This window comes from Bradyrhizobium sp. 33ap4 (assembly GCF_032654765.1).
GTDB classification, from domain to species: Bacteria; Pseudomonadota; Alphaproteobacteria; order Rhizobiales; family Xanthobacteraceae; genus Bradyrhizobium; species Bradyrhizobium australafricanum.
In genome coordinates this window covers 227,574-274,856 of sequence record NZ_JAUMTJ010000002.1, presented here as the reverse complement: position 1 = coordinate 274,856, position 47,283 = coordinate 227,574, and the positions used below count along the sequence as shown (strand labels likewise).

The following is a 47,283-nucleotide window of genomic DNA, read 5'->3' as shown; positions in this document are numbered from 1 at the left end:
GACCGCCCGGAATTACCGGGCCGTCGTCACTCTCGCTGCCATCGTCCTATGGCTGCGATAAGTGTCCACACCACCTAAAGCATGATCCGGAAAAGTGCGAAGCGGCTTTCCCTCGCGACAACGCGTTTGCGCGAATCACACACCAAACTAAAGCGCGATGACGATTCGACCCAGCGCGTGTACTCGACGCGACTAATCCGTTGACGTCGTCACCTGACCGCAGGTTCACCCAATGAAAACGGCGGGAGGAACTTTCGGTTCCGCTGCGAGTCATATTTGTGACGCGATGTGGCCTGGACCGCCAAGGGAGAGACCGAGGGAGAAATCATGTCAAAGTCCCGCCTTGGAATGGCTGCGGCCGGCGTTGCAATTGGCGTTCTGGGAGCGCTGCCGAGCGCGGCCGAGGCGGGTTTCCGCCTGCGCGTTGGCGGCCCCGTGAGTGTCGCGCGCTTCGCGATGGCCGGCGTGCTGTCGGTCGCGGGTCTCCGCCACGCACGCATGGCGGCGCGCCACAGCCGCGTCCGCATGGCTGCTCTAAGACCGCAAGATCTTCGCCCCGCCGCCGAGTCGATCGGCCCGAGTGAGCGCGCGCAGCTCACTGCCGTCGCCGCGCTGGCCGGCTGGCAGGGCGGCCGAGCTGCGCAAGGCTGGTGGCAGCACTCCGACGGTTCATACGGCTGGGTCGGTCCGCTCTTCTGGCCGTTTGCCTACAGCGATCTCTATGACTACGCGCTTCTCAATGATGGCAGCGGCTTCTGGGCCTATGGCTACGGCGATCTCTACGCCGCGATCTTCTCGCCTTACGCTGCGAGCGATCTCTCAGCGTTTGCGGCCGAGCGCCCCGCCGGGAGGCGGCATCGCAAAGCGCCCTCGGTGCAGGAATTCTGTAGCGGCGACACCGCCGAGACGACCGGCCTTCCCCTCGAGCGGATCGGCCTGGCGGTCGCGGCGAACGAGGCGCAGCGCGCAGCCTTCGACGAGCTCGCGAGCGCCTGGATTTCCGCCGGCAACACCATCCGCGCTTCCTGTACAGCACAGACCGCAACCACCGCGCTGGAGCGATTCGTGGCCATGCAGAGCCGCGTCAACGCGATGCTGAGCGCAGTTGCGACCGTTATGCCGCCATTTCAAAAATTCTACGATCTCCTAAGCGATGAACAGAAGGCCCAGCTCAACACGCCCGAACGCGACCGCCGCGCTAACGCTGCGGCCGCGAAGCTGAAGGAGATGCAGGACGCCGCCTGCCAGGCGAGCCGTGAACCGCAAGACGAGCAACAGGCCGAAAAGCAATACCGCCAGCTCGTCGCCCAGCAATGGCCCCTCGACGACATCGTCGCCAGCCTGAAACTGAACGATACGCAACGCGCCGCGCTCGAAGTGGTGCAGGATACCACGATGGGCACCATGGAAGCCTTAAACCCATGCCCGCCAAAGGAAGCGCTCACCCCGCCGGCCCGCCTTAAGGCCGCAAAGGCGCGGTTGGAAGCGATGAGAGAGGCGATCATCAGCGTGAACGACGCGGTCGACGATTTCCGTTGGAACCTGAGTGACGAGCAGAAGACGCAGTTCGAGGGGCTCGGTCTGAAGAAGCGGGGGGTGTGATTTTTCCATCCCCAAGCGGCGCTGGTCGGCCAAGGCGATACTTCGCATCTCCTGTCGCATTTGCTAGTCGTCCGCTAAGAAGGGCTGGACATGCGAGCATGCGTTATAGGGGCGGGCTCTAAGTAGTTCGGTCGCGCGACCGAGACGCCGTTCAACATGAACTTTGAGGCCGGCACGTAGTCAACTGAACTTCTTTGGATGTTGCTTATTGGCCCAAGGCCGACATACTGCGATGTCGGCCTCAACGTCAGCTTCCGAGATCAAAGCGGACGCGAAGAATTCATGAGTACACGCCCTGATCTCATCGCGCCTTAGCGCGTACTGCGCTCGTCTTGCTGAAGCGGAGGCCGAGCGAGGCGGCGGACGTCATGCGACGGCACAACCGGCCGGGGCGGTGGCCGGCATGCACGTAGCCAAGACATCCGCCTGAGCTAGTGCCCATCCGTTGACGCCCCGGATCAGCGGCGCGCAACGGCCCTCGCCTCCGCGCGGGACGCCAGCAAGCGCCGCCGCGCGAGAGTGACACCGGCCATCAGATCAATCTGCGCCGTTTTGGATCGCTCGGCCTGCTAGCCACCGGGCGGCGTGTAGGCGGCCTTGAGCTTGGTCGCGTGCTGACGCACCACCTTGATCTCGTCCTGGGTAAAGAGCCGGACCAGCCGCACGTTCTGCATGGCGCCGGCCGCAACCACCACGCCGCTGACCGCAGGCGCGAAGCTCGGATCCGGCACGTCGAAGATCACCATCACGCCGGGGCCATCGGTCGCCGTGCTGTACATCGAAATCAGTTTCCCGCCGGCGGCCTCAATCAACTTCTTCGCGGCCTCGTATCGATTCGTCGTCGGGTTTTCCATGATGTTGTTCAGGGAACGCGGGGTGTATTCACCAGAGAAGCAGAAATGCATGGCAATCGCTCCGTTTGGTTGGAATGAAAAAAACATTCACCCAGGCGCGCGGCCCGGGCAGAGCATTTCGTACTGAAAAATGAGAAGAAATGGCCTGCCGATGGCCAGTCGCGCTGCCGCTCATTCTCCGGATTTCGGCGCAACCGGTGGCAGCTCGCCGCGCAATCTACATCAGACCCGCGGCAAATAAAATCGCGTTTCTGCTCTGCGACGAAATCTCTCCTTGGTCGATGCGGCACTGAAGGGCAGCGCGCCTGACCCGACCGACGAACGCGATCCATCCGAGCCCGCCGAGTGACGCGTCGGCGCCCGCTAGGCGGTGGCGGGACAACGCCTTGCAAACAAGGGCGATCTGCCTCAGTGTCCGGCGCCCGCCATCAAGAACAAGCGAAAGAAAACTCATGAAGCATCGCGCGCTCGGCCGCTCCGGCCTCACTGTCCCTCCCCTGTGCTTCGGCTGCAATGTATTCGGCTGGACCGTGGACGAGACGTCGTCGTTTCGCCTGCTCGACACCGTGCTCGATCAGGGGCTGACATTCCTGGATACGGCGGATGTCTATTCACGCTGGGTGCCGGGCCACAGCGGCGGCGAATCCGAGACCATCATCGGCAAATGGATGAAGGCGCGCGGCAACCGCAACCGCGTCATCCTCGCCACCAAGGTCGGCATCGACATGGGAGGCGGCAATGTCGGGCTGAAGCCGGACTACATCGCGCGCGCCGTCGAGGATTCGCTGCGGCGGCTACAGACCGATTTCATCGATCTCTACCAGTCCCACAAGGACGATGAGACGACACCGCAGGAAGAGACGCTCGCGGCCTACAACAAGCTGATCAAGGCCGGCAAGGTCAGGGCCATCGGCGCCTCGAACTTCTCGGCGGAGCGGCTCCAGAGTGCGCTCGACATTGCCAAGGCGAACGGGTTGCCGCGCTATGAGAGCATGCAGCCCGAATACAGCCTCGCCGAGCGCTCGAGCTACGAAGGCGCGCTGCAACGCGTCTGCGAGGCGAACGACGTCGGCGTGATCACGTTCTTCTCGCTCGCCGCAGGATTTTTGACCGGCAAATATCGCTCGGAGAGCGACTTCGCCAAGAGCCCCCGCGGTGCACGCAGCATCCCAAAATACATGAACCCGCGCGGCATGCGCATCCTGGCCGGTCTCGACGAGGTCGCCGCGGAAACCCGCGCCGAGCCGGCCGCGGTCGCGCTCGCCTGGCTGATGGCAAAACCCTCCGTCACCGCGCCGATTGCCAGCGCTACCAGGCCCGAGCAGGTCGCAACGCTGGTCGCGGCGACCGAACTTGAGCTGAGCAAGGATCAGGTCGAACGGCTGGACGCCGCGAGCGCGTAGCAGCTGCCTTCACTTCACCTCGCCCCGCGTGCGGGGAGAGGTCGGAACGCATCGCTAGATGCGTTCCGGGTGAGGGGGAGTTTCCGCGAGTGCAGCTATCGCCGTATTGCGGAGACCAGCCCCTCACCCCAACCCTCTCCCCGTAAGAACGGGGCGAGGGAGCACACCGCCTTCGCGGCTACGGCTTGGTCTTACCCTACCCCCACGGGCCACGCTGGCCGGATCCGCCCCACGGGCTGCGCGGCGGATAGCTTCCACCGGCCGGGCGCGGCGCGGTCTGGGTGCCGAGCTCGGCGGCGAGCTGCTGCAGCGCGGCGATGCGGTTCGCGGTCGAGGGATGGGTCGCGAACAGATTGTCGACGCCGTGGCCCGACAGCGGGTTGATGATGAACATGTGCGCGGTGGCCGGATTGCGCTCGGCCTCCATGTTCGGCACCTGATGCGCGGCGTTCTCGATCTTCGCGAGCGCGGAGGCAAGCCACATCGGCTGGCCGACGATGCGTGCGCCATAATTGTCGGCGGCGTATTCGCGGGTGCGGCTGATCGCCATCTGCACCAGCATGGCGCCGAGCGGCGCCAGGATCATCATCGCGATCGATCCGACGATGCCGGGGCCGTTGTTGTTGCGGTTGCCGCCGAAGAACATGCCGAACTGCGCCAGCATCGAGATCGCGCCGGCGATCGTCGCTGTGATCGTCATGGTCAGCGTGTCGTGATGCTTGATATGCGCAAGCTCATGCGCGATCACGCCGGCGAGCTCCTCGCGGCTGAGCTGCTGCATCAGGCCCGTGGTGACGGCGACCGCCGCGTTCTCCGGATTGCGGCCGGTCGCGAACGCATTGGGCTGCGCTTCGTCCATCAGAAACACGCGCGGCATCGGGAGAGCGGCGCGCTGTGCCAGCTCGGCGACGAGATTGTAGAGTTCGGGCGCCGAGCCCGCATCGACCTGATGGGCGCCGTACATCGACAGCACCATGCGATCGGAATTCCAGTAGGTGAACAGATTTGTTGCAGCCGCGACCATCAGCGCGATCACGGCGCCGGTGCCGCCGCCGATCAGATAGCCGACCCCCATGAACAGGGCGGTGAGGCCGGCAAGCAGGAGCGCGGTGCGGAAATAGTTCATCGTTGTTCCCTCACGGCGAGCGGAATGCTGCCACAACTGACGCCGCTGAGGTAGGGATTTTGCCGCTGAAGCCGCAAGGGGAACCAGTGCGTCGCAGCGACGCGGCGCGGGTTAATAATCGGTTATGTGCCGCGGCGATCGGTAGCCCGCATGAGCGAAGCGATATGCGGGGTAAGACCGGTCCCGCATGTCGCTTCGCTCATGCGGGCTACGATCTCTCGCTACGCCGCCGGCTCCTGTGCAATCACCGCCCCCTCCTCGCGCAGCGCGACGCGCAACATGCGGGCGAGCTCGGCGCGGCTGTAGGGCTTTGCCAGGAACAGGATGCCCTGCACGAGTTTGCCGTCCTGGTCGATGGCGTCATCGGTATAGCCCGACGTGAAGAGGACGCGCAGGCCCGGGCGGCGCTTCCGCGCCTCGGTGGCGAGGTCGCGCCCGTTCATCGCGCCCGGCATGATGACGTCGGTGAATAACAGATCGATCGGCGCGCCGCTGTCGAGCACGGCAAGGGCTTCGTTCCCATTATTGGCCGACAGCGTGGTGTAGCCGAGGCTCTCGATCTGGGTCAGCACATAGGAGCGCACCAGCCTGTCGTCCTCGACGACGAGCACGATTTCCCGCGCGCCGCGCACGTCCAGCTGCCGCCGCTCGGGCACCGCTGCCGCTGAGACCACCGCCGCGCGCGGCAGATAGAGCATCACCCTGGTGCCGCGACCGACCTCGCTGTCGAGCACGACATGGCCGTTGGATTGCTTGACGAAGCCGTAGACCATGCTGAGGCCTAGCCCGGTGCCCTTGCCGACGTCCTTGGTGGTGAAGAACGGTTCGAACACCTTGGCCAGATCGGCTTCCGCAATGCCCCGGCCATTGTCGGTCAGCGCGATCGCGACATAGTCACCGGCGGCAAGCCCATCATGGCCGCTCACGTCCGATGGCTTGAGCTCGGCGGTGCGGGTCTCGATCATCAGCCGGCCGCCCTTCGGCATCGCGTCGCGCGCGTTGAGCGCAAGGTTAATGATCGCGGTGACGAGCTGGTTGCCATCGACCAGTGCGCGCGGCAGATCGGGTGCGGAGCGAAAATCGATGTCGACATGGTCGCCGATGGTCGGCCGCAGCAGCTCGATGGTGTCGACCATCAACGCGTTGACGTCGACGTCGCTCGGCTGCAGCGGCTGCTTGCGCGCGAAGGCGAGCAGATGCCGCGTCAGCGATGCGCCGCGCTCGGCGGCGTCGCGGATCAGCGCGGTGATCTCCGTGAGCTGGCGGTTGTGAGTGACCGCCTCGGCCAGGATGTCGATCGTGCCGGTGATGACGGTGAGGATGTTGTTGAAGTCGTGCGCGATGCCGCCGGTGAGCTGGCCGACCGCTTCCATCTTCTGCGCCTGACGGATCTTGCTCTCATTGGCCTCGGCCTCGCGAAAGCGCTCGAGCAGGAATTCCGATCGCTGGCGCTGCCGTCCCTCCTCGGCGAGCGCGACATGGGCCTCGCGCAACTGCTCTTCGGTCGGGATCGCGAGGATCCGCGGGATCAGCGGCCAGAGCAGCACTGCGGTGAAGATCGAGGCGACAGCGGTCAGCACCTTGAGCAGGCCCTCGAGACCGTAGATCGGCACCCACAGCGTGTAGATCGAGAACACATGGGTGAGGCCGCAGGCGAGGATGAACGTGGCGAACGGCCAGGCCATCCAGCCGAACTGGAAATCGCGCCGCTTGGAGACGAGGATCGCCAGCGCGAACGGGATCGAGAAATACGAAGCGGCAATGATCGCGTCTGAAATCACGTGGAGCCAGATCAGCTCCGGTTCCCACAACAGGCAGATGCCGTGCGGCGAAAACGTCGACGAATCCAAAAGACGCTCGAGAAAACTCCACATGGGTCCCTCCGGGCGTGATCGATCCGCCGACACCCCGCCCGCGAATCACCGGCCGATCATAGCGGCGGCCTCTCAACCTACCTCAGCCCAATTGGTCTAACGGCGCTACCCCCGTTGTTGCCCGGTGTCGCCCTGGTGTATGCAGATTGGGCTTCAATTCCCCTTTTTTCCAGCCGGTGACATCGATGCCAGCCTCTCCCCTCCGCGCCCGGATCATGATCGCAGCGATCGCGGGGGCGCTGGCGCTCTCTACCCTCGCCTCGGCGCAGCAGCCGCTGCCCAGCCCCTTGAATCCTGCGCCGGTCAGGCCGCGCCCTGCCGCCGTCGCCTCGCCGCGGGCTGCGTCCTGCCACAACGGGCAGAACTTCGATCGCTTCCTCGCCGAGCTGAAGCAGAAGGCGGTCGCCGCCGGCGTCTCGCAGCGCACGATCGCGGAGGCCGCGCCCTACCTGATCTACGACCAGGGTATCGTCAACCGCGACCGCGGCCAGCGCGTGTTCGGGCAGATCTTCACCCAGTTCGCCGGCCGCATGGCCGCGAACTATCGCATGCAGCAGGGCCAACAATACATCCGGACCTATGCCGCCGCGTTCGCGCGCGCCGAGAAGGAGTATGGCGTGCCGCCGGCGGTTATCGCCGCGTTCTGGGGACTGGAGAGCGATTTCGGCGTCCAGATGGGCAATTTGCCGACGCTGAAATCGCTGGTGTCGCTGGCCTATGATTGCCGCCGCTCCGAGATGTTCCAGGGCGAGACCATCGCCGCGCTGAAGATCATCGAGCGCGGCGACCTGACGCCCGACGAGATGATCGGCTCATGGGCCGGCGAGCTCGGTCAGACGCAATTCTTGCCGACGCATTATTTCAACTACGCGGTCGACTATGACGGCGACGGCCATCGCAATCTCCTGCAAAGCGGCCCCGACGTGATCGGCTCGACCGCGAACTACATCGCCACCGGATTGAAATGGCGGCGCGGCGAGCCGTGGCTGCAGGAGGTGCGCGTGCCGCAGGCGGCAAATTTCCCGTGGGACCAGGCCGACCTCACCATCAAGCTGCCGCGATCGAAATGGGTATCGCTTGGCGTCAGCTTGACCGACGGCAAGGCATTGCCGAATGACGAGATGCCGGCCTCGCTGCTGCTGCCGATGGGCCGGATGGGTCCGGCGTTCCTCGCCTATGCGAACTTCGCCGCCTACACCGAGTGGAACAACTCGCTGATCTATTCGACCACCGCCGGCTATCTCGCCGGCCGCATCGCGGGCGCACCGCCGATGCAGCGGCCGCACGGTCCGGTCGCGCAATTGCCGTTCAATGAGATCAAGGAGCTGCAGGGACTGCTCGCGCGCGCCGGCTACGACGTCGGCAAGATCGACGGCGTGCTCGGACAGGCAAGCCGCAGCGCGGTGAAGGCGATGCAGATGAAATACGGCCTGCCGGCGGATTCCTGGCCGACCGCGGAGTTCCTGGCGCGGATGCGCGGCGGGCCCCGCACCCAGCCGGCCGCCGATGCCGCGGCACCGGGGACGCGGTAGAGCAAACGCCCATTTTCCGTAGCCCGGATGCAGCGCAGCGAAATCCGGGACAAGCCCCGATGCGCCTCCCCGGATTGCGCTGCGCTCCATCCGGGCTACGCAGACTCTGGCGATCCGTCATCCTGAGGTGCGAGCGGAGCGAGCCTCGAAGGATGAATCGGCCACACTGGGGCCGTGCATCCTTCAAGACGCGCTTCGCGCTCCTCAGGATGACGGGATCAAGAATGCCGCCCGCGGGAAATATTTGACCAAGTGTTACAGCCGCCCGCAGTTGTATTCTTCCCCTTGCCGCCCCACTTGCAGCATCGCCGTTCGGTAACATCCGGATTTCATCAGAACAGGGAGCATCACATGTCCTTTCATGACGCCGTCGTCCCCGCCTACCTGCAGATCCTCAACAGCCTCACCGGCGAGCTGACCAAGGCCGAGGCGCATTGCGAAGCGAAGAAGATCGCGCCCGAGGTGCTGCTGGGATCGCGGCTCTATCCCGACATGCTGCCGCTGACCAAGCAGGTGCAACTTGTCTGCGATCACGCCGCACGGGGCTGCGCGCGGCTGACCCATAGCGAAGTGCCGTCGACGCCAGATACCGAGAAGAGCATCGGTGAACTGAAGCAGCGGCTCGCCAGGACGATTGACTATGTGAAGTCGTTCAAGCCGGCGCAGTTCGACGGCGCCGACGTCAGGGACGTCACCTTCCCGATCGGCCCCGATCGCACGATGACCCTGAAGGGCCAGCAATTCCTCAGCGCGTTCTCGTTCCCGAACTTCTATTTCCACGCCGTGACCGCGCACGACATCCTGCGCCACAACGGCGTCGAGATCGGCAAGCGCGATTTCCTCGGCGTCAGCTGACGCGCTTCGGCGATCCATATTCCCCGCGACGGGATTTTCGCTTCACGCCCTCGCCCGTGCTACTGCTCCCTGACAACAACAAGACGTCAGGGAGCACGCCATGTCGACAACAACCCACGCACCGAAAGCCATCGATCCGTCCGCTTCGCTGCATGCCGAAGCGCTCGGACTGGCGAAGAACCACGGCCGCCTCGCCGGGCGGCGCGTCATCGTGGTCGGCGCGGGACAGCGCACAACCGTGGATGAAGCCCCGCCGATCGGCAACGGCCGCGCCATGTGCGTGCTGTTCGCGCGCGAGGGCGCGTCGGTCGCCTGCCTCGACGTCAACAAGGACGCCGCCGACGACACCGTCGCGCAGATCACAGGCGAAGGCGGCAAGGCCTTCACCGACGTGGTCGATGTCGCCGACGTCGCGGCGATCGCGCCCGCGGTCGAACGCTGCGCGCAGCGGCTCGGCGGGCTCGACGGGCTGGCGCTCAATGTCGGCATCTCCTCCGGCCTGTCGCTGCCCAAGATGACGGCCGAAGCCTGGGACCGCGACTATGCCGTCAATGTGCGCAGCCACATGCTGTTCGCGCAGAAGGCGCTGGAGGTGATGGCGCCGGGCGGCGCGATCATCCTGATCTCCTCAATGGCGAGCCAGCGCGCCGGCGGCCGCAACCCGGCCTATGAATCCTCCAAGGCGGCGCAGATCGCGCTGGGGCGGGCGATCGCGCGGGCCGGCGAGGACAAGGGCATTCGCTGCAATGTGATCGCGCCCGGCTTCATGGACACGCCGATGGGGCGCGACGCCAGCCGCAGGCGATCGGACCGCGCCGTGACAGTGCCTTTCGGCCGCCAGGGCACCGGCTGGGAGGTCGCCTATACTGCGCTGTTCCTGATTTCGAATGAATCCTCCTACGTCAACGCGCACACCTTGTTCCTCGATGCCGGCCACATGGGCGGAATTGTGCGCGGCTAGTCTGCGGAGCGCGAATGCCTCGGGCATTGCGCTCGTCGCGGCAATGCACAATTGTCCTTCATCAGTCATTCTCTGGAACATTTACATGAGCCAATCGACCAAACTTCTCGAGCCCTACAAGCTCGGCGCGCTGACGCTGCCGAACCGCCTGGTGATGGCGCCACTGACGCGCAACCGCGCGGTGCCGCCCGGCATGGTGCCGAGCCCGCTCGCGGTGGACTATTACGGCCAGCGCGCCTCCGCCGGCCTTCTGATCACCGAGGCGAGCCAGGTCTCGCAGCAGGGCCAGGGCTATCAGGACACGCCCGGCATCTATTCGAAGGAACAGGTCGAGGGCTGGCGCAGGGTCACCGATCGGGTGCATGAGCGCGGTGGCCGCATCTTCATCCAGCTCTGGCATGTCGGCCGCATCTCGCATGTCGCACTGCAGCCGAACGGCGGCGCACCGGTGGCGCCGAGCGCGATCAAGGCCAAGACCAAGACCTTCGTGAACGGCACGTTTGCCGACGTGTCCGAGCCGCGCGCGCTCGAATTGTCGGAAATTCCCGGGATCATCGAGGACTTCAAGCGCGGCACGGCGAATGCGCTGGCGGCCGGCTTCGACGGCGTCGAGATCCACGGCGCCAACGGCTATTTGCTCGACCAGTTCGCCCGCGACGGAACCAACAAGCGCACCGACGCTTATGGCGGCGGAATCGAGAACCGCGCCAAGCTGATGCTGGACGTGTCCAAGGCGGTCGCCATCGAGGCCGGCGCAGATCGCACCGGCATCCGGATCTCGCCGGTGACGCCGGCCAACGACATCACCGACTCCAATCCGCAAGCGCTGTTCGACTACATCGTCGAACAGCTCAGTGCGCTGAAGCTGACCTATCTCCACGTCGTCGAGGGCGCAACCGGCGGCCCACGCGATATCGCGCCGTTCGACTACGCCTCGCTGCGCAAGCGCTTCAAGCAGGCCTATGTCGCCAACAACGGCTACGATTTCGCGCTAGCGGAGAAAGTGCTGGAGGCCGGCGCGGCCGACCTGATCGCGTTCGGCAAGCCATTCATCTCCAACCCCGACCTGGTCGAGCGGCTCAAGACCGGCGCGCCGCTCAACGAGTGGGACAAGGCGACCTTCTACGGCGGCGGCGCCAAGGGCTACACGGATTATCCGACGCTGAAGGCGACCGAGGCGGCGGAGTAGGGAGCGCTCCTCTCTCCACATCGTCATTCCGGGGCGATGCGACGCATCGAACCCGGATTCTCGAGATTCCCCGGTGCGCAGTTGCGCACCTGAGGTCTGGTGCTTGCGCACCATCCCGGAATGACCTGGCAATCAGCAAAAAGGCCGGGATCGCTCCCGGCCTTTCGTCGTCTTCGGATGGCGTGGGCTGGTACGCCTTTGCTTGCGCCTTACTTCGCTTCGGCGCGCTTCGGCGGGTTGGCCGGCCACGACTTGATCAGCGTGTCGTAGTCGATCGTCTCGCCCTTCGGCTTCTCGTTCGCGAGCTTGCGCTGCGGAGCGATGGTGCCGTCCTTCTCGGCCTTCTTGTACCAGAACTCGGCGGATTCCTTCTTGTTCAGCTTCGGTCCGCAGGCGCCCTGCACACCGGACTTCTCAAGACGCTCCATCACCGAATCCTGGGCCGCGGCCAGCGCGTCCATCGCCTGCTGCGGCGTCTTGGTACCGGACGACGCATCGCCGATGTTCTGCCACCACAGCTGCGCGAGCTTCGGATAATCGGGCACGTTGTTGCCGGTCGGGGTCCACTGCACGCGCGCGGGCGAGCGGTAGAACTCGATCAGGCCGCCGAGCTTCGGCGCACGCTCGGTGAACGACTTGTCCCAGATATCGGACTCACGGATGAAGGTGAGACCGACATGGCTCTTCTTCAGCGACACCGACTTGGAGATGATGAACTGCAGATAGAGCCAGGCTGCCTTGCGGCGATCCGGCGGGGTCGACTTCAGAAGCGTCACGGAGCCGGCGTCCTGATAGCCGAGCTTCATGCCTTCCTTCCAGTAAGCGCCGTGCGGCGACGGAGCCATACGCCACTTCGGCGTACCGTCCGCGTTCATCACGGCGATGCCCGGCTTCACCATGTCGGCGGTGAAGGCGGTGTACCAGAACATCTGCTGGGCGATGTTGCCCTGCGCCGGCACCGGACCTGCTTCCGAGAAGGTCATGCCCTGGGCCTGCGGCGGGGCATACTTCTTCAGCCAGTCGAGATATTTGGTGATCGAGTAGACCGCGGCCGGGCCGTTGGTGTCGCCACCACGCTCGACCGAGGAGCCGACCGGACGGCAGCCTTCCATGCGGATACCCCACTCGTCGACCGGCAGGCCGTTCGGGATACCCTTGTCGCCGTTGCCGGCCATCGACAGCCAGGCGTCGGTGAACCGCCAGCCGAGCGAGGGATCCTTCTTGCCATAGTCCATATGGCCGTAGACCTTGACGCCGTTGATCTCCTTGATGTCGTTGGTGAAGAACTCGGCGATGTCTTCATAGGCCGACCAGTTCACGGGCACGCCGAGCTCGTAGCCATACTTGGCCTTGAACTTGGCCTTGTACTCGGGGTTGGTGAACCAGTCGTAGCGGAACCAGTAGAGGTTCGCGAACTGCTGGTCGGGCAGCTGATACAGCTTGCCGTCCGGCGCCGTGGTGAACGACTTGCCGATGAAGTCGTCGACGTCGAGCATCGGGTCGGTGACCTCCTTGCCCTCACCCTTCATGTAGTCCGACAGGATGATGGTCTGGCCGTAGCGGAAGTGGGTGCCGATCAGGTCGGAATCGTTGATCCAGCCGTCATAGACGTTCTTGCCCGACTGCATCTGGGTTTGCAGCTTCTCGACGACGTCACCTTCCTGGATGATGTCGTGCTTGAGCTTGATGCCGGTCAGTTCGGAGAACGCCTTGGCCAGCGTCTGCGATTCATATTCGTGCGTCGTGATCGTTTCCGAGACGACGTTGATCTCCATGCCCTTGAAGGGTTCGGCGGCCTTGGCGAACCACTCGAGCTCCTTCTTCTGGTCTTCCTTCGACAGCGTCGAGGGCTGGAATTCCGCGATCCACTTCTGGATCACGGCATCGTCGGCGGCGCGGGCCGGCGTGGCGACCGCGAGCGAAGCCGCGATCAGCGCGGCGGCGCTGGTCATAGTCAAAAGACTATCCTTTGTCGTTCTCAAATGTCGCATTATGATTCCTCCGGTTGCAGCGACAAACAAAACCCCAGGCCCGGGTTGACCCCGGATCTGCTCTTCTTCGCTTTCGTCAGACGGTGCGAAAGATCGCCACGGCTGAAAGAAGCGAAATCAGCGTTGCGAGCCACAGGCTCGAAATTTCCACGCCCTCGCCGATCGGCAGGGTGAGGATCGGATCGGTGCCGACGAGGCCGATCCACAACAGGTGGATCACCGCCGCCAGCACCAGCGAAATGAACAAACGATCGCCGCGCGTGGTCGGGATGCGCAGCACGCCGACTCGCTCGGCCTCGGGATAAACCGCCGCGAGCCAGGTCATCACGCCGAGCGTCGAGGCCAGCAGCACGAAGAAGATCGCGGTCGGCAGCGTCCAGGCCATCCATGCGATGGATTCCATGATCGCCTCCTAGACCCGGCCGAGCGCGAAGCCGCGCGCGATGTAGTTGCGGACGAACCAGATCACCAGCGCGCCCGGAATGATGGTGAGCACGCCGGCGGCGGCGAGCAGGCCCCAGTCCATGCCGGCCGCCGAGACCGTCCGCGTCATGATCGCCGCGATCGGCTTGGCCTGCACCGAGGTCAGCGTCCGCGCGAGCAGCAGCTCGACCCAGGAGAACATGAAGCAGAAGAAGGCGGCGACGCCGATGCCGCTTGCGATGAGCGGCACCAGGATCTTGATGAAGAAGCGCGGGAACGAATAGCCGTCGAGGAACGCGGTCTCGTCGATCTCGCGCGGCACGCCGGAGACGAAGCCTTCGAGGATCCACACCGCCAGCGGCACGTTGAAGATGCAGTGCGCGAGCGCGACCGCCCACGGCGTATCGAACAGGCCGATCGCCGAATACAGGTTAAAGAACGGCAGCGCGTAGACCGCCGCCGGCGCCATGCGGTTTGACAGCAGCCAGAAGAACAGATGCTTGTCGCCGAGGAAGCGGTAGCGCGAGAACGCATAGGCCGCCGGCAACGCCACCGCGATCGAGATGATTGTGTTGAGCACCACGTATTCGAGCGAATTGATGTAGCCCGAATACCAGCTCTCGTCGGTGAAGATGCGCTTGTAGTGCTGCAGCGTCGGCGTGTGCGGCCACAGCGTCATCGTCGAGACGATCTCGGCGTTGGTCTTGAAGCTCATGTTGACGAGCCAGTAGATCGGCAACAGCAGGAAGATCAAAAACAGCGCCATGATCAGGCGGCGGCCGGGGATCGAATGCATCACGCCGCTCCTTCCTTGGCCGGACGCTCGGAGCCGGCATTGACCATCACGGTGTAGAATACCCAGCACACGATCAGGATGATCAGATTGTAGACCAGCGACAGCGCCGCGGCCTTGCCGAGGTCGAACTGGCCGAGCGCAATCTTGACGAGCTCGATCGAGACGAAGGTCGTCGAATTGCCGGGGCCGCCGCCGGTGACCACGAACGGCTCGGTGTAGATCATGAAACTGTCCATGAAGCGCAGCAGCACCGCGATCAGCAGCACGCGGTTCATCTTCGGCAGCTGGATCGCCTTGAACACCGCCCAGCGCGAGGCGCCGTCGATCTGCGCCGCCTGGTAATAGGCGTCGGGGATCGACTTCAGCCCGGCGTAGCAGAGCAGCGCGACGAGGCTGGTCCAGTGCCAGACGTCCATCACGATGACCGTGACCCAGGCGTCGACCTCATTGGACACGTAATTGTAGTTGAGGCCGAGGTGGTTCAGCACATAGCCGAGCAGGCCGATATCGGGCCGGCCGAAGATCTGCCAGATGGTGCCGACCACGTTCCACGGAATCAGCAGCGGCAAGGCGAGGATGACGAGGCAGGCCGCGACGCTCCAGCCTTCGCGCGGCATCGACAGCGCGACGATGATGCCGAGCGGCACCTCGATCGCGAGGATCACCGCAGAGAAGAACAGGTTGCGGCCGAGCGAGGCCAGGAAGCGCCCGCCGAGATCGGTCGATGGATCGAGCAGCTCCTTGAACCAGCCGACCCCGTTCCAGAAGAACTGGTTGTTGCCGAAGGTGTCCTGCATCGAATAGTTCACGACGGTCATCAGCGGCAGCACCGCCGAGAACGCCACCACCAGGAACACCGGCAGCACCAGGAACCAGGCTTTTTGGTTGATCGTCTTGTCCATCAGGCGACCCCCTCCACCAAATGGCTGTCGGCATAGACGTGGACGTGCGCGGGATTGAAGATCAGCCCGGCGGTGTCGCCGGAGACCGAGAAGCCCGGCGGCACACGCGCGGCGAATTTGGTATCGCCGACCCGCACGCGGGCGAACTGGATGCGGCCGAGATCGTCGATCCGCTCGATGGTGGCCGACAGCAGCCCTGACGCCGGCGCCGCGACATCGACGAATTCCGGCCGCACGCCGATCTCGATCTTCTTGCCCGCAGGTAGCACACCATAGTTTCGATGCAGGCCGATGACATGGCCGTCGACCCGCGCCTCGTGACCACTGACTTCGGCGGGCACGATGTTCATGCCGGGCGAGCCGATGAAGTAGCCGACGAACGTATGCGCCGGCTTGTCGAACAATTCGGCCGGCGTGCCGCTCTGCACCACGCGGCCGTCATGCATCACGACGACGGTGTCGGCGAAGGTCAGCGCCTCGGTCTGGTCGTGGGTGACGTAGATCATCGTGAGGTCGAGCTCGCGATGCAGCGCCTTCAGCTTGGAGCGCAGCTGCCACTTCAGCTCGGGATCGATCACCGTTAGCGGTTCGTCGAACAGGACGGCCGCGACGTCGGAGCGCACCAGACCGCGGCCGAGCGAGATCTTCTGCTTGGCGTCGGCGGTGAGCCGTGTCGCCTTGCGTTTGAGATAGGGCGTGAGGTCGAGCAGATCGGCGATCTGCCTGACGCGCGCGTCGACCTCGGCCTTCGCGACGCCGCGATTCTTCAGCGGGAAGGCCAGGTTCTGGCCGACCGTCATGGTGTCGTAGATCACCGGGAACTGGAACACCTGCGCGATGTTGCGCTTCTGCGTCGACAGCGGCGTGATGTCACGGCCGTCGAACAGGATCTTTCCGCGCGACGGCGTCACGATGCCGGAGATCAGGTTCAGCAGCGTGGTCTTGCCGCAGCCGGACGGCCCGAGCAGCGCATAGGCGCCGCCCTGCCGCCAGGTCATTGTGACCGGCTTCAGCGCAAAGGACTCCTGCGGCGCGTCGTTGCCGCCGTAGGAGTGCGCGAGATCGACGAGGTCAATGCGGGCCATGAAGCATCTCCCTCACTTGCCGTTGCCGGCTGACGCGTTTGCAGCGCGCGCACTGCGATGCACGTTGCCCGAAAACGAGGTCGCGGGCGATGCGACGAGGCGGTCGGCCGCGTCGAACACGAAGATGTTGTCGGGATCGAGCGCGGCATCGAGCACCTGCCCGGGTTCATATTCGTGCACGCCGTGCAGCACCGCGACCCAATTCGAGCCGTGGACATGGACGTGCACAAAGCTCTCCGACCCGGTGATTTCGGTCACCGTCACCGCGGCGGAAAATTTGTGGCGGCCGGCCGCGACGTTCCCGACCTCGAGCTGGTGCGCGCGGAAGCCGGTCCGGTAGCGGCCATCGGGCAGATTGGCATAGAGGCCGGCCGCGGGCGCCTGCTCGCCGCCGGCATAGATCACTTGCGCGCCCTTCTTCTCGATGCCGATGATGTTGAGCGGCGGATCGGAAAACACCTGGGCAACGCGCAGCGTGTCGGGATGGCGGTAGACCTTCGGCGTCGCGCCGGTTTGCAGCGCCTGGCCTTGCCACATGCACACCGTGTCGCCGCCGAGCAGCAGCGCTTCCGACGGTTCGGTGGTGGCATAGACGAAGATCGCGCCGGAGGCCTCGAAGATGCGCGGCAGCTCGGCGCGCAGCTCCTCGCGCAGCTTGTAGTCGAGATTGGCGAGCGGCTCGTCGAGCAGCACGAGGTCGGCGCCCTTGACCAGCGCCCGCGCGATCGCGGTGCGCTGCTGCTGGCCGCCGGAGAGTTGCAGCGGCGTGCGCTTCAGGAACGGCTCGAGCCGCAACAGGCCGGCCGCTTCCGCCACCCGCCGCTCGATCTCGGCGCGCGGCTTGCCCTGCACGCGCAGCGGCGAGGCGATGTTCTCGTAGACCGTCAGCGAGGGATAGTTGATGAACTGCTGATAGACCATCGCGACCGAACGCTGCCGCACGTCGGCGCCGGTGACGTCCTTGCCGTCGACCAGCACGCGGCCGGTGGTCGGCTTGTCGAGGCCGGCGAGCAGCCGCATGATCGAGGTCTTGCCCGACAGCGTCGGCCCGAGCAGCACGCTGAGCGTGCCACGCTCCAGCGTCAGCGACACGTCGCGGATGGTCGGAATGCCATCCACGGTTCGCGTGACATTCTGCAATGTGACGCTCATGCCCGTCCTCCCGCTTCGCGGAGGGGACGTTCACCGGACACGCGGTTGGCGAGCATCCACTCGTCGAGCGCGGCGATTTCACCCGCCGTCATCCGCAAGCCCAGCTTGGATCGTCGCCAGACGACATCGTCCGCAGTCCGAGCCCATTCGTTCGCCATCAGGTACCTGACTTCGCTTTCCGTCAAGGTGGCGCCGAAGGAGCGGCCGAGATCGGCCGTCGATGTTGCATTGCCCAGGACTTTGCTGGCGCGCGTGCCATAGGCATGCGCGAGACGATTGGCGTGCGATTGCGCGAGAAACGGATAGGTGCGGATCAATTCGGCGCTCAGCGCCGCGACCGCGGATACATCCATGTCGCCGCCGGGCAGCGGCGCCTTGCCGGTCCAGCCCTCCTGCGCCTTTGTGCCGCGGAGATAAGGCGACAGCCGCTCCAGCGCCTCTTCGGAGAGGCGGCGATAGGTCGTGATCTTGCCGCCATAGATCGACAGTAGCGGCGCACCGCCGGGCGTATCGAGCTCGAACACATAGTCGCGAGTCGCGGCCTTGGCTTCGCTGGCGCCGTCGTCATAGAGCGGACGCACGCCGGAGTAATTCCAGACCACGTCCTCGGGCTTCACCGGCTTGGCGAGATACGCGCTGGCGGACGCGCAGAGATATTCGATCTCCTCCTGCGTCGCCTTCACCTTGGCCGGATCGCCGTCATAGTCGCGATCGGTGGTACCGATCAGCGAGAAGTCGCCCTGATAGGGAATGACGAAGATGATGCGGCCGTCGGCGTTCTGGAAGATGTAGGCGCGGTCGTGGTCGTAGAGCTTCGGCACCACGATGTGCGAGCCCTGCACCAGGCGCACCTTGGCGCGCGCGTTGACGCCGGCGCCCGAGGCGAGAACCTGTTCGACCCAGGGACCGCCGGCATTGACCAGCACGCGTGACTGGATCGTGTCGCGGGCACCCGTGACGCTGTCCTCGACCGTGACGTGCCAGACGCCGTCGACTTGCCTGATCTCGACCGCGCGGGTGCGGGTGCGGATCTCGGCGCCGCGATCGGCGGCATCGCGCGCGGTCAGCGCAACCAGCCGGGCATCGTCGACGAAGCAGTCGGAATATTCAAAGCCCTTGGTGTAGCGGCCCGGGATCAGCGGCTTGCCGACCGCGTCGCGCGTCAGATCGACCGAGCGCGTCGCCGGCAGCAAATGCCGGCCGCCGATATGGTCGTAGAGGAAGAGGCCTAGCCGCAGCAGCCAGGCCGGACGCAGGCCGGCGTGGTGCGGCAAAACGAAACGTAGCGGCCGAATGATGTGGGGCGCGATCTGCCAGAGGATTTCGCGTTCGATCAGCGCCTCGCGCACCAAACGAAACTCGTAATATTCGAGATAGCGCAGACCGCCATGCACGAGCTTGGTCGACCAGGACGACGTCCCGCTAGCCAAGTCATTCATTTCACAGAGGAAAACAGAGTTACCCCGGCCCGCCGCATCGCGTGCGATGCCGCAGCCATTAACGCCGCCTCCAATGATGGCGAGGTCGTAAATCTGGTCCAAAGAACGCTTCCCCCGGCAACCGCCTTCGCTTTGACGGTTTTACTTTCGTATTGGAGTAAATCACAACCAAAAACGAAAGCAAAGTGAAAATGGGGAACTCGGGCTGGGGATTCTTTGGGCGGGTGATTGCGGCTGGGGGCAGGTTACGTTCGACGCATCCGGTATTAGACCGTCACCCTGAGGTGCGAGCCTTGCGGCGCAATTGCGCCGCTGGGCGAGTCTCGAAGGGTGCGCGGCCCAAATGTGGCCGTTCACCCTTCGAGACGCGCGCAAGAGCGCGCTCCTCAGGATGACGGGGAAAAAGCTGTGCGAGGACGATGCCTCAGCAGCGAGATCGCAAACTACGCGCTGCGCAGCGCCGCGGGTGCCGCGTCGGCGGCGTTGTCGTCGAGATCGACTTGCGGCTTGTCCATCGCGACGACCACCTCGATACCGCGGCTGTGGCAGATATTGGCGAGGCCCGCAGGAAGCGGTGAATCGGTCACGAAGGTCTGGATCTGGCTCATATGGGCGATCCGCACCGGCGCGCTGCGGCGCAGCTTGGTCGAGTCCGAGACCAGCATCACGTTGCGCGCATTGGCGATGATCGCCTGCGCGACCTGCACCTCGCGATAGTCGAAGTCGAGCAGCGCACCCTCCTCGTCGATCGCGGATGCACCGATGATGGCGTAGTCGACCTTGAACTGGCCGATCAGCTGCGTCGCGGTGGAGCCGACGACGGCGCCGTCGGCGCGGCGCACCGTGCCGCCGGCCACCACCACCTCGATGCGCGGATGGCGGTACAGCAGCATCGCGACATTGAGGTTGTTGGTGATGACCAGCAGGTCCTCATGCGAGGTCAGCGCGCTCGCGACCTCTTCCGTGGTGGTGCCGATATTGATGAACAGCGAGCAGCCGTTCGGAATCCGTGCCGCCGCGGCCGCGCCGATCGCCTTCTTTTCCTCGGCGGCGACGAAGCGGCGCGCCTCGTAAGCGAGGTTCTCGACGCCCGAGGCGATGATCGCGCCGCCATGGATGCGGGTCAGCGAGCGCTGGTCGCAGAGATCGTTGAGGTCCTTGCGGATGGTCTGCGCCGACACCTCGAACCGCTTGGCGAGGTCTTCGACCATGACCCGGCCGAACGCGCGCGCGATGTTGAGGATTTCAGTCTGGCGATGGGAGAGTCCGGCCACGGCGGCCCCCTTGAAACGGCGAGTCGCCATGGTGCGACCGTTCGGCACGGAGGTCAACGTGCAGTGCCGGGTCAGGGAAGGCCTGGGCGAAGGTGGACGCTTCGCCCGGGCCATGCGCAATGACGCGAAGGCGTTCTACGATGCCATCTGCATGGATTGACCGGCGAGCAGCCGGCGCGCCGCGCGCTCGGCCTCGCGCGCATTGCGGAAGATCTGGCCTTCAAGGCGGTCAAAAAGGTGCGATGCAGCAAAGAACTGATAACCACGCGTATCGCGCACCACGATACCCGCCGTCTGCGAACTCACTTCGATCACGTAACTGTCGGACATTGTCAGCCTCGGTTTGACTTCGGCCCGACAACGGAGTCGCTGGCTGTTTGTTCCTCGATTATTTTGCGCGGCGAAGTGCCAAAAACTCCGGGTTTTTGCAATCAAACCACGCTCCGGACTCAGTTTCGACGCGTTTCCTTTCCCACCGAATCAGCGGCACTGGCGCGCGGAGGATGTCAGGTTTCGATCGTCGCGCCGTCGCGCTGAATCGGTTGCGGATGGCCCTGCTCGTCGATCGAGACATAGGTGAAATTGCCGTCGGTGACGAGGATCGACTGCTGCTCGCGGCGGCGCAGCACCCAGGCCTCGAGGTGCACCGTGATCGAGGTGCGGCCGATGCGCACCAGATTGGCGTGGACGGAGACGAGATCGCCGACATTGACCGCCTTGCGGAAGTTCATCGCGTCGATCGCGACCGTCACGGTGCGCGACTTCGCCACCTTGGAGGCGAACACGCCGCCACCGAGATCCATCTGGCTGAGCAGCCAGCCGCCGAAGATGTCGCCATTGGCATTGGTGTCGGCCGGCATCGCCAGCGTCCGGATGCAGAGATCGCCCTTCGGCTCGGCGTCGTTGCTCAGCGGCGCGTGAGCGTGGGCGTCGGTCACTTGCGAGCCGGTCACTTGCGAATCGCTCACTTGAATGCCTCCCAGCCGGGATCCGGCGCAAATCGTCCGCCGAACTTGCGCATCAAGGCCTGCATGGCCGACACCACATCGTCGACGCCGCGGCTGCGCGCATAGTTGAGCGGGCCGCCGCGGAACGGGGCATAGCCGGTGCCGAAGATCATCGCGCCGTCGACCATATCGGGATTGTCGACGATGCCCTCGCGCAAGGCGGCGATGCAGACATTCGAGATCGGCAGCACCAGGCGGTCGATCATCTCATCGGTGACCCGGGGACCGGTCTCCGGCAGCGGCGCCTTTTCCGCCTTGCCGTCCTTCCAGGTGTAGAAGCCCTTGCCGGTCTTGCGGCCGAGCTCGCCTTTGGCGACTTTTTCACGCAACCATGCAGGCGTCGGCGGCAGCGTGTCGCCGAACTTCGAGCGTAGCATGTCGCCGACATCGAGGCAGATATCGAGGCCGACCTGGTCGGCGAGTTCGATCGGCCCCATCGGCATGCCGAACTCGACGGCGGCCGCGTCGATCAGGCGCTGGTCGGTCTTCTCGTCCAGCATCATCATCGCTTCCAGCATGTAGGGCGTCAGCGCGCGGTTGACGAGGAAGCCCGGCGAGCTCTTCACCGGCAGCGGCAGGCGGTCGATGGCGCCGACGAACGCGAGCGCCTCCTTGAGCATCGCCGCATCGGTGCCGTCATGGCTGACGACCTCGACGAGTTGCAGCCGCGACACCGGATTGAAGAAGTGCAGGCCGAGCAGCCGCTCCGGCCGTGCCAGCGTGGTGCGCAGATCCTGCAGCGGGATGCTCGACGTATTGGTGGCGAGGATCGCGCCGGGCTTCATCTTCGGCTCGAGAGAGGCATAGACCTTCTGCTTCAGCTCGAGCTTTTCCGGCACCGCCTCGATGATCAGATCGGCATTGCGGACGCCGTCGCCCTCCATGTCGGGGATCAGCCGGTCGAGCGCGTCGCGCTGGTCGATCCGCTTGCGCATGATCTTGCCGAACAACTCTGACGCTCGTTTCATGGCGCCCGCGATCGGCTCGGCCTTCATGTCGGCCAAGGTCACGAGCATGTCCTGGTTGGCGCACCAGGTCGCGATATCGCCGCCCATCGCGCCGGCGCCGATGACATGGACGTGCGCAACCTTGTTGCCGCTGCCGGCGAGCTTCTTCATCTGCTCTCGCAGGAAGAACACACGGATCAGGTTCTGCGCGGTCGGCGTCACCATCAGATTGGCGAACGAGGCCTTCTCCGCATTCAGCATCGCCGAGCGGTTGCCGGCGTGCTTCTCCCACAGATCGATCAGCGCATAGGGCGCCGGGTAATGCTTGCGCGGCGCGGCCTTCTCGGCCTCGCTGCGCATCCGCGAGGCGAGGAAGCCCCTGACCGGACCAAGATTGAGAATCGAGTTGAGCGCGCCCGGCCTGGCGCGCTTCAGCCGGCCGAACACCGCATCCTTCGACGCGTTGCGGACATGGCGCTCCTGGGTGACGGCGTCGACCAGGCCGAGCGCCTTGGCGCGGCGCGCGTCGATGGTCTTGCCGGTCAGCATCAAGGTCATCGCCTGCATCGGGTTGACCAGCTCGGTGAAGCGCACGGTGCCGCCAAGACCTGGATGCAGGCCGAGCATCACCTCTGGGAAACCGAACCTGGCATCGTCGATCGCGATCCGCATCTGGCAGGCCAGCGCGACCTCGAGGCCGCCGCCGAGGCAGAAGCCGTGGATGACGGCGACCGAGGGCACGCGCAGCGCCTCGAGCCGGTCGATCACCGCATGGGCGCGGCCGATCGCGGTCTCGACCGCGCTGGAATCGCTGGCGCCGCGAAACTCATTGACGTCAGCGCCGGCGATGAAGCCGCTTGGCTTGGCCGAGCGCACCACGAGACCCGTCGGCCGCTGGTTCTCCAGCGCCGCGACGATGGCATCGAGCTCCTCGAGTAGATCGGCGGACAGCGTGTTGGCGCTGGCGCCGGCGCGGTCGAACAGCAGCCAGGCGATACCGTCGTCATCGCGCGTCAGCTTGAAATTCTTGTAGGGGCTGTCGGCGGCAGGCTCCGGCCCGAGCTCGAGCACGCGATCGGCGAGAAGGTCCATGATCCGTGAATCCATGATCACACCGTCTCTATCAACATCGCGCCGCCCTGCCCGCCACCGATGCATTCGGTGGCGACGCCGCGCCTGGTGCCGAGCCGCTTCATCGCATTGACCAGATGCAGCACGATGCGGTTGCCGCTGGTGCCGACCGGATGGCCGAGGCTGATCGCGCCGCCGTCGACGTTCAACTTCGCGCGGTCGATCTCGCCGGCCGCGCCATCGAGGCCAAGGATCTCGCGGCAGAATTTTTCGTCGTTCCATGCCGCGAGGCAGCCCAGCACCTGGGTGGCGAAGGCCTCGTTCAGCTCCCAGGTCTCGACATCCTGCAAGGTCAGGCTATTGCGCTTGAGCAGCGCGCTCGCCGAGAGCACCGGGCCGAGGCCCATGATCGAGGGATCGAGCGCCGACCATTGGCTGTCGAGGATGACGGCCTTCGGCGTCAGCCCGTGCTTGGCCACCGCCTTCTCGGACGCCAGGATCACCCAGGAGGCGCCGTCGGTGATCTGCGAGGAATTGCCGGCGGTGACCTGGCCCCACGGACGCTCGAACACCGGCTTCAGCTTCGCCAGGGTCTCGGGGGTCGAGTCCGGGCGGACACCGTCGTCATGGTCGAAGAACTTGCCGTCGCGGGAGAACGCGGTCTCGACCTCGCCCTTGAGAAAGCCCTGCTTCTGCGCGTTGGCCAGCCGCTGATGGCTCTCGGCAGCATATGCATCGGACTGGGCGCGGGTGATGCCGAAGAGATGACCGACCTTCTCGGCGGTCTGCCCCATGTTGAGCTCGGTGATCGGGTCGGTCAGCCCGCGCTCGAGGCCGATGATCGGCTTGAAGTAGCTCGGCTTCACCTTCAGCGCCGCGGCGATCTTGGCGCCGAGCCCCTTCGCGCCGGCGAAGCCGGCAAACCAGCGCACGCCGGAATTGGGCCAGACCAGCGGCGCGTGGCTCAAGGCTTCGGCACCGCCGGCGAGGATCAGGTCGGAGATGCCCTCGCGGATGTAGCGATAGCCGGTGTCGATCGACTGCATGCCGGAGCCGCAATTGATCTGCACCGTGAAGGCGACCATCTGTTCGCCCATGCCGAGCCTGAGCGCCGCAACCCGTGCCGGGTTCATCTCGTCGGCGATCACGTTGACGCAGCCGAGGATGACCTGGTCGAAGGCGGTGGGCGCGAAAGGCTGCCGTGCCAGCAGCGGCCGACCGCATTGCACGGCAAGATCGACCGGGGTGAACGGGCCGGGACCGGAGCGCGCCTTCAGGAACGGCGTCCGGCTGCCGTCGACGATAAAGACTGGTCGCGCCATCAGCTCGCCGCCCTCTGCTCACCAAGCTCCTGGAAGAACTGATGCACGTCGGCGGATTTCTTGTAAATCGGGGACAGCGCCTCCGGCGCAAAATCATCGACCTCGATGACTTTGGCGACGGCCTCGTGGGCAGCGGCAAGCTTCTCGCCGTCGGCCTCGGTGATAACGCCCTTCTTGACCGCCTCCTTCCAGTCATGCAGACGCGCCGCGCGCAGCTGCTTAGCGGCATCCTCGGCCTCGGTGACGAGGCGGAAGGCTTTCTCCAGCCTTGCGATGCCGCCGTCATCCTCGACAAAGGCGAGGTCCGGCGTCAGGCGGTCGCGCGCCGCCGACGGCGATAGCACGAGCTGCGCGCATTGCTGCACGACGCGGTCCGTCGGGCCCGTGACGCGGGCGCCGAACGGCTGGATCAGGAATTTCAGCAGCCAAGCCATCGGGCGGTTCGGCAGATTGGCGAAGATTTCCGCAAAGCGGTTCTCGATCGTCTTGAAGCCGGATGCCATGCACCATTCGAGCGCGGGAAGATCCGCCTTCTGCCGGCCCTCGTCCTGCCAGCGTTTCAAAGCAGCGGAGAGCAAATACAGCTCGGACAGGATGTCGCCGAAGCGTGCCGAGAGCATCTCCTTGCGCTTCAGCGCGCCGCCGAGGGTGAGCAGCGCCATGTCGGCGCACAGCGCGAACGCCGACGAATAGCGCGACAGCTGGCGATAGAACTCGGTCGCATCGCCGGCATCCGGCGCCGGTGCGAACATCCCAAAACTCCAGCTGCGGCCCCAGGCGCGGAACATGGTTGCAAAGCTGTGGCCGACATGCTTCCAGAACGCGGTGTCGAACGCGGTCAGACCCTTGTCGCGGTCGGTCTCGCCGAGCGCGTTCATCTCCAGCAACAGATAGGGATGCGCGCGGATCGCGCCCTGCCCGAACACGATCAGATTGCGGGTCAGGATGTTGGCGCCCTCGACCGTGATGCCGACCGGCACCGAGCGGTAGAGCCCGCCGAGATAATTCTGCGGCCCGTCGATCACGGCTTTGCCGCCATGGATGTCCATGGCGTCATCGATCGCGATCCGCATCCGCTCGGTGGCGTGCAACTTCATGATCCCGGAGATGACGGCGGGATGATGCCCCTCGTTCAGTGCGGCGCAGGTCAGCCGCCGTGCGGCGTCGAGCAGATAGGCCGTGCCGGCGATACGCGCGAGCGGCTCCTCGATGCCTTCGAATTTCGAGATCGAGATGCCGAACTGCTCGCGGACGCGGGCATAGGCGCCGGTGGTACGCGCGGCATAGGCAGCGCCGGCCGCCGACAGCGACGGCAGCGAGATGCCGCGGCCGGCGGCAAGCGCCGTCATCAGCATCTTCCAGCCCTGACCGAGCCGTGCCTCGCCGCCGATGATGTAGTCGAGCGGGATGAAGACGTCCTTGCCCCAGTTCGGGCCGTTCTGGAACACCTGCATCGCCGGCAGATGGCGGTGGCCGATCGACACGCCCGGCAGATGGGTCGGGATCAGCGCGACGGTGATGCCGAGCTCTTCCTCGCTGCCGACGAGGTGATCGGGATCATAGGCCTTGAAGGCAAGGCCGAGCAGCGTCGCGACCGGGCCGAGCGTGATGTAGCGCTTGTGCCAGTTGAGCCTCAAGCCGAGCACCTCACGGCCTTCGAAATTGCCCTTGCAGATGATGCCGGTGTCGATCATCGAGGCGGCGTCGGAGCCTGCCTCCGGGCTGGTCAGGCCGAAGCAGGGAATGTCCTGTCCGGAGGCGAGGCGCGGCAGCCATTTGTCCTGCTGCTCCTTGGTGCCGAAGCGCATCAAGAGCTCTCCGGGCCCGAGCGAGTTCGGCACCATCACGGTGACGGCCGCGGTCAGCGAGCGCGACGAGATCTTGCGCACCACCTCGGAATGCGCGTAGGGCGAGAAGCCGAGGCCGCCGAATTCCTTCGGGATGATCATGCCGAAGAATTTTTTGGCCTTGATGAAAGCCCAGACCTCGGGCGGCAGATCGCGCCATTCCCAGTTGATCTTCCACTCGTCGAGCATCCTGCAGAGCTCGTCGACCGGACCGTGCAGGAAGGCTTGCTCTTCCTCGGTCAATCTGGCCGGCGCGAACGCCAGCAATTTCGACCAGTCGGGGTTGCCGGTGAATAGATCGGCGTCCCACCAGACGTCGCCGGCTTCCAGCGCCTCGCGCTCGGTGTCCGACATCGTCGGCAGCACGCCACGCGCCCAGGAGAAGATCGGTTTTGTCATATAGTCGCGGCGGAAGCTCATGGCGGATCCCTCATGAAACGGCGGCGGGGATGGGTGATCTTATCGGAAAGTGCCGTTCACCAAGTCGGAGGCCAAGCGGTCTTAGGAAGACAACTATAACACTCAACTCCTTGGCTCACAGAACGACATGGCTACGATCCGACTTCGAAAGCTGAGCTGCGACAATCAGGTAGCCGGGGATGGCGCAGACGCCATCCCCATGCAGGACGAGCTAGGCGGGCCCCGCTCCCTGGGTTGCGGTATAGACCGCGTAGAGCGACTGGCTTGCGGCCATGAACAGACGGTTGCGCTTGGGACCACCGAAGGTGATGTTGCCGCAGACCTCGGGCAGCCGGATGCGGCCGAGCAGCTTGCCTTCCGGCGACCACACCGTCACGCCGCTGTAACCGACCGCGCGACCGGCATTGCTCGAGCACCAGACATTGCCGTTGACGTCGCAGCGGATGCCGTCCGGTCCGCACTTCACGCCGTCGATCGTGAAATCGCTGAACCGCTTGCCGTTGGAAAGCTTGTTGTCGGCGCCGACATCGAACACGAAAACGTCACCCTTGCCGCCGGGTCCGCTATCGCCCGGTCCCTTGCCGGTCGAGACCACGTAGAGCTTCTTGTAGTCGGGCGAGAAGCAGAGGCCGTTCGGGTCCGGCACCTGGTCCTCGCTGACCACGAGATCGACGCGGCCGGACGGGTCGATGCGGTAGCAATTGGTCGGCAGCTCGCGCTTGGCCGGGACGAAGCCCGCCGGCTGGCCGATCCGGGGATTGAGCTTGCCGGCCGGATTGCTCGGACCGCCCGCGGCATCAGGCTCGCCCTCATAGAGCTGGCCGCCATAGGGCGGATCGGTGAACCAGTAGCTGCCGTCGGGATGCGCGACGACGTCGTTCGGCGAGTTCAGCCGCTTGCCTTGATAGGAATCCGCGAGCACGGTCGCGGTGCCGTCATTCTCGTAGCGCGTCACGCGACGGGTGAGATGTTCGCAGGACAGCTGGCGGCCCTGGAAGTCGAACGAATTGCCGTTCGAGTAGTTCGACGGCGTGCGGAAGACGCTGACATGGCCGTCATCTTCCGACCAGCGCATCTGCCGGTTGTTCGGGATGTCGCTCCACAGCAGATAGCGGCCCTGCGAACTCCAGGCCGGGCCTTCCGCCCACAACAGGCCGGTATAGAGGCGCTTGATCGAGGTGTTGGGCTGGGCAAGGTCGTTGAAGGACGGATCGACCGCGATGATGTCGGGGTCCCAGAAATAGGTGGTCGGCGCACCGCGCGGACTGAAGTCGCGCGGCGGGCTGGTGATCGTCGTCGGCGGCCCGACCGGCGCGGGCGCGTTCTGGGCCAGCGCGCTGCCGATGCCCGCGACGGCGGCGGCGGAAACCGCCAGTCCCTGAACCAGCGTGCGCCGTGAAACATTCGGATCGCGTTGTTCTTCGTTCGGATCGCTCCGCTCGTGGCGTGTCATCGCATCCTCCCACTCTGTTGGCCGGCCGTTGATCCGGCCTGGCGAGTGGAGGTTAGACTGCTCTCGGAGAGGTTGCGAGTGACGGTTTTTCATCCCCGCGCGCGAAAATTTCACATTGTTGTGGTGCGGGCCGTCGTTGCGGAGCGCACGAATCCGCAGCGGAGCAACGTCCCGTACCTCGCCCCGCTTGCGGGGAGAGGTCGAAATTCAAGCGCAGCTTGAATTTCGGGTGAGGGGGTACAGGTCTCACGACCATCACAGCTGGTGGAAGCAGCCCCTCACCCTACCCTCTAAGAGCGAGCTTCGCTCGTCTCGACCCCGTGAAGAACGGCGAGAGGGAGGATAGAGCAGCACTCAATCCGGCCGGATCATCTCGAACATGTTTTCCGGCTTGATCTCGAAGTAGTCGCCGCGGCGGCCGGCGCGGACGATCGGGTGCGCGAGGCCGGTCTGGTAGACGCCGTCCTTGATGAAGGCCTTGTCGATGTGGACGGCGACGACCTCGCCGAGCGTCAGCCAGGCCTCGGCCTTCTTGCCGTCGGCGCCCTGGAGCTGGACGATCTGGCTCACCTTGCATTCGAACGACACCGGGCTTTCGGCGACCCGCGGCACGTTGACGAGCTTGCCGGCGACCTGCGTGAGGCCCGCGAGCCTGAACTCGTCGACATCGCGCGCGACATGCGCCGCCGTCGCGTTCATGTGTCTGGCGAGATCCATCGTCGCCAGATTCCAGACGAACTCGCCGGTGTCCTGGATGTTGGCGACGCTATCCTTCCAGTTGGTGGAGGAGAAGCCGATGATCGGCGGCACATAGCAGAACGCGTTGAAGAAGCTGTAGGGCGCGAGGTTGACGTTGCCGCCCTTGTCGCGCGAGGAGATCCAGCCGATCGGCCGCGGCGCGACGATGGCGTTGAACGGGTCGTGCTTCAGGCCGTGGCCGTTCTTCGGCTCGTAGAAATGCAGGTCTTTGACGGTCACGGCTGGCCCCTCTCACGTAGCCCGGATGGAGCGCAGCGTAATCCGGGACGGTCTCGCAAGCGGAAATGGCCCCGGATTGCGCTGCGCTCCATCCGGGCTACAAACTCGCTTTGCCTGCTATGCGAGAAGAGTCAACTGACGAAAATGTCAGGGCTGGCGCTCAAGGGCTGGCGCTCAATTGGCGCGGCCGCGCGGCGACAGGCCGGCGATCACGAAATCGATCATCTGGTCGATGGTCGGGCCCGGCTTGGTGGCACATTGGGCGATCATCTGTGGGTGGAAGAACCGCATCATCGCCGTGCAGGCGCAGAGCGAGGCGAGCTGCAGGTCCGTGATCTCGAACTCCCCCGACGCGGCTCCTTGCGCGATCACCTCGCCGATAATGGAGGCGATACACTCCATATGGGCGACGCAGACGTCCCAGTCCTCCTGCATCGCGATCTCGACCATCTCGTGCATCTTGGAATCGCCGACATAGCGCTCGGTGTTCATGCGATTGATGGTCGTCATCATCTGGCGCAAGCGTAGCGCCGCCGGCCCTTCCGAGCGCGCGATGCGCCGGGCCTCGATCTCGACCTCGCCCATCAGGCCGCGGGCTACGCCCTCGTGGATCGACTTCTTCGAATCGAAGAAGCGGTACACGTTGGCGGGGCTCATCCGCAGCTCTTTGGCGATGTCGGCGACCGTCGTCTTCTGATAGCCGATCTGCCGGAACAAGCGCTCCGCCACCACGAGAATCCGCTCGCGGGTGTCGGTTTCGCTATGTTCCGTGATCAGTGTCATGTTGGCCTGCTCAATCTTCAATTATTCGGCCGCCTCAGCAAGTGGAAATGCGCGTTGCGCATCGCCGGCATGCTGCGGCGCAGTATTGGTTTGCTCGGAGCCGCTTTCCTCGAGGGTCTTGCGGAACCAGAGGGCGTAAAGGCCCGGCAGATACAGCAAGGTCAGGAAAGTCGCAACAAACAAACCGCCCATGATGGTGATCGCCATCGGGCCCCAGAACGCCGAGCGCGACAGCGGGATCATAGCGAGGATGGCGGCCAGGGCCGTCAGCACCACCGGCCGGGCGCGCCGGACGGTGGCTTCGACGATCGCCTCGCGCCGGGTCAGGCCGGACGCCACGTCGCTCTCGATCTGGTCGACCAGGATCACGGCGTTGCGCATGATCATGCCGGCGAGCGCGATCAGGCCGAGCAGCGCCACGAAGCCGAACGGCTGGTTGGCGACGTTGAGCCCCAGCGAGGCGCCGACGATGCCGAGCGGCGCGGTCAGGAACACCAGGAACAGGCGCGAGAAGCTCTGCAGCTGGATCATCAGCAGCGTCAGCATCACCATCACCATCACGGGGAAGAGGATGAAGATCGACGCATTGCCCTTGGCGGATTCCTCGAACGCCCCGCCCGGCTCGATCCGGTAGGCTGGCTCGAGATGGGCCTGGATGTCCTTCAGCTTCGGCGAGATCTGGTTGGTGACGTCGGGCGCCTGCACGCCGTCGACGACGTCGGAGCGCACGGTGATCGCCATGTCGCGGTTGCGCCGCCACAGGATCGGCTCCTCATGCGCATATTCGATCTTGGCAATCTGCTGCAGCGGGACGGCGACGCCGTTGCGCGTGGTGATGGTGAGATCGCCGACGCGGCCGAGATCGAGCCGCTCGGACGGCACCGCGCGGGCGACCACGCCGACCTTCTCGATGCCGTCGCGGATCGTGGTGACCGGCGCGCCCGAGATCAGCATCGCCAGCGCCTGCGAGACGTCCTGCGGGGTCAGGCCGAGCGCACGCGCCCGATCCTGGTCGACGGCGAGCTTCAGGTAGGGCGACTGCTCGTTCCAGTCGAGCTGGACGTCCTTGACGTTCTTGTTCTGGCGCATGACGTCGCGCACCTGGTAGGCGATGTCGCGCACCTTGTTGGCATCGGGGCCGATCACGCGGAACTGGACCGGGAAGCCGACCGGCGGACCGAAATTGAAGCGGTCGACCCGGACCCGCGCCTCGTTCAAAGCGCCGTCGGCGGCAGCCTGCTCGATCTTGGCCTTGACGCGCTCGCGCGCCTCGACGTTCTTGGCGAGGATCACGATCTCGGCAAAGGCCTCGTTCGGCAGCTGCGGGTTGAGGCCGAGCCAGAAGCGCGGCGAGCCCTGGCCGACATAGGCGGTGTAGGTCTGGATGTCGTCATCGCCCTTCAGCAGCCCTTCGGCCTGCTTCACCGCCTTCTCGGTGACGTTGAAGGCGGTGCCCTCGGGCAGACGCAGCTGCAGGAACAGCTCGGGCCGCTCCGACAGCGGGAAGAACTGCTGCTGGACGTGGCCGAACGCAACGATGGAGGCAACGAAGACGCCGACGGTCGCCGCCACCACCTTGATGCGGTGATCGACGCACCACTGCACCACGCTGCGCAGGCCGCGATACATCCGCGTCTCATATATCGCGTGCGGATCGTGGTTCTGGTGCACCTTGATGTTGGGCAACAGCTTGACGCCGATATAGGGCGTGAAGATCACCGCGACGAACCAGGACGCGACCAGCGAGATCGCCACGATCCAGAAGATGCCGCCGGCATATTCGCCGACCGCCGAATTGGCAAAGCCGATGGGGAGGAAGCCAGCGGCCGTGACCAGCGTCCCCGTGAGCATCGGAAACGCGGTGGATTCCCAGGCAAAGGACGCCGCCTTCATGCGGTCCCAGCCCTGCTCCATCTTCACCACCATCATCTCGACCGCGATAATGGCGTCGTCGACCAAAAGGCCGAGCGCAATGATCAGCGCGCCGAGCGTGATGCGGTGCAGGTCGAGCGACATTGCGTTCATCACGATGAAGACGATGCCGAGCACCAGCGGCACCGACAGCGCGACCACGATGCCGGTGCGCCAGCCGAGCGCGACAAAGGAGACGAACAGCACGATCGCGAGCGCCTCGACGAAGGAGTGCACGAACTCGCCGACGGCGTGCTCGACCACCCTGGGCTGGTCGGCGATCTGCTGGATATCGACGCCCTGCGGCACCGCCTTCAGGAACTCGGCGGTCGCCTTCTGGACCTCCTTGCCGAGCTCTAGGATGTTGGCGCCCTTGGCGGTGACGACGCCGATACCGAGCGCCGGCTTGCCTTCCTGACGCACCTTGAAGCTCGGCGGATCGACATAGCCGTGGCTGACGGTCGCGATATCGCCGAGGCGGAACACGCGGCCGTTGCTCTCGACCGGCGTCTCAGCAACCGCCTTGACGCCGTCAAGCGCGCCGGTGACGCGCAGCGGCACGCGCTGCGACGAGCTCTCGACGGTACCGGCCGGGGTGACGTTATTCTGCTTGGCGAGCGAGTCGAACAGCGCCTGCGGCGTGATGCCGAGCGTCGCCAGCTTGGCATGCGAGAACTCGACGAAAATACGCTCGTCCTGGGTGCCGTAGAGATCGATCTTGGTGACGCCCGGCACCTTCAGCAGGCGCTGGCGAAAACCCTCCGCGACCTTCTTGAGCTGCGCATAATTGGCGCCGTCGCCGGTCATCATATAGAGAATCGAATCGACGTCGGAGAATTCGTCGTTGACGACGGGACCGAGGATGCCGGAGGGCAGCTCGCCCTGCACATCGACCAGCTTCTTGCGCAGGAGATAGAAGAGATAGGGCACGTCCTTCGGCGAGGTCGAATCCTTGAAGGAGACCTGCATCGCCGTGAAGCCCGGCTTGGAATAGGTCTGCACCTTGTCGAAGAACGGCAGCTCCTGCAGTTTCTTCTCGATCGGATCGGCGACCTGCATCTGCATTTCCTGCGAGGTCGCGCCCGGCCACATCACCGAGACGTTCACCACCTTGACGGTGAAGAACGGATCCTCGGCGCGGCCGAGCTTCTCATAGGAGAAGAAGCCGGCGGCGGCGAGGATGATCATCAGGAACAGGACCAGCGTCGGATGGCTGACCGCCCAGGCTGAAAGGTTGAAGCGCTTCATCGAACTCTCCAAGTTCTAGACCAGTCCCAGAACCGTTTCCGCTGCTATGCGAGGGTTAGAACGACAGCGACGACACGACCCGCACCTTCTGGCTCGGATCGAGTTTCTGCACACCGAGGGCGACCACCTTGGCGCCATCGTCGACGCCGCCGGAGATGACGACGTTGTTGCTCTCATAGGCCTTCACCTTGACCGGCTTCAGCGCGATGTCGCCCTTGTCGTCGACGATGTAGAGCGAGGGATCGCCGCCCTGGCTGTACAGCGCCGACAGCGGCAACTTGGCGACGCGCTCGCTCGCCTTGTCGGCCAGCGTCAGCGTCGCGGTCATGCCGAGCGAAACCGCCTCGTCGGCGTCCGGCAGCGAGAATTTTGCGAGATAGGTGCGGGTGGCGGGATCGGCCTGCGGCGCGACCTCGCGCAGCCTGGCGGCATAGCTCTTCTTGGCGTCCGACCACAGCGTCACCGTGGCTACGCCCGACCTGGCACGAGCAAGAAGCGTCTCTGGGATCGCGACGACAGCTTCCTTCTCGCCAAGTCGGGCGACACGGATCGAAGCCTGGCCCGCGGCAACCACCTGGCCGGGCTCGATCATGGTCGCTGTGACGACACCCCGGGTGTCGGCCACCAGCGTTGCATAAGAGAGGGAATTCCTGGTCAGCTCGACCGAGCGCTCGGCACGGTTCAGCCGCGCGCGGGCCTCGTCGCCGGCGGCCTTGGCGGAATCGAGCGCCGCATCGGTGGTCCAGCCCTTGGCCTTCAGATCCTTGGCGCGCTGCTCGGCGGCCGCGGCCTGTGCTAAGACGCCGGTGGCGGCGCGGAATTCGGCCTCGGCCTGCTCGGCCTGCAGCTTCAGGTCGACCTCGTCGAGGGTGGCCAAGGGCTGGTCGACGTCGACTGTCTGTCCGACCTCGACCAGCCGCTTGGCCACCTTGCCGGCGACCCGAAAGCCCATATCGGCTTCGATACGGGGCTTGATGGTGCCGACAAAGCCGCGCTCAGGGGTTTCAGCTTCATAATGGACGGTCGCCACCAGAACGGGGCGCCCCGGATCGGCGTTTTCAGCCGCCTTTTCATTGCAGCCGGTCAGCGCGAACACCGCAAAAGCCAATGATGCTCCCGTCAAGAGCCTGTAATAGCTCGAGAAAACGGAACGAACGAACATCTGAAATCTCCATCGGGCTGACGAATGATGAAGAGTATCGATTTATCACTGATAAATGTCAATATTCGTCAGTGATAACCAATTCGTGAGCGGGGTCGGATTTGGCGGGTGCAGAGATCGGAAAATGTGTAGCCCGGATGAAGCGGAGCGAAATCCGGGACATCACCGGTGGCGGCTCCCCGGATTGCGCTGCGCTCCATCCGGGCTACGGGAACACGTGATTTGAGGGCGAGCTACTTCGCGCCGGCGAACTCGGTCTTGGTCTCATGGCTACCGAGGAAAACCAGCAGGCCCGCGGCGAGCGGCAACAGCGACAGCACCAGCAGGCCGGTCGACGTGCTGCCGGTGGCCTCCTTGACCCAGCCGATCAGATAGGGCCCGCCGAAACCGGCGAGGTTGCCGATCGAGTTGATCAGCGCGATCGCGCCGGCCGCGGCAGTACCGGAGAGCCAGGCGGTCGGCAGCGTCCAGAACACCGCGAAGGTGCAGAACACGCCGATCGCGGCGACCGTCAGCACCACCATCGTCATGACCGGATCGGTGATGTAGCTGGAGACGGCGAGGGCCAGCGCGGTCAGCAGCAGCGGCGCGCCGACATGGAATACGCGCTCGCGGGTGGCATCGGAACGGCGCGCCCACAGGATCATCGCGACGGTGCCGAATGCGTACGGGATCGCGGTGACGAAGCCGGTCTGCGCGTTGGTGAGACCGAACGCCTTGACGATCTGCGGCAGCCAGAACTGCATGCCGTAGAGCGAGGCGACGAAACCGAAATAGATCGCGCTGAGCGCCAGCACCTTGGGCGAGGACAGCGCCTCGCCCAGCGTGAAATGCTTCGCCGCCTGCTTGGCCGCGACCTCGGCGTCGAGCTTCGCCTTGAGCCACGCCTTCTGCTCGGCCGAGAGCCACTCGGCCTTCTCCGGCCGGTCGGTCAGATAGAACCAGGTGACGATGCCGAGCAGCACCGAGGGAATGCCCTCGATGACGAACAGCCACTGCCAGCCCTTCAAGCCCATCACGCCGTCGAGGCCGAGCAACAGGCCGGAGATCGGCGCGCCGATCACGGTCGAAATCGGCACCGCGAGCGCGAAGGCGGCGAGGAAGCGCGCACGATACTCGGCCGGATACCAGTAGGTCAGATAGAGGATGATGCCGGGGAAGAAGCCGGCCTCGGCGACGCCGAGGAAGAAGCGCAGCGCGTAGAAGCTGTGCTCGTCATAGACCGCCGCCATCAACGCCGAGAGGATGCCCCAACTCACCATGATGCGGGCGATCCACTTGCTGGCGCCGAACCGCTCCAGCGCCAGATTGCTCGGCACCTCGAAGATGAAATAGCCGATGAAGAAGATGCCGGCGCCGAACGAGAACACCACCGGCGAGAACTTCAACTCGCTGTTCATGGTGAGCGCAGCGAAACCGAGATTGACGCGGTCGAGATAGGAGAAGAAGTAGGCCAGGATCAGGAACGGGATCAGCCGCCAGGAGATCGCGCGGATCGTCGACGTCTCGATCTCGCTGCGGGCGCCGCGATCGGGCGCGATGGTTGCTGTCTGGCTCATGAGCTTTCCCCGGGTGTTGCTTGCCGTGAGGATTATTGGCTGGCCCCGCATTGAGCAATGGCAAAAACTCATAGCTCACAGCGCAAACGGGAACCCTGTGCGTTTCGTGCACGGCGTCATTGCGAGCCATCGGGCGCGCGTTCGCGCGACGCGTTGGCTCGCAATGACGGAGAGCCAGCCCTATTCAGCGAGCTGGAAGCGCTCGAAGCGGTCGAGCTCTTCCTCGATGCGCCGCTTCAGCTCCTTGCGCGCCGCCTGCTTCTTGCCGGTGCCGACCCAGCTCCATTTCTGCATCAGGAGCTTCTTGTTCTGCCGGTCGGTCTTGAGGTCGAGGGCGGCGACGATGTCGTCGCCGACCAGCACCGGCAGCGCGAAATAGCCGAACAGGCGCTTCTCCTTCGGCACATAGGCCTCGAAACGGTGGCCATAGCTGAAGAACAGCTCGGTGCGCTTGCGCTGGATGATCAGCGGATCGAACGGCGAGAGGATGTGGACCAGGGTGGGATCACCCTCGCCGGTCGCGTCCAGCACCTCGGGCCGCGCCCAATGCTCCTGCTTGCCGGCGCCATCGAGCGCGATCCGCACCAGCTCCTTGCGGCGCACCCTCGCCTCGATCAGGCCGCGCACCGCCTTCTTGCTCGGCGCGTCGAGATGGCAGATCGAATCCAGGCTGACGATGCCCTGTGAGCGCAGCGCGCGGTCGAGCAGATAGGCCGTCCGGGCCGAGGCCGGGGCCGGCTTCGGCGGCTTGTCCCAGCCGAAGTGCCGGGTCATCAACTCATAGGTCTTCAGCATGCCTGCGCGCTCGCTGATCGTGACCACGCCGCCGTAGAAGGCGAGCTGCAGCGCGCGCTTGGAGGGCTTGCGGCTCTGCCAGAGATGCTCCTTCTCGGTCAGCACGTCGTCATCGATGTCGCGGATCGTCAGCGGACCGGCACGAAGCAGCCGCAGCACCTTGCGCGTATCCGCCGGGGTCACCGACGAGAACCATTTGTGGCCCTCGCGCTTGTGCGCCTTCATCGCCGGCAGGAAGAAGCCGATGTCCTTGGACGGAATGTAGGACAGCGCGTGCGTCCAGTACTCGAACACGCTCTTGTCCCGGCTCTGCGCCTGCTTGAGGTCGGCGCGGCGGTAGTCCGGAATGCGGCTGAACAGGATGTGGTGATGGCAGCGCTCGATCACGTTGATGGTGTCGATCTGCACATAGCCGAGATGATCGACGGCGGCCGCCACCGCTGACGCCCCCTCGCCGAACGGCACCTGGGTATCGAGCCGCTGCGCGCGCAGCCAGATATGGCGGGCCACAGCATTGTTCAACGAAAGGGGTTCGGCGGCGCGGGACATTGCCCCAGCAATGTAGTGAGATTCGCGCAGCTGTGGAGAGCCGCGCGGCGGAAATCAGCTCCGCATCATTCGGAACGGCTACGTCGATCCGACGACCCGCCGCAACCACGGAACGTCCCCGATCGCCGCCGCGAGCGCGGCGCTTTCTCCATGGAAGATGCGAGACGAATGACCGCCGACCGGAAACCAGCCACGGCCATCTTCGACGTCCCGCCGATATTCCTCGAAGCCGATGCTGCCGTCCGGGCGAAGGAAGATATCGACGCAGCGCGAGGCAGCTTCGTCATTGATCGAGCGGAGGACACGATTGACGTGGGCCATGATGTCCTCGCTCTCCCGCCTGCCCTGTCCGGCGCAAGGCAGGGCGGCACACCCGACCGTGACCCAGATCACATTCCGGGCTTTGAACCGGTCCTATCCTCCCAGCATCAAAACGACAGCAAGCCGGATTGGCTAGCCCGACATTTGAGGACGAAAACCATGACCCGCTCTTTTTCCTTGTCTTTTCTGACGATCGGCGCCGCGCTGTCGATGACGGCGGGCGTCGCACTGGCCGGCAGCGAGGCCGTTCCGGCCGCACAGATTCTCAATGCGCTGAAGCCGAAGTCGGCCACCCGCGGCCTTTCCGCCGGCACGCAGGTCGACCTCGCGGCTTCCGCCAAGGAGGCAAGCTTCCTCAACACCGTCCGCAACCGGCGGACCCGTTCGTTGTCGCGCGTTGAACGCCAGGAGATCGCTGACATCGCGGCGAACAAGCCGAAGATCGATCTGGAGATCCACTTCGACTACAACTCCGCCGACATCAGCAAGGGTTCGACCCAGGCGGTGCACGAACTCGGCAAGGCACTGTCCGATGCCAGCATGAAGGGCTCGACCTTCGTCGTTGCCGGCCACACCGACGCGATCGGCGGCGAGGCCTATAACCAGGACCTGTCGGAGCGCCGCGCCGACACCATCAAGAAATATCTGGTCGAGCATTACGGCCTGAACGGCTCGGATCTCGTGACGGTCGGCTACGGCAAGACCCGGCCGAAGGACCCGAGCGCGCCGATGGACCCGACCAATCGCCGCGTGCAGGTCGTCAACATGGATACCAAGACCGCCTCGCAGTAATCTCCCGCAGCCTCGATCCGCCTGCCATGCCCGGCAGGCGGATCACTTTGCTTCAAAGACCGTCATATCCAGCCCTGAAACAGCATCAGGCGGTTGAACGTCGCCATCGACGTCTCGATGACAGCGGCCGTGACCGGCAGCATCGCAACAAACCCTGCGCATCCAACCGCAACGAACGCCCACAGCAGCCAGCGCGGCGCACCCTTGCGCGTCAAGGCGTAGACCAGCACGAAGCTCGCGGTGGTCGCCGCGGGGAGATAGTAATAAATGAAACCGAGCGTGCGCGGCAGCAGCGCCCAGGCGAGATACGGGCCAAGGTAGAACGCCAGCACGAGAAATGCATCACGGCCACGCCCGACGATCCAGTCGCGCAGCGCAATGATCAGCGCGATCAATGCCGGCCAAAGCACCAGCGGGTTGCCGAGGAGCACGATGGCGGCAAACCTGTCATCGCCGACCTTCTCGAACAGGTACCAGACCGGGCGCACCAGGAACGGCCAGGACGGCCATGAGCTCATATAGGTGTGGCCCGCGGTGGCGGTCGTGGTGTTGTCGGCAAAGATGCGGCGCTGCGCCTCCATGATATCCGTGAACGAGAGACCGTAGAGCGGCACGAAGGTCGCGAGATAGACGGCCGCCGGGATCAGCACGAAACAGACGATGAAGTGAGGAAGACGAAAATCCGGCCACAGCTCCGGCCGGTACCAATCCTCCGCATTGCCGTCGGCAAAGCGCGTGCGCCAGCCCTGCATCAGGCGGATCGCAACGACGATCGCGATGCAGGTCGCGAGCACGAACAGCCCGCTCCATTTGCAGGCACTGGCAAACCCCGCGAAGAGCCCCGCCAGCGCAAAGGCGGATTGCGGCTGCTGTTGCCTGAAGCCGCGGACGAACGCCGCGATCGCGAACAGGCCGAAGGCGAGCGCGAAGATATCCAGCATCGCGATCCGCGACTGCACGAACAGCATCTGGTTGAAGAAGGCGAGCAGCACGGCAGCGATCGCGCGTTGCTGGGACGCGAACAGCGCAAGCCCGCCGAGATAGACGCCGACCAGCGCCAGCGCACCGAACAGCGCCGCGGGATAGCGCCATCCGAGCGGCCCATCGCCGAATGCGTTGATCGAGAGGGCGATGATCTCCTTGGCGAGCGGCGGATGCATCGGGTTGAGGATCGGGGCCTCGCGCACCGGCAGCAGCATCTGCCGCGCCGCCGGCACGTAATGCACCTCGTCGAAATAGAGCTTGTCCGGCGCCGTGATCCCGAGCAGCAGCACGACATGGGCGACGATGAAGACGATTGCTGCGACGATCGCCGTGCGCGCGGCGGGACGTCGCGGAACAGAAGGAGATTTGGATACGGTGTTCAAAGGGCAAGCATGGTGCGAGGGGAACACAGCTTGTGACAAATATACGATATCAGCTGCATCCGCGATCCGTCGCCACGGTCATGTGACGGAACCATCGATGCCCATACTGTCATGCCCCGCTTCATGCGGGCATCGAGTACGCCGCGGCCTGTCGGCCGAGCACCGAAATCTCTGGAATGCTGGATCGCCCGGTCCCGTCTACGCCAAGGCTTCGACGAGGCCACGAATCCCTGGCTCGCCGAAGCTTTAGCGAAGGCGGCGAGCCGGGCGGTGCCAGCGAAGCCCTGCCTTACGCCGCCGCGTCGCCCTCATAGGCCTGGCGCAGACCTTCGATATCGAGCTTGATCATCCCGAGCACGGCCTGCATCACGCGCGCAGCGCCGCCGGCGTCGGACCCGCCGAGATATTGGCGGACCGCCGCCGGCACGATCTGCCATGCGATGCCATAGCGATCGCGCAGCCAGCCACACTGCTCGGCGGTGCCGCCGGCCGCGAGCAACGCGTCCCACAGGCGATCGACCTCGGCCTGGTCGACACAGTCGATCGCGAACGAGACCGCGTGGGTATGCTCCATCCTCATCCCGCCGTTCAGCGCCATGAAGCGCTGACCGGCGAGCGTGAATTCGACCAGCAGCACCGTGCCGGCCTTTCCGCCGGGGCTGTCGATGACATTCTTCTGGACGGTCTCGATCCGCGAACCGGGCAGCAGCGAGACGTAGAAGTTCGCGGCCTCCTCGGCCTCGCCGTTGAACCACAGGCAGGGAGATACCTTGGACATGCTGAGCTCCTCGTGATGACGGGATGCGATCAGGCGGTCGCCGCGGCGGACTGCGCCTTCATCGCCGCCTCGACGTCCATCCACATCACTTCCCAGATGTGACCATCGGGATCTTCGAAGCTGCGGCCGTACATGAAGCCGTAATCCTGCTGCGGCGACGGATCGGCGCTGCCGCCCGCGCCCTTCGCCTTGGCGACGTAGCCGTCGACCGCGTCGCGGCTGTCGGCGGACAGGCAGATCAGCACTTCGCTCGTGGTTTTGGTGTCGGCAATTTTCTTCGGGGTGAATTCGCGGAACTTGTCGTGCGTCAGCAGCATGACGTGAATCGTGTCTGAGATCACCATGCAGGAGGCGGTGTGGTCGGAAAATTGCGCGTTCTTGGTCGCGCCGATCGCCTCATAGAAGGCGGTCGCGTGGGCGAGATTGCTGACCGGCAGGTTGACGAAGATCATTGTCGGCTTGGCCATGAAAGGCGCTCCTTTTCGCGGGTTGTGCCCCGAGGACGAACCGCCTCGCCGCGTCCCGACATCACCGCGCCGATTTTTCTTGCGGCGTCCTGCCGCAGGGTGACGTCAGGTCACAATCGGTGTCGGCATGGTCAGGAATGCCCGCGTCACATGCCAGAACAGCTCCCGATTGGTGGCAAGCGCCACCGAATGGGCGGTGCCGGGCAGGATGATGAACTGCCGATCGCCGTTCGGCAGCTTGTTGAAGAACTCCTCGAGGTCCGGAACCGCGGCGATGCCGTCATATTCGCCGCGGACCAGCAGCACCGGCGCCAGCACCTTCTCCGGATGCACCACCGGCAAATTGGCGGTCATGTCGAGATAGGTGCCGGTCGGGATCTGGTCGCCGAACTGCATCTCGACATCGGCCAGCAGCTCGACCACGGCGGGGTCCGACGTGCCGGGCCTGTCGCGGGTCGCGATCGAGCGGATCATGTCGCGGTCGCGCTTGCGCATGTTGTGACTGCGGTAATAGGCGAGTTGCTCGGCGCGCTTTGCCAGCGTCGGCGAGCCCTCGCCCTTGTAGGTGAAGGCGGCGAACACCAGCCGGTCGATGCGCTCGGGCGCGGCCATCGCGAATGCGCCGGCCCGCAGCGCGCCCGAGGATTCGCCGACGAAGTGATATCGCCCCTGCCCGGTCTCGCGCGCGATCACCTCGACCGCGGCCTTCAGATCCTCGACGCCGCTTGCAATATCCGCATTGCCCGACGTGCGGCCGGACTTGCCGTAGTTCTCGTGGTCCATGGTCCAGCAATCGAAGCCGTAGCGGGCAAATGTGTTCAGCAGCGAATACTCGCCCTTGCCCGGCACCGTGAGGTCGAACACCCGTGATGTCACCGACGAGCCGTGGACGAAGAACACCACCGGCCGCGCCGGCTCGCCCGGCTTCGGCGCACCGATCCGCTTGCGGAACATCCACAAGGGGATGTCATCCTTCTTCGCCCAGTATTCGTTGCTCCATATTTCTCCTTCGACAGGAACCGCGGGCACTGCCTGTGCCGACGCTGCGCCGAACACGCCGGCGGCCGTTGCAATGCCGATGCCTTTGATCATGCTGCGCCGCGAATGGTCAGATGACATCATGGTTCGCTCCCTTCCGGATTTCTTCGTCCGATCCGGCGCGATCGAGCATAGCAGCGGGCATGTCCGGTTGCGCGACGGGCGCATCTCGCCTCCGCCAATCCGATGCACGATTTTGTGAATGCGTTTTCCGGCAAACGGCGCGGACGACGGGCGGACTTGGTCCTAGTCTCCGCGGCGATCCGACCGGAAAAATCCGGCGAGAAGTGGGAGCGAAGAATGAGCAGCAATCTCACCGACGATGAACTTGCCGCCTTGATGCCCTCCGAACTGTGCCAGCACCAGACGCCGATCCCGACCCAGATCGTCTCCAGCGACGAATTCTATCCCGACCCGCAGAATGAACGGCAGCGCGAGGTCGAGGCGCGGCTGGTCGCGATGGCCGACGATCTCGGCGGCAAGCAGGGCCTCGACCGCCGCAGATTCTTCCAGACCGCGGCCGGCATGGCCGCCTCCTTCGTCGCGATGAACCAGGTCTACGGGGAGCTGTTCGCCGTGACGCCGGCGGAGGCCGCGACACCCGCAATGGCGCAGGAGCGCGCCAACTCCCTCAAAGACCAGTTCATCATGGACATGCACACGCATTTCCTGCGCGACGACACCCGCATCATGGGTTTTGTGGAAATGCGCAAGGCGGTCGGCAAGGCCGGCTGGAACAAGGAGCTCAACGATCACGAGCAGACCATCGAGGATCTCAAGTTCAACAACTACAAGAAGGAGATGTTTCTCGATTCCGACACCAAGATCGCGCTGATCTCCTCGGCGCCGTCGGATATCGAGCAGGACTGGTTCCTGACCAACGAGCAGATGGCCGACGCGCGCAAGAAAATGAACGACGAGGCCGGCTCGCGGCGCGTGTTCTGCCACGCCATCTTCACGCCCGGGCAGCCCGGCTGGCTCGACAAGCTCGACGCCGCATTGGCGCTGAAGCCGGAATCCTGCAAGGGCTACACGATCGGCGACAACACCCACAAGGAGATCAGCCGCTACCCCTGGCGGCTGGACGACGAGAAAGTCGCCTACAAGGGTTATGAGAAGATGGTGAAGGCGGGCATCAAGAACGTCTGCGTCCACAAGGGACTGTTTCCGCCCGGGATCGAGAAGCAGTATCCGAATCTGCGCGGCTTCGCCGACGTTGCCGATGTCGGAAAGGCCGCCAAGGACTGGCCGCAGCTCAACTTCATCATCTACCACTCGGCCTATCGCCATGTCGGCGGCGATCCGAAGGTCGCGCTCGCCGAGTTCGAGCGCACCGGCCGCATCGCCTGGACCTCGGATCTCGCCGACATCCCGGCGCAGTATGGCGTCGACAATGTCTATGGCGACGTCGGGCAATTGTTCGCGACCACGCTGGTCGCCGAGCCCAATGTCTGCGCCGCGCTGATGGGTACCTTGATCAAGGGGCTCGGCGTCGACCACATCTGCTGGGGTACCGATGCGCTGTGGACCGGCGCGCCGCAATGGCAGATCGAGGGCCTGCGGCGGCTGGAGATCCCCGAGATGATGCAGAAGAAGTTCGGCTATGCACCGCTCGGCCCCGCCGACGGGCCGGTCAAGACGGCGATCTTCGGCGACAACAACGCCCGGCTCTACAACATCCAGCCGAAGCGCGCGATGCTCGACCTCAAGGGCGATCGATTTGCGATGATGAAGGCGCAGTATGAGAAGGCTGGCGTAGAGCCGTCGAACACGCGTTACGGCTATGTGGTGCCGAACGGTGTGATCGATCACCGGGTGTTTGCGTAGGGGTTAGGCCCCGTCATTGCGAGCGCAGCGAAGCAATCCATATCTCCGCTCAGGGACAGATGGATTGCTTCGTCGCTTCAGCGCAAAATTGCTTGCAATTTTGTCGCGAGCTCCTCGCAATGACGGAGAAGGTCATCGTCCCGTAAATCTCGGCTTGCGCTTCTCGCTGAACGCCCTGGCGCCTTCCTTGAGGTCGTCGCTGTCCTTGATGGCGTCGAGTTGCCGGCGCACCTCGGCGACCGTCTCCAGCGGCCCCTTCGGCATCGCGTCACGCGCGAGCTTCTTGAGCGCCTGCACCACCAGCGGCGCGTTGCCCGCGATCTTGGCCGCCAGCTCCTGCGCCGCCGCAAGGTGCTGCCCCGGTGGCGTGATGCGGTTGACGAAGCCGATCTGGTAGGCCCGCTCGGCCGACAGCTCCTCGCCGACGAGCAGGAACTCCATCGCGATCTTGTGCGGCATGCGGGCCAGCACCGAGGAGACGCCGCCGCCGGTGGTGCCGATCTTGGCTTCCGGATAGACGAACCGCGTCGTCTCCGAGGCGACGCAGATGTCGGCCATCTGCACCAGAACGAAGCCGCCGCCCACCACCCAGCCCGACGTCGCCGCGATCACTGGCTTGTCGAGCTCGACACCGAGCCCGGGCACCGCCTGCCACATATTGGCGGGAAAATCCCTGACGTCGGCGCCGACGCAGAAGTACTTCTCCTCGGCCGACGCCAGCACCGCGACGCGGTCATCGCTGTCGCGAAAGCGCCGCCAGGCTTGCTGCAACTCGTCGCACAGCGCGTTGTTGAGCGCGTTGTGCGAGGAGACGCGGTCCATCGTGATGGTCGCGACGTGGTCGGCGCTCTCGTAACGCACGAGCGTCATGCTGGCCTCCCTGGTATCTCAGCCCTTCCCGGGATGTCGTTCCGGGGCGCGCATAGCGCGAACCCGGAACCTCGAGATTCCGGGTTCTCGCTTCGCGAGCCCCGGAATGACAGCATAGCGGCGCCGCGCGCTATTTCTTCTCGTCGGGATGGCGGTGCACCGGGTCGACCCACAGCACGGTCTCCGGCTTCTCGATCGGCTCGATGTCGAGATTGATCGCAACCGCCTCGCCGTCGGAGCGCACCAGCACGCATTCCAGCACCTCGTCGCGGCTGGCATTGATCTCCTGATGCGGCACGTAGGGCGGCACGAAGATGAAATCGCCGGGGCCGGCCTCGGCGGTGAACTGCAGCTTCTCGCCCCAGCGCATCCGCGCCTTGCCCTTGACGACATAGATGATGCTTTCGAGATGGCCGTGATGATGCGCGCCGGTCTTGGCATCCGGCTTGATGCTGACGGTGCCTGCCCACAATTTCTGCGCCCCGACCCGGGCAAAATTGATCGCGGCCTTGCGGTCCATGCCGGCGGTCGACGGCACATTCGGATCGAGCTGGTTGCCGGGAATCACGCGGACGCCGTCGTGCTTCCAGCGCTCGTCGTCGTGATGGTGATGGTCGTGGGAATGGGTGTGATCGTGGGAACCGCTCATCATTCTTGCTTTCGTTGGCCTGATTTCGTGCGTGGAACGCTAGCGAAAAGCAGCCGCGCAGGCGAGCGGAAAATCGGAACCTCGCCGAATCGGAACATCGCCATGTTCCGGCGCGTTACCTCAGCGTATTCCGAAGGAGTAATTTCATGGGTAGCGCGACCGATAGGATCAAGGGCACGGCCAACGAGGCGATCGGCAGGTTCAAGCGGCGTCTTGGCAAGGTCACCGGCTCTCCGGCGATGCAGGGCCGAGGCGCGATCCTGGAAGCCAAGGGCAAGGGACAGAAGGCACTCGGCGGCATCAAGAGGATTGTCGGCAGGGTGACCTCAGCGGCTCACTGGCCTCGCTGAACGAGAGATGACACGGCCGCCCCATCAGGCCGGCCGATCGAGCATGAACGACGCTGCTCAGCCGCGCGGGCGCGGATGTGCCAGCACATCCGGATGTGCCAGAACATCCGGGTTCACGACATTGGTCGGCGTGCCGGCCGCGTAGGCCAATATCTGGTCGAAGATGTCGGTGAACTGGATTTCGTACTCGTCGCGCGAGACGTAGCCGAGATGCGGCGTGCAGACCACATTGTCCATGTTGAGCAGCGGGTCCGCCGTGTCGCGCAGCGGCTCCTTCTCGTAGACGTCGATCGCGGCCATGCCTGGCCGGCCGGCACGCAACGCGTTGACCAGCGCGCCGGGCTCGATCAGCGGCGCGCGGCTGGTGTTGACGATCAGCGCGGTCTGCTTCATCCGCGCGAGGTCTTCCGCCTTGACGATGCCGCGCGTCGCGTCGACCAGCCGCATATGCAGCGACAGCACGTCGCAGCGGGCGAAGAAATCCGCCTTGCTGGCTGATGTCTCATAGCCGTCGGCACGCGCCTTCGCCATCGCCGGCTCGCGCGCCCAGACCAGCACGTTCATGCCGAACGCCTTGCCATAGCCCGCGACCACGGCGCCGATGCGACCATAGCCATAGATGCCGAGCGTCTTGCCGCGCAGCGTATGGCCAACGCCGATCTGCCACTTGCCGGCCTTGAGCGCCGCCATCTGTTGCGGGATCGCGCGCATCGCCGCAAGGATGATGCCCCAGGTGAACTCGGCGGTGGCGTAGGACGGCGTATCGGCATGCTGGCTCGACGACACGATGATGCCAAGCCGCGTGCAGGTGTCGATGTCGATATGCGGATAGACGCTGCGCTGGCTGATCAGCTTCAGCTTCGGCAGACGTTCGAGCAGCGGCGTGCGGATCTGGGTTCGCTCGCGGATCAGGACCAGCGCTTCGGTATCGCGCAGCCGTTCGGCGAGCGCATCGACGTCCTGGACATGATCGTTCCAGATCTTGACGTCATACCCGTCGAGCTTGCGGTAGCAATCGAGGGTGCGCAGCGTGTCGAAATAATCGTCGAGGATCGAAATCTTCATCGCTGCGCCCCTGTTGCTGTGGGCCGGTTACTTGACGCCCATCGGCTTATTTGACGCCAAGCAGTTCGACGTCGAACAACAGCGTGGCGTTCGGCGGGATCACGCCGCCGGCGCCGCGCGCGCCGTAGCCGAGGTTCGGCGGGATGATCAGGGTGCGCTTGCCGCCGACCTTCATGGTGGCGACGCCCTCGTCCCAGCCCTTGATCACGTGACCCTGGCCGATCGGAAACTCGAACGGCTCGTTGCGAT

General features: G+C 64.8%; 41 protein-coding genes (1 of these 41 cut by a window edge). 9 read left to right on the top strand and 32 right to left on the bottom strand.

Annotated features, from left to right (window positions below; translation table 11 throughout):
* Nucleotides 1-348 precede the first annotated feature (348 nt).
* Nucleotides 349-1,602, top strand: coding sequence for a Spy/CpxP family protein refolding chaperone (locus Q2M23_RS02865; protein WP_316394135.1), 1,254 nt, complete (start codon nucleotides 349-351; stop codon nucleotides 1,600-1,602).
* 569 nt (nucleotides 1,603-2,171) lie between these two features.
* On the opposite strand, the gene Q2M23_RS02860 is transcribed toward Q2M23_RS02865, so the two are convergent.
* Complete coding sequence (locus Q2M23_RS02860; RefSeq protein WP_057016969.1) at nucleotides 2,172-2,507, bottom strand: GYD domain-containing protein; 336 nt, start codon at nucleotides 2,505-2,507, stop codon at nucleotides 2,172-2,174.
* A 401-nt stretch (nucleotides 2,508-2,908) separates the two neighbouring features.
* Between Q2M23_RS02860 and Q2M23_RS02855 the strand changes: the two genes are divergently transcribed.
* On the top strand, nucleotides 2,909-3,859 hold the full coding sequence (locus Q2M23_RS02855) for an aldo/keto reductase (protein ID WP_316394113.1): 951 nt from the start codon (nucleotides 2,909-2,911) through the stop codon (nucleotides 3,857-3,859).
* 196 nt (nucleotides 3,860-4,055) lie between these two features.
* Here Q2M23_RS02855 and htpX read toward each other — a convergent pair whose 3' ends face one another.
* Complete coding sequence (htpX, locus tag Q2M23_RS02850; protein WP_141340519.1) at nucleotides 4,056-4,985, bottom strand: zinc metalloprotease HtpX; 930 nt, start codon at nucleotides 4,983-4,985, stop codon at nucleotides 4,056-4,058.
* 221 nt (nucleotides 4,986-5,206) lie between these two features.
* Nucleotides 5,207-6,859: an ATP-binding protein gene (locus Q2M23_RS02845; RefSeq protein WP_316394111.1), complete on the bottom strand. Its 1,653-nt coding sequence runs from the start codon at nucleotides 6,857-6,859 to the stop codon at nucleotides 5,207-5,209.
* Nucleotides 6,860-7,044: 185 nt separating this feature from the next.
* Between Q2M23_RS02845 and Q2M23_RS02840 the strand changes: the two genes are divergently transcribed.
* The 4 genes from Q2M23_RS02840 (at nucleotide 7,045) to Q2M23_RS02825 (ending at nucleotide 11,396) form a co-directional block, all read left to right on the top strand.
* Nucleotides 7,045-8,391: a lytic murein transglycosylase gene (locus Q2M23_RS02840; protein WP_316394109.1), complete on the top strand. Its 1,347-nt coding sequence runs from the start codon at nucleotides 7,045-7,047 to the stop codon at nucleotides 8,389-8,391.
* Nucleotides 8,392-8,742: 351 nt separating this feature from the next.
* A complete protein-coding gene (locus Q2M23_RS02835) occupies nucleotides 8,743-9,246 on the top strand; it encodes a DUF1993 family protein (RefSeq protein WP_057016963.1) in 504 nt (167 codons plus the stop codon).
* Between the two features lie 100 nt (nucleotides 9,247-9,346).
* Nucleotides 9,347-10,207, top strand: coding sequence for an SDR family oxidoreductase (locus tag Q2M23_RS02830; RefSeq protein WP_316394107.1), 861 nt, complete (start codon nucleotides 9,347-9,349; stop codon nucleotides 10,205-10,207).
* An 85-nt stretch (nucleotides 10,208-10,292) separates the two neighbouring features.
* A complete protein-coding gene (locus tag Q2M23_RS02825) occupies nucleotides 10,293-11,396 on the top strand; it encodes an alkene reductase (protein WP_316394106.1) in 1,104 nt (367 codons plus the stop codon).
* 209 nt (nucleotides 11,397-11,605) lie between these two features.
* Here Q2M23_RS02825 and Q2M23_RS02820 read toward each other — a convergent pair whose 3' ends face one another.
* From Q2M23_RS02820 to Q2M23_RS02720, 21 genes are all read right to left on the bottom strand, one after another.
* Nucleotides 11,606-13,348 (bottom strand): ABC transporter substrate-binding protein, encoded by a 1,743-nt coding sequence (locus Q2M23_RS02820; RefSeq protein ID WP_038382516.1) that lies wholly within the window; start codon nucleotides 13,346-13,348, stop codon nucleotides 11,606-11,608.
* A 115-nt stretch (nucleotides 13,349-13,463) separates the two neighbouring features.
* The gene (locus tag Q2M23_RS02815) at nucleotides 13,464-13,790 is read right to left on the bottom strand and encodes a DUF2160 domain-containing protein (protein ID WP_057016960.1); all 327 of its coding nucleotides are present in this window, start codon (nucleotides 13,788-13,790) and stop codon (nucleotides 13,464-13,466) included.
* 9 nt (nucleotides 13,791-13,799) lie between these two features.
* Complete coding sequence (locus Q2M23_RS02810; RefSeq protein ID WP_028333212.1) at nucleotides 13,800-14,606, bottom strand: carbohydrate ABC transporter permease; 807 nt, start codon at nucleotides 14,604-14,606, stop codon at nucleotides 13,800-13,802.
* Entirely contained in the window at nucleotides 14,606-15,508 is a 903-nt protein-coding gene (locus tag Q2M23_RS02805) for a carbohydrate ABC transporter permease (RefSeq protein WP_028338609.1), read from the bottom strand. Before Q2M23_RS02805 ends, Q2M23_RS02810 begins: the two co-directional genes overlap by 1 nt.
* Nucleotides 15,508-16,593 (bottom strand): ABC transporter ATP-binding protein, encoded by a 1,086-nt coding sequence (locus Q2M23_RS02800; protein ID WP_057016959.1) that lies wholly within the window; start codon nucleotides 16,591-16,593, stop codon nucleotides 15,508-15,510. Before Q2M23_RS02800 ends, Q2M23_RS02805 begins: the two co-directional genes overlap by 1 nt.
* A 12-nt stretch (nucleotides 16,594-16,605) precedes the next feature.
* Nucleotides 16,606-17,745 carry an ABC transporter ATP-binding protein gene (locus Q2M23_RS02795; RefSeq protein ID WP_168857235.1) on the bottom strand — a complete coding sequence of 380 codons (1,140 nt, stop codon included), beginning with the start codon at nucleotides 17,743-17,745 and terminating at the stop codon, nucleotides 16,606-16,608.
* Nucleotides 17,742-19,286: a glycerol-3-phosphate dehydrogenase gene (gene glpD / locus Q2M23_RS02790; RefSeq protein WP_057016958.1), complete on the bottom strand. Its 1,545-nt coding sequence runs from the start codon at nucleotides 19,284-19,286 to the stop codon at nucleotides 17,742-17,744. Before glpD ends, Q2M23_RS02795 begins: the two co-directional genes overlap by 4 nt.
* A 341-nt stretch (nucleotides 19,287-19,627) precedes the next feature.
* Entirely contained in the window at nucleotides 19,628-20,458 is an 831-nt protein-coding gene (locus Q2M23_RS02785) for a DeoR/GlpR family DNA-binding transcription regulator (protein ID WP_168857237.1), read from the bottom strand.
* Between the two features lie 135 nt (nucleotides 20,459-20,593).
* Complete coding sequence (locus Q2M23_RS02780; protein ID WP_057016955.1) at nucleotides 20,594-20,788, bottom strand: hypothetical protein; 195 nt, start codon at nucleotides 20,786-20,788, stop codon at nucleotides 20,594-20,596.
* A gap of 176 nt (nucleotides 20,789-20,964) precedes the next feature.
* Nucleotides 20,965-21,426, bottom strand: coding sequence for an acyl-CoA thioesterase (locus Q2M23_RS02775; protein ID WP_057016954.1), 462 nt, complete (start codon nucleotides 21,424-21,426; stop codon nucleotides 20,965-20,967).
* On the bottom strand, nucleotides 21,423-23,519 hold the full coding sequence (locus Q2M23_RS02770) for a 3-hydroxyacyl-CoA dehydrogenase NAD-binding domain-containing protein (protein ID WP_316394101.1): 2,097 nt from the start codon (nucleotides 23,517-23,519) through the stop codon (nucleotides 21,423-21,425). The genes Q2M23_RS02775 and Q2M23_RS02770 overlap by 4 nt, the downstream gene beginning before the upstream one ends.
* 2 nt (nucleotides 23,520-23,521) lie before the next feature.
* Nucleotides 23,522-24,805 (bottom strand): acetyl-CoA C-acetyltransferase, encoded by a 1,284-nt coding sequence (locus Q2M23_RS02765; RefSeq protein ID WP_076826118.1) that lies wholly within the window; start codon nucleotides 24,803-24,805, stop codon nucleotides 23,522-23,524.
* Complete coding sequence (locus tag Q2M23_RS02760; RefSeq protein ID WP_253625560.1) at nucleotides 24,805-27,072, bottom strand: acyl-CoA dehydrogenase; 2,268 nt, start codon at nucleotides 27,070-27,072, stop codon at nucleotides 24,805-24,807. Before Q2M23_RS02760 ends, Q2M23_RS02765 begins: the two co-directional genes overlap by 1 nt.
* A 211-nt stretch (nucleotides 27,073-27,283) precedes the next feature.
* A complete protein-coding gene (locus tag Q2M23_RS02755) occupies nucleotides 27,284-28,525 on the bottom strand; it encodes an SMP-30/gluconolactonase/LRE family protein (protein WP_141340509.1) in 1,242 nt (413 codons plus the stop codon).
* Nucleotides 28,526-28,879: 354 nt separating this feature from the next.
* The gene (locus Q2M23_RS02750) at nucleotides 28,880-29,503 is read right to left on the bottom strand and encodes a flavin reductase family protein (RefSeq protein WP_316394098.1); all 624 of its coding nucleotides are present in this window, start codon (nucleotides 29,501-29,503) and stop codon (nucleotides 28,880-28,882) included.
* A 174-nt stretch (nucleotides 29,504-29,677) separates the two neighbouring features.
* The gene (locus Q2M23_RS02745; RefSeq protein WP_168857241.1) at nucleotides 29,678-30,286 is read right to left on the bottom strand and encodes a TetR/AcrR family transcriptional regulator; all 609 of its coding nucleotides are present in this window, start codon (nucleotides 30,284-30,286) and stop codon (nucleotides 29,678-29,680) included.
* A gap of 21 nt (nucleotides 30,287-30,307) precedes the next feature.
* Nucleotides 30,308-33,445 carry an efflux RND transporter permease subunit gene (locus tag Q2M23_RS02740; RefSeq protein WP_316394097.1) on the bottom strand — a complete coding sequence of 1,046 codons (3,138 nt, stop codon included), beginning with the start codon at nucleotides 33,443-33,445 and terminating at the stop codon, nucleotides 30,308-30,310.
* A gap of 55 nt (nucleotides 33,446-33,500) precedes the next feature.
* A complete protein-coding gene (locus tag Q2M23_RS02735; protein WP_316394095.1) occupies nucleotides 33,501-34,607 on the bottom strand; it encodes an efflux RND transporter periplasmic adaptor subunit in 1,107 nt (368 codons plus the stop codon).
* Nucleotides 34,608-34,840: 233 nt separating this feature from the next.
* Nucleotides 34,841-36,166 (bottom strand): MFS transporter, encoded by a 1,326-nt coding sequence (locus tag Q2M23_RS02730; protein ID WP_028333230.1) that lies wholly within the window; start codon nucleotides 36,164-36,166, stop codon nucleotides 34,841-34,843.
* A 180-nt stretch (nucleotides 36,167-36,346) separates the two neighbouring features.
* A complete protein-coding gene (locus tag Q2M23_RS02725) occupies nucleotides 36,347-37,510 on the bottom strand; it encodes a winged helix-turn-helix domain-containing protein (protein WP_316394094.1) in 1,164 nt (387 codons plus the stop codon).
* Nucleotides 37,511-37,588: 78 nt separating this feature from the next.
* The gene (locus Q2M23_RS02720; RefSeq protein WP_316394092.1) at nucleotides 37,589-37,903 is read right to left on the bottom strand and encodes a hypothetical protein; all 315 of its coding nucleotides are present in this window, start codon (nucleotides 37,901-37,903) and stop codon (nucleotides 37,589-37,591) included.
* Between the two features lie 87 nt (nucleotides 37,904-37,990).
* On the opposite strand from Q2M23_RS02720, the gene Q2M23_RS02715 reads away from it, so the two are divergent.
* A complete protein-coding gene (locus Q2M23_RS02715) occupies nucleotides 37,991-38,623 on the top strand; it encodes an OmpA family protein (RefSeq protein WP_316394090.1) in 633 nt (210 codons plus the stop codon).
* Between the two features lie 62 nt (nucleotides 38,624-38,685).
* On the opposite strand, the gene Q2M23_RS02710 is transcribed toward Q2M23_RS02715, so the two are convergent.
* From Q2M23_RS02710 to Q2M23_RS02695, 4 genes are all read right to left on the bottom strand, one after another.
* Nucleotides 38,686-39,990 (bottom strand): phospholipid carrier-dependent glycosyltransferase, encoded by a 1,305-nt coding sequence (locus tag Q2M23_RS02710; protein WP_316394089.1) that lies wholly within the window; start codon nucleotides 39,988-39,990, stop codon nucleotides 38,686-38,688.
* Nucleotides 39,991-40,279: 289 nt separating this feature from the next.
* A complete protein-coding gene (locus Q2M23_RS02705; RefSeq protein ID WP_316394087.1) occupies nucleotides 40,280-40,768 on the bottom strand; it encodes a VOC family protein in 489 nt (162 codons plus the stop codon).
* Nucleotides 40,769-40,797: 29 nt separating this feature from the next.
* Nucleotides 40,798-41,235, bottom strand: coding sequence for a VOC family protein (locus tag Q2M23_RS02700; protein WP_225158606.1), 438 nt, complete (start codon nucleotides 41,233-41,235; stop codon nucleotides 40,798-40,800).
* Between the two features lie 105 nt (nucleotides 41,236-41,340).
* Nucleotides 41,341-42,357 (bottom strand): alpha/beta hydrolase, encoded by a 1,017-nt coding sequence (locus tag Q2M23_RS02695; RefSeq protein ID WP_316394085.1) that lies wholly within the window; start codon nucleotides 42,355-42,357, stop codon nucleotides 41,341-41,343.
* 216 nt (nucleotides 42,358-42,573) lie between these two features.
* Between Q2M23_RS02695 and Q2M23_RS02690 the strand changes: the two genes are divergently transcribed.
* Nucleotides 42,574-44,100: an amidohydrolase family protein gene (locus tag Q2M23_RS02690; RefSeq protein WP_316394083.1), complete on the top strand. Its 1,527-nt coding sequence runs from the start codon at nucleotides 42,574-42,576 to the stop codon at nucleotides 44,098-44,100.
* Between the two features lie 132 nt (nucleotides 44,101-44,232).
* Here the strand turns inward: Q2M23_RS02690 and Q2M23_RS02685 are convergent, their stop codons facing one another.
* Entirely contained in the window at nucleotides 44,233-44,970 is a 738-nt protein-coding gene (locus Q2M23_RS02685) for an enoyl-CoA hydratase/isomerase family protein (RefSeq protein ID WP_253589281.1), read from the bottom strand.
* 130 nt (nucleotides 44,971-45,100) lie between these two features.
* Complete coding sequence (locus tag Q2M23_RS02680; protein ID WP_028338582.1) at nucleotides 45,101-45,619, bottom strand: cupin domain-containing protein; 519 nt, start codon at nucleotides 45,617-45,619, stop codon at nucleotides 45,101-45,103.
* Nucleotides 45,620-45,765: 146 nt separating this feature from the next.
* Between Q2M23_RS02680 and Q2M23_RS02675 the strand changes: the two genes are divergently transcribed.
* On the top strand, nucleotides 45,766-45,969 hold the full coding sequence (locus Q2M23_RS02675; RefSeq protein ID WP_057016940.1) for a CsbD family protein: 204 nt from the start codon (nucleotides 45,766-45,768) through the stop codon (nucleotides 45,967-45,969).
* 57 nt (nucleotides 45,970-46,026) lie between these two features.
* Here Q2M23_RS02675 and Q2M23_RS02670 read toward each other — a convergent pair whose 3' ends face one another.
* Nucleotides 46,027-47,034, bottom strand: a complete 1,008-nt coding sequence (locus tag Q2M23_RS02670; protein WP_316394080.1) for a D-2-hydroxyacid dehydrogenase family protein — start codon at nucleotides 47,032-47,034, stop codon at nucleotides 46,027-46,029.
* A gap of 46 nt (nucleotides 47,035-47,080) precedes the next feature.
* Nucleotides 47,081-47,283: the 3' portion of an FKBP-type peptidyl-prolyl cis-trans isomerase gene (locus Q2M23_RS02665; RefSeq protein ID WP_143270760.1), read on the bottom strand. It continues 256 nt past the right edge of the window; only the last 203 of its 459 coding nucleotides appear in the window; its start codon lies beyond the right edge, outside the window; its stop codon occupies nucleotides 47,081-47,083.

Excerpts from the sequence above, each read along its gene's own strand:
- Q2M23_RS02865 (WP_316394135.1), top strand. The coding sequence starts at position 349 with ATGGCTGCGGCCGGCGTTGCAATTGGCGTTCTGGGAGCGCTGCCGAGC.
- Q2M23_RS02860 (WP_057016969.1), bottom strand. The coding sequence starts at position 2,507 with ATGCATTTCTGCTTCTCTGGTGAATACACCCCGCGTTCCCTGAACAAC.
- Q2M23_RS02855 (WP_316394113.1), top strand. The coding sequence starts at position 2,909 with ATGAAGCATCGCGCGCTCGGCCGCTCCGGCCTCACTGTCCCTCCCCTG.
- htpX (WP_141340519.1), bottom strand. The coding sequence starts at position 4,985 with ATGAACTATTTCCGCACCGCGCTCCTGCTTGCCGGCCTCACCGCCCTG.
- Q2M23_RS02845 (WP_316394111.1), bottom strand. The coding sequence starts at position 6,859 with ATGTGGAGTTTTCTCGAGCGTCTTTTGGATTCGTCGACGTTTTCGCCG.
- Q2M23_RS02840 (WP_316394109.1), top strand. The coding sequence starts at position 7,045 with ATGCCAGCCTCTCCCCTCCGCGCCCGGATCATGATCGCAGCGATCGCG.
- Q2M23_RS02835 (WP_057016963.1), top strand. The coding sequence starts at position 8,743 with ATGTCCTTTCATGACGCCGTCGTCCCCGCCTACCTGCAGATCCTCAAC.
- Q2M23_RS02830 (WP_316394107.1), top strand. The coding sequence starts at position 9,347 with ATGTCGACAACAACCCACGCACCGAAAGCCATCGATCCGTCCGCTTCG.
- Q2M23_RS02825 (WP_316394106.1), top strand. The coding sequence starts at position 10,293 with ATGAGCCAATCGACCAAACTTCTCGAGCCCTACAAGCTCGGCGCGCTG.
- Q2M23_RS02820 (WP_038382516.1), bottom strand. The coding sequence starts at position 13,348 with ATGACCAGCGCCGCCGCGCTGATCGCGGCTTCGCTCGCGGTCGCCACG.
- Q2M23_RS02815 (WP_057016960.1), bottom strand. The coding sequence starts at position 13,790 with ATGGAATCCATCGCATGGATGGCCTGGACGCTGCCGACCGCGATCTTC.
- Q2M23_RS02810 (WP_028333212.1), bottom strand. The coding sequence starts at position 14,606 with ATGCATTCGATCCCCGGCCGCCGCCTGATCATGGCGCTGTTTTTGATC.
- Q2M23_RS02805 (WP_028338609.1), bottom strand. The coding sequence starts at position 15,508 with ATGGACAAGACGATCAACCAAAAAGCCTGGTTCCTGGTGCTGCCGGTG.
- Q2M23_RS02800 (WP_057016959.1), bottom strand. The coding sequence starts at position 16,593 with ATGGCCCGCATTGACCTCGTCGATCTCGCGCACTCCTACGGCGGCAAC.
- Q2M23_RS02795 (WP_168857235.1), bottom strand. The coding sequence starts at position 17,745 with ATGAGCGTCACATTGCAGAATGTCACGCGAACCGTGGATGGCATTCCG.
- Q2M23_RS02780 (WP_057016955.1), bottom strand. The coding sequence starts at position 20,788 with ATGTCCGACAGTTACGTGATCGAAGTGAGTTCGCAGACGGCGGGTATC.
- Q2M23_RS02770 (WP_316394101.1), bottom strand. The coding sequence starts at position 23,519 with ATGGATTCACGGATCATGGACCTTCTCGCCGATCGCGTGCTCGAGCTC.
- Q2M23_RS02765 (WP_076826118.1), bottom strand. The coding sequence starts at position 24,805 with ATGGCGCGACCAGTCTTTATCGTCGACGGCAGCCGGACGCCGTTCCTG.
- Q2M23_RS02760 (WP_253625560.1), bottom strand. The coding sequence starts at position 27,072 with ATGAGCTTCCGCCGCGACTATATGACAAAACCGATCTTCTCCTGGGCG.
- Q2M23_RS02755 (WP_141340509.1), bottom strand. The coding sequence starts at position 28,525 with ATGACACGCCACGAGCGGAGCGATCCGAACGAAGAACAACGCGATCCG.
- Q2M23_RS02745 (WP_168857241.1), bottom strand. The coding sequence starts at position 30,286 with ATGACACTGATCACGGAACATAGCGAAACCGACACCCGCGAGCGGATT.
- Q2M23_RS02740 (WP_316394097.1), bottom strand. The coding sequence starts at position 33,445 with ATGAAGCGCTTCAACCTTTCAGCCTGGGCGGTCAGCCATCCGACGCTG.
- Q2M23_RS02735 (WP_316394095.1), bottom strand. The coding sequence starts at position 34,607 with ATGTTCGTTCGTTCCGTTTTCTCGAGCTATTACAGGCTCTTGACGGGA.
- Q2M23_RS02730 (WP_028333230.1), bottom strand. The coding sequence starts at position 36,166 with ATGAGCCAGACAGCAACCATCGCGCCCGATCGCGGCGCCCGCAGCGAG.
- Q2M23_RS02725 (WP_316394094.1), bottom strand. The coding sequence starts at position 37,510 with ATGTCCCGCGCCGCCGAACCCCTTTCGTTGAACAATGCTGTGGCCCGC.
- Q2M23_RS02715 (WP_316394090.1), top strand. The coding sequence starts at position 37,991 with ATGACCCGCTCTTTTTCCTTGTCTTTTCTGACGATCGGCGCCGCGCTG.
- Q2M23_RS02705 (WP_316394087.1), bottom strand. The coding sequence starts at position 40,768 with ATGTCCAAGGTATCTCCCTGCCTGTGGTTCAACGGCGAGGCCGAGGAG.
- Q2M23_RS02700 (WP_225158606.1), bottom strand. The coding sequence starts at position 41,235 with ATGGCCAAGCCGACAATGATCTTCGTCAACCTGCCGGTCAGCAATCTC.
- Q2M23_RS02695 (WP_316394085.1), bottom strand. The coding sequence starts at position 42,357 with ATGATGTCATCTGACCATTCGCGGCGCAGCATGATCAAAGGCATCGGC.
- Q2M23_RS02690 (WP_316394083.1), top strand. The coding sequence starts at position 42,574 with ATGAGCAGCAATCTCACCGACGATGAACTTGCCGCCTTGATGCCCTCC.
- Q2M23_RS02685 (WP_253589281.1), bottom strand. The coding sequence starts at position 44,970 with ATGACGCTCGTGCGTTACGAGAGCGCCGACCACGTCGCGACCATCACG.
- Q2M23_RS02680 (WP_028338582.1), bottom strand. The coding sequence starts at position 45,619 with ATGAGCGGTTCCCACGATCACACCCATTCCCACGACCATCACCATCAC.
- Q2M23_RS02675 (WP_057016940.1), top strand. The coding sequence starts at position 45,766 with ATGGGTAGCGCGACCGATAGGATCAAGGGCACGGCCAACGAGGCGATC.
- Q2M23_RS02670 (WP_316394080.1), bottom strand. The coding sequence starts at position 47,034 with ATGAAGATTTCGATCCTCGACGATTATTTCGACACGCTGCGCACCCTC.